This is a genomic window from Mesorhizobium dulcispinae (genome assembly GCF_033977345.1).
Taxonomy (GTDB): Bacteria; Pseudomonadota; Alphaproteobacteria; order Rhizobiales; family Rhizobiaceae; genus Mesorhizobium; species Mesorhizobium dulcispinae.
On the sequence record NZ_JAVIIY010000017.1, the window covers coordinates 56,502 to 102,220 of the forward strand.

General features: G+C 64.4%; 41 protein-coding genes, 1 pseudogene and 1 riboswitch (1 of these 43 only partly in view). Of the genes and pseudogenes, 18 read left to right on the forward strand and 24 right to left on the reverse strand.

Features of this window, described 5'->3' with window-relative positions:
* The 5 genes from RFN30_RS27085 to RFN30_RS27105 all read right to left on the reverse strand — a co-directional run.
* Positions 1-895, reverse strand: the 5' portion of a protein-coding gene (locus tag RFN30_RS27085; RefSeq protein ID WP_320265124.1) for an NAD-dependent epimerase/dehydratase family protein. Its footprint begins 113 nt before the window's first position; only the first 895 of its 1,008 coding nucleotides appear in the window; its start codon is at positions 893-895; its stop codon lies off the left edge, out of view.
* Positions 892-1,326: an EamA family transporter gene (locus tag RFN30_RS27090; RefSeq protein ID WP_320265125.1), complete on the reverse strand. Its 435-nt coding sequence runs from the start codon at positions 1,324-1,326 to the stop codon at positions 892-894. Before RFN30_RS27090 ends, RFN30_RS27085 begins: the two co-directional genes overlap by 4 nt.
* A gap of 123 nt (positions 1,327-1,449) precedes the next feature.
* Complete coding sequence (locus tag RFN30_RS27095; RefSeq protein WP_320265126.1) at positions 1,450-2,808, reverse strand: FAD-binding oxidoreductase; 1,359 nt, start codon at positions 2,806-2,808, stop codon at positions 1,450-1,452.
* Complete coding sequence (locus tag RFN30_RS27100; protein WP_320265127.1) at positions 2,805-4,244, reverse strand: UbiA family prenyltransferase; 1,440 nt, start codon at positions 4,242-4,244, stop codon at positions 2,805-2,807. Before RFN30_RS27100 ends, RFN30_RS27095 begins: the two co-directional genes overlap by 4 nt.
* A gap of 204 nt (positions 4,245-4,448) precedes the next feature.
* On the reverse strand, positions 4,449-4,712 hold the full coding sequence (locus tag RFN30_RS27105; protein WP_127428268.1) for a hypothetical protein: 264 nt from the start codon (positions 4,710-4,712) through the stop codon (positions 4,449-4,451).
* 182 nt (positions 4,713-4,894) lie between these two features.
* On the opposite strand from RFN30_RS27105, the gene RFN30_RS27110 reads away from it, so the two are divergent.
* Together RFN30_RS27110 and RFN30_RS27115 are read left to right on the forward strand one after the other, a co-directional pair.
* Positions 4,895-5,731: an AraC family transcriptional regulator gene (locus RFN30_RS27110; RefSeq protein ID WP_320265128.1), complete on the forward strand. Its 837-nt coding sequence runs from the start codon at positions 4,895-4,897 to the stop codon at positions 5,729-5,731.
* A 108-nt stretch (positions 5,732-5,839) separates the two neighbouring features.
* On the forward strand, positions 5,840-6,730 hold the full coding sequence (locus RFN30_RS27115) for an NAD(P)H-binding protein (RefSeq protein ID WP_430699089.1): 891 nt from the start codon (positions 5,840-5,842) through the stop codon (positions 6,728-6,730).
* Positions 6,731-6,828: 98 nt separating this feature from the next.
* On the opposite strand, the gene RFN30_RS27120 is transcribed toward RFN30_RS27115, so the two are convergent.
* On the reverse strand, positions 6,829-9,318 hold the full coding sequence (locus RFN30_RS27120; protein WP_320265130.1) for a mechanosensitive ion channel family protein: 2,490 nt from the start codon (positions 9,316-9,318) through the stop codon (positions 6,829-6,831).
* Between the two features lie 208 nt (positions 9,319-9,526).
* Here RFN30_RS27120 and RFN30_RS27125 point away from each other — a divergent pair, with 208 nt between their 5' ends.
* From RFN30_RS27125 to RFN30_RS27145, 5 genes are all read left to right on the forward strand, one after another.
* Complete coding sequence (locus RFN30_RS27125; RefSeq protein WP_320265131.1) at positions 9,527-10,786, forward strand: sarcosine oxidase subunit beta; 1,260 nt, start codon at positions 9,527-9,529, stop codon at positions 10,784-10,786.
* A gap of 14 nt (positions 10,787-10,800) precedes the next feature.
* Positions 10,801-11,094, forward strand: coding sequence for a sarcosine oxidase subunit delta (locus RFN30_RS27130; protein ID WP_320265132.1), 294 nt, complete (start codon positions 10,801-10,803; stop codon positions 11,092-11,094).
* A complete protein-coding gene (locus RFN30_RS27135; RefSeq protein WP_320265133.1) occupies positions 11,091-14,084 on the forward strand; it encodes a sarcosine oxidase subunit alpha in 2,994 nt (997 codons plus the stop codon). The genes RFN30_RS27130 and RFN30_RS27135 overlap by 4 nt, the downstream gene beginning before the upstream one ends.
* Positions 14,077-14,664 (forward strand): sarcosine oxidase subunit gamma family protein, encoded by a 588-nt coding sequence (gene soxG, locus RFN30_RS27140; protein ID WP_320265134.1) that lies wholly within the window; start codon positions 14,077-14,079, stop codon positions 14,662-14,664. Before RFN30_RS27135 ends, soxG begins: the two co-directional genes overlap by 8 nt.
* 127 nt (positions 14,665-14,791) lie before the next feature.
* A complete protein-coding gene (locus RFN30_RS27145) occupies positions 14,792-16,234 on the forward strand; it encodes an MFS transporter (protein WP_320265135.1) in 1,443 nt (480 codons plus the stop codon).
* A gap of 27 nt (positions 16,235-16,261) precedes the next feature.
* Here RFN30_RS27145 and RFN30_RS27150 read toward each other — a convergent pair whose 3' ends face one another.
* Positions 16,262-16,966, reverse strand: coding sequence for a nitroreductase (locus tag RFN30_RS27150; RefSeq protein WP_320265136.1), 705 nt, complete (start codon positions 16,964-16,966; stop codon positions 16,262-16,264).
* Between the two features lie 227 nt (positions 16,967-17,193).
* On the opposite strand from RFN30_RS27150, the gene RFN30_RS27155 reads away from it, so the two are divergent.
* From RFN30_RS27155 to RFN30_RS27170, 4 genes are read left to right on the forward strand one after another with little or no spacing between them, the layout of a single operon-like run.
* Positions 17,194-17,781 carry a helix-turn-helix domain-containing protein gene (locus RFN30_RS27155; RefSeq protein ID WP_320265137.1) on the forward strand — a complete coding sequence of 196 codons (588 nt, stop codon included), beginning with the start codon at positions 17,194-17,196 and terminating at the stop codon, positions 17,779-17,781.
* Positions 17,782-17,804: 23 nt separating this feature from the next.
* Entirely contained in the window at positions 17,805-20,258 is a 2,454-nt protein-coding gene (locus RFN30_RS27160) for a GcvT family protein (protein ID WP_320265138.1), read from the forward strand.
* A complete protein-coding gene (locus RFN30_RS27165) occupies positions 20,258-21,439 on the forward strand; it encodes a pyridoxal phosphate-dependent aminotransferase (protein WP_320265139.1) in 1,182 nt (393 codons plus the stop codon). Before RFN30_RS27160 ends, RFN30_RS27165 begins: the two co-directional genes overlap by 1 nt.
* Positions 21,436-23,883, forward strand: coding sequence for a GcvT family protein (locus tag RFN30_RS27170; RefSeq protein ID WP_320265140.1), 2,448 nt, complete (start codon positions 21,436-21,438; stop codon positions 23,881-23,883). The genes RFN30_RS27165 and RFN30_RS27170 overlap by 4 nt, the downstream gene beginning before the upstream one ends.
* Positions 23,884-24,028: 145 nt before the next feature.
* Here RFN30_RS27170 and RFN30_RS27175 read toward each other — a convergent pair whose 3' ends face one another.
* The 7 genes from RFN30_RS27175 to RFN30_RS27205 form a co-directional block, all read right to left on the reverse strand.
* Positions 24,029-24,616: an NAD(P)H-dependent oxidoreductase gene (locus tag RFN30_RS27175; protein ID WP_320265141.1), complete on the reverse strand. Its 588-nt coding sequence runs from the start codon at positions 24,614-24,616 to the stop codon at positions 24,029-24,031.
* Entirely contained in the window at positions 24,616-25,197 is a 582-nt protein-coding gene (locus tag RFN30_RS27180) for an NAD(P)H-dependent oxidoreductase (RefSeq protein ID WP_320265142.1), read from the reverse strand. The genes RFN30_RS27175 and RFN30_RS27180 overlap by 1 nt, the downstream gene beginning before the upstream one ends.
* Positions 25,198-25,483: 286 nt before the next feature.
* Positions 25,484-26,881: an FAD-binding oxidoreductase gene (locus tag RFN30_RS27185; protein WP_320265161.1), complete on the reverse strand. Its 1,398-nt coding sequence runs from the start codon at positions 26,879-26,881 to the stop codon at positions 25,484-25,486.
* Positions 26,881-28,182 (reverse strand): cytosine deaminase, encoded by a 1,302-nt coding sequence (locus RFN30_RS27190; protein WP_320265143.1) that lies wholly within the window; start codon positions 28,180-28,182, stop codon positions 26,881-26,883. The genes RFN30_RS27185 and RFN30_RS27190 overlap by 1 nt, the downstream gene beginning before the upstream one ends.
* A gap of 168 nt (positions 28,183-28,350) precedes the next feature.
* Positions 28,351-29,202 carry an ABC transporter permease gene (locus tag RFN30_RS27195; RefSeq protein WP_320265144.1) on the reverse strand — a complete coding sequence of 284 codons (852 nt, stop codon included), beginning with the start codon at positions 29,200-29,202 and terminating at the stop codon, positions 28,351-28,353.
* On the reverse strand, positions 29,189-30,013 hold the full coding sequence (locus tag RFN30_RS27200) for an ABC transporter ATP-binding protein (protein WP_320265145.1): 825 nt from the start codon (positions 30,011-30,013) through the stop codon (positions 29,189-29,191). Before RFN30_RS27200 ends, RFN30_RS27195 begins: the two co-directional genes overlap by 14 nt.
* Positions 30,014-30,028: 15 nt before the next feature.
* A complete protein-coding gene (locus RFN30_RS27205) occupies positions 30,029-31,033 on the reverse strand; it encodes an ABC transporter substrate-binding protein (RefSeq protein ID WP_320265146.1) in 1,005 nt (334 codons plus the stop codon).
* A gap of 253 nt (positions 31,034-31,286) precedes the next feature.
* Here RFN30_RS27205 and RFN30_RS27210 point away from each other — a divergent pair, with 253 nt between their 5' ends.
* Together RFN30_RS27210 and RFN30_RS27215 are read left to right on the forward strand one after the other, a co-directional pair.
* Entirely contained in the window at positions 31,287-31,670 is a 384-nt protein-coding gene (locus RFN30_RS27210) for a RidA family protein (RefSeq protein WP_320265147.1), read from the forward strand.
* Positions 31,671-31,736: 66 nt separating this feature from the next.
* Positions 31,737-32,534, forward strand: coding sequence for a creatininase family protein (locus RFN30_RS27215; RefSeq protein WP_320265148.1), 798 nt, complete (start codon positions 31,737-31,739; stop codon positions 32,532-32,534).
* A gap of 11 nt (positions 32,535-32,545) precedes the next feature.
* Here the strand turns inward: RFN30_RS27215 and RFN30_RS27220 are convergent, their stop codons facing one another.
* Positions 32,546-33,055: a tyrosine phosphatase family protein gene (locus RFN30_RS27220; RefSeq protein WP_320265149.1), complete on the reverse strand. Its 510-nt coding sequence runs from the start codon at positions 33,053-33,055 to the stop codon at positions 32,546-32,548.
* Positions 33,052-34,107: a threonine-phosphate decarboxylase CobD gene (gene cobD, locus RFN30_RS27225; RefSeq protein WP_320265150.1), complete on the reverse strand. Its 1,056-nt coding sequence runs from the start codon at positions 34,105-34,107 to the stop codon at positions 33,052-33,054. Before cobD ends, RFN30_RS27220 begins: the two co-directional genes overlap by 4 nt.
* Here cobD and cbiB point away from each other — a divergent pair.
* Positions 34,106-35,095, forward strand: coding sequence for an adenosylcobinamide-phosphate synthase CbiB (cbiB, locus tag RFN30_RS27230; protein WP_320265151.1), 990 nt, complete (start codon positions 34,106-34,108; stop codon positions 35,093-35,095). The genes cobD and cbiB overlap by 2 nt on opposite strands.
* On the opposite strand, the gene cobO is transcribed toward cbiB, so the two are convergent.
* From cobO to RFN30_RS27255, 5 genes are all read right to left on the reverse strand, one after another.
* The gene (cobO, locus tag RFN30_RS27235; RefSeq protein ID WP_320265152.1) at positions 35,092-35,721 is read right to left on the reverse strand and encodes a cob(I)yrinic acid a,c-diamide adenosyltransferase; all 630 of its coding nucleotides are present in this window, start codon (positions 35,719-35,721) and stop codon (positions 35,092-35,094) included. The two genes, cbiB and cobO, sit on opposite strands and share 4 nt — an antisense overlap.
* A 1-nt stretch (position 35,722) precedes the next feature.
* On the reverse strand, positions 35,723-36,244 hold the full coding sequence (cobU, locus tag RFN30_RS27240; RefSeq protein ID WP_320265153.1) for a bifunctional adenosylcobinamide kinase/adenosylcobinamide-phosphate guanylyltransferase: 522 nt from the start codon (positions 36,242-36,244) through the stop codon (positions 35,723-35,725).
* Positions 36,237-37,034 (reverse strand): CbtA family protein, encoded by a 798-nt coding sequence (locus tag RFN30_RS27245; protein WP_320265155.1) that lies wholly within the window; start codon positions 37,032-37,034, stop codon positions 36,237-36,239. Before RFN30_RS27245 ends, cobU begins: the two co-directional genes overlap by 8 nt.
* A gap of 15 nt (positions 37,035-37,049) precedes the next feature.
* Entirely contained in the window at positions 37,050-37,229 is a 180-nt protein-coding gene (locus tag RFN30_RS27250) for a CbtB domain-containing protein (protein ID WP_126088631.1), read from the reverse strand.
* A gap of 37 nt (positions 37,230-37,266) precedes the next feature.
* A riboswitch (cobalamin riboswitch) is annotated at positions 37,267-37,464 on the reverse strand.
* Between the two features lie 70 nt (positions 37,465-37,534).
* Positions 37,535-38,221 carry a gamma-glutamylcyclotransferase gene (locus RFN30_RS27255; protein ID WP_320265156.1) on the reverse strand — a complete coding sequence of 229 codons (687 nt, stop codon included), beginning with the start codon at positions 38,219-38,221 and terminating at the stop codon, positions 37,535-37,537.
* Between the two features lie 137 nt (positions 38,222-38,358).
* Between RFN30_RS27255 and RFN30_RS27260 the strand changes: the two genes are divergently transcribed.
* The gene (locus RFN30_RS27260) at positions 38,359-39,549 is read left to right on the forward strand and encodes an aromatic ring-hydroxylating oxygenase subunit alpha (RefSeq protein ID WP_320265157.1); all 1,191 of its coding nucleotides are present in this window, start codon (positions 38,359-38,361) and stop codon (positions 39,547-39,549) included.
* Here RFN30_RS27260 and RFN30_RS27265 read toward each other — a convergent pair.
* Positions 39,518-40,717, reverse strand: a pseudogene (locus RFN30_RS27265) (MFS transporter). The gene RFN30_RS27260 and the pseudogene RFN30_RS27265 overlap by 32 nt on opposite strands.
* Positions 40,718-40,942: 225 nt before the next feature.
* On the opposite strand from RFN30_RS27265, the gene RFN30_RS27270 reads away from it, so the two are divergent.
* Positions 40,943-41,944, forward strand: coding sequence for a heparan-alpha-glucosaminide N-acetyltransferase (locus RFN30_RS27270; RefSeq protein ID WP_320265163.1), 1,002 nt, complete (start codon positions 40,943-40,945; stop codon positions 41,942-41,944).
* Positions 41,941-42,417 carry a methyltransferase family protein gene (locus RFN30_RS27275; RefSeq protein ID WP_320265158.1) on the forward strand — a complete coding sequence of 159 codons (477 nt, stop codon included), beginning with the start codon at positions 41,941-41,943 and terminating at the stop codon, positions 42,415-42,417. Before RFN30_RS27270 ends, RFN30_RS27275 begins: the two co-directional genes overlap by 4 nt.
* A 105-nt stretch (positions 42,418-42,522) precedes the next feature.
* Here RFN30_RS27275 and RFN30_RS27280 read toward each other — a convergent pair whose 3' ends face one another.
* On the reverse strand, positions 42,523-42,909 hold the full coding sequence (locus RFN30_RS27280; protein ID WP_040969921.1) for a MerR family transcriptional regulator: 387 nt from the start codon (positions 42,907-42,909) through the stop codon (positions 42,523-42,525).
* A 146-nt stretch (positions 42,910-43,055) separates the two neighbouring features.
* Positions 43,056-44,453: a magnesium transporter gene (gene mgtE, locus RFN30_RS27285; protein ID WP_320265159.1), complete on the reverse strand. Its 1,398-nt coding sequence runs from the start codon at positions 44,451-44,453 to the stop codon at positions 43,056-43,058.
* Positions 44,454-44,816: 363 nt separating this feature from the next.
* Here mgtE and RFN30_RS27290 point away from each other — a divergent pair, with 363 nt between their 5' ends.
* Entirely contained in the window at positions 44,817-45,488 is a 672-nt protein-coding gene (locus RFN30_RS27290) for a LuxR C-terminal-related transcriptional regulator (protein WP_320265160.1), read from the forward strand.
* Positions 45,489-45,719 lie beyond the last annotated feature (231 nt).

Below are 45,719 nucleotides of genomic sequence, written 5' to 3' on the forward strand. Positions count from 1 at the left end.
GTTGGCGCTCTGCCTTGGACACGTCGAGCACGCATTCCTCGTCGGCGATCAGATACTGCTCCGGATCCATGATCGGCATGTTGAGGAGGTCGAGCAGGTCGAGCGTGCGCTTGACCGCCCAGCCCGGCGTCGGCAGCAGGATCGACCTGGAGCCGGCATGGCGGATCAGGTCGCCGAGCAGTTTTCTGACCGGCGGCGGATTAAGCGAGCCGAGATTATAGGCCTCGTTCGGCACGCCGGCTTTCCAGGCCGCGCGGGCGGCTTCCGCGCAATCGAACACCGAGATGAACTGGTAGGGGTTCCGGCCCGAGCCGATCATCGGCACCGGCAGGTTCCAGTCGATCAGCTTGAATAGCTTTTCCAGGATGCCGAGGCGGCCGGGCCCGATGATCAGGCGCGGCCGGAACAGCGAGATCGACATGCCGCGCTTGCGCCATTCGGCGGCAAGCTCCTCGGTCTTGAGCTTCGACAGGCCATATTCGCCGAGCGGCGCCACCGGATGATCCTCGGTCATCGGCAGCACCACGGTATGGCCGTAGATCATGTCGGTCGTGTAATGGACCAGCTTCGAGGCACCGGCCTTGTCCATCGCCTGGATGATGTGTTCGGTGCCGTGGAAATTCACCGGGAAGAAGAAGTCGTGCCGCTTGGCGCGCACCTGGATCGGCGACAGCATCTTGGCCGACAGGTTGTAGACCATGTCGTCGGCCCTGAGACCCACTGCCGCGACCGAGGCCGGATCGGTCACGTCACAAGTGATGAAGCGCACCGAACGATAGTGCGGCAGGTCGCTCTTGACGATGTCGGCGACGACGACGTTCTCGCCGTCCGCGGCAAGCTTGGGGGCAAGGTGACGGCCGACGAAACCGTCGCCGCCGAAAATCACATGTCTCATCGAACGATCTCGTTTGTGCCGATCTTGTCGGAGGTGATGGAAGCGGTCTGGTCCTGATGCCCGCGGCCACTCTGCGCAATCAGCACGGTGCCGACGCAGATGAAGGCGATGCCGGCGATGCGCCAGCCATTGAGGTCCTCGCGGAAGACGAAATAGGCAAAGACGGCGACCGCGACATAGGCGAGGCTGAGGAACGGATAGGCGAAGCTGAGCTCGACCTTCGACAGCACGTAGAGATGCGAGGCCATCGAGATGACGAAGGTGCACAGGCCGAGGAAGACCCACGGGCTGAACACGATCTGTAGCAGCTTGACGAGCGGATTGACGCCCTCGAACGAGATCGGCCCCATCGACATCATGCCCTGCTTCAGCATGAGCTGCGCAGCGGCATTGGTCATGACCGTGAAGAGAATGAAGACGATGTATTTCATTGTTGCCACCCCGCCCTTGAGCGGTCCTACTGCAAACCAACAAATATTTCGTGAAATCACATGTTTATTTTGAGTAAATCCTGATCTTAATGTTTCGCTTACCAATCTTTACTCAAATTTGATCTATTCCGCAGCCACTGCGGCACCTCGCCGAACCTCCAGCTTTTTCGCTGTCCGCGCCCAGAAACTCGATAGGAAGGCCGGGTCGCGAAGCGCCTGCAGCCGCTGCCATTCCGGGAAGGACGCCGCGAAGGTTTCAGGCCCCATGCGCGCATCCTTGTAGGGATTGACGGCCCCGCCGGCCTCGACCGTGATGCGGTCGAGCTCGGCGAGAAGCCTCAGCGTCCTTTCGCCCCTGTTGGGGAAATCGAGTGTCAGCGTGTAGCCCGGCCGTGGGAACGACAGCAGCGCCGGCGAACGGACATCGCCAAACCGCTTCAGCACCGTCAGGAACGAGCCTTGGCCTGCCCGCCGTGCCGCTTCGAGCAGCGCCGGCACGGCGCGCCGCGCGACGGCCTCAGGCACGACGCTCTGATGCTGGAAAAGCCCGCGCGGTCCGTAGAGCCTGTTCCAGTCGCGAACGCCGTCGAGCGGAAAGAAGAAGCCCTGGTAGCCCGCCCGGCGCGCATCGGACGAGCGGCCCTTCTTCCACCGATAGGCGGCGTTGAAGACGGTCAGGAACGGCCGGTTGAGCACGTTGAAGGGCGGACGCACGGGCACAGAGAGCCGGCTGCCTGCACGCGCGGCGGCATGCGAGCCGTGCTCGGCATGATTGCCGGTGAACAAAAGGCCCCGCCCGCGGCCGTGGCCGCCGGCAAGCTGATCGATCCAGGCGACGGCATATTCATTGGCCTGGTCGGCTGCGTCGGCCAAATCGAAGAACTCGCCGAGATCGCGGAACCGCGTCGCCTTCTCGATGATGTCGAGCGAGGGCACGCGCATCAGCCGGATCGACGCCGAGAGGATTAGTCCGGTCAGCCCCATGCCGCCAATCGTCGCCCTGAACAGATGGGCGTTGTCGGTGTCGGAGCAGCGATAGGTCCGGCCGTCGGACCGCAGCAGGATCACGGATTCGACATGACAGCCAAATGTGCCGCGCCGGTGGTGGTTCTTGCCGTGGACATCGTTGGCGATGGCGCCGCCGAGCGTGACGAACTGCGTGCCCGGAACCACGGCAGGAAAGAAGCCGTAAGGCGCGGCATGGGCGATGAGGTCGCAAAGCAGCGTCCCGGCATCGGCTTCGAGCACGCCTGTCTCGGCGTTGAAAGAGCGGATGCGGTTTTGCGGCCGCATGTCGACGACCATGCCGGCGTCGTTCTGGCAGCTGTCGCCATAGGAGCGGCCATTGCCGTAGCCGATGAGCGAGCCTGGCTCGGCCGCGCCGCTCTTCAACAGCGTGATGGCATCGTCGGCCGGGATGGCCCGGCGTGCCGCGGGCGTCGCCAGTCCGAAGCTGCCGAAGCGTTCGCCGCCCGCACTCACCAACCCCAGCCCCCCGCGACCAGAAGCACCGCGCCGATGGCGACCACGATCTGGCTGCGCCAGTCGCGGATGATGAAGACGACCGGGTCGTCATGCATCTCGTCGCGGCGGGCGAGTATCCAGACGCGCATGGTGAGATAAAGCACGATCGGCGCCAGGGGCCACATCACCCATGGATGCGGATAGAGCTCGCGCACCGCGACGCTGTCCATGTAGAGCGCCAGCACCAGCGCCGAGGAGAAGGCCGAGGCCATGCCCGCCTGGGCGACGATCTCCTGGTCCTCGGTGCGGTAGCCGCGGCCGGCGATGCGCTCGCCGACCGGGATGGCGGTCGTGCGCAGTTCGACGAAACGCTTCACCAATGCAAGCGAGAGGAAGAAGAAGATCGAGAAGGCGAGCAGCCAGAAGGAGACGTCGACGCCGGTAGCAGCCGCGCCGGCCAGCACGCGGATCGTGTAGAGGCCGGCCAGCGTCAGCACGTCGATCAGCAGCATGCGCTTGAAAGACAGCGAATAGGCGGTGGTCACGACCATGTAGCCGCCGAGCGCGCCGAGGAACTCGATCGGCAGCAGGCAGCCGATGGCGATACCGATCGCGAGCAGCACGGCGATGGCGCCGAGGCCGAACGGAATCGACAGCACCCCGCTGGCGAAAGGCCGGTGGCGCTTGGTCGGATGCTTACGGTCGAGCGCGAGGTCGAAGAAGTCGTTGACGATGTAGATGGCGGAGGCGACGGCGCTGAAGGAAGCGAAAGCCAGAACGCACTGCCAGATCATGCCGACGTTGAAATACTCGTGCGACAGCACCATCGGTACCGCGATCAGCGAATTCTTCAGCCACTGATGGACCCTCAGCATCTTGATGTAGGTCTTCAGCGTCGGCTTCGGCGCCGGCATCGTCTCGGCGCCATGCGCCGCCTGCCAGCGCTGGGCGCCGCGGTCCGGCGCCACGACGATGGCGTTGCGCGCGCCGTCGAAGACTTTGAGATCGTGCCGGCTGTTGCCGGCATAGTCGAAGCCGCCATCGCCATAGGCGGCGACCAGCGAGGCGCGCTTCCTGGCCGAAGTCAGATTGTGCGATCCGTCCGTCGCCAGCACGCGATCGAAGATGCCGAGATGCGCCGCGATCGCCTCGGCGAATTTGCGCGGCGTGCCCGTTGCCAGCACGATCTTGCGGCCTTCCCCGTGCTCGGTGCGAAGCCGCTCGAGCAATTCAGACCGGTAAGGCAGCGATGCCGGATCGATATCGACGCGCTTGGCGATTTCCAGCTTCAGCCGCGCCGAGCCGCTGGCCAACCAGAGCGGCACCAGAAAGAGATAGAGCGGGTTCTTCTTGAGCAGGATGAACAGGCCTTCCCATAGAAGGTCCGTTGCAATCAGCGTGCCGTCGAGGTCGACCGCAAGCGGAATTGCGTTCCTGTCCGACCGCGCGTCCATTGTTGCCCTGCCCTGCTCACCCCGCGCCGTGTTTCGGCGCCCTCGCGACGGATATAACGGGAGATGGCGGAGCGAACGTTAAAACGCCCGGTTGCAACGCGCTGTAAAGACGGTATTTCCGGAGGCATCGTTAAGCGGCGGCTACCGGAAACGATAAAAGGCCGGACATTCGCCCGGCCTTTGCCGATCGTGCTTATGGAGCGCCTACTTGATACGGGCAATGCCGCCCGAGATCTCGACCGTCTCCGAACCGGTCAGCGCTTCGAGGTCACCGTTGGGCAGGGTGACAAAGCAGCCGTTCGGGCAGAATTCCACCGTCTCGCCGGCGGCCAGCGCCAGCTCGGTCTTGCCGCCGCCTTCGGTCACGATCAACGTCCGCGTCTGGGCGTCCTTGTTGACCGCGCTGGCGGCAAAAGCCGAACCGCCCAGGGCCAGGAAAGCGATGGCGGTAACGACAGACTTCCACATTGCAATTCCGGTGTTTCCACACCGCCTCTGTTCAATTTCGCAAGGCATTCTCGCCCTTTGCGTAAGAGCTTATATGAGATGTAACCTGAACCGCAACTGAATGCCGCATTCATGCCACAATTGGTTTCGGCCGCCTGACCACCCTGTCAATTTTGTCGATCAAGCCGATATGATGCGAAAGGATGCATAAGCACGAGGCGAAGACGATGGCCGGTAGCTGGCTGGAAACGATCGGTGTGGAAGTTGAGCACCGGAAGATCGCCGCGGGCCTGACCCACGTGCCGGCTTCGCCCTACCACAGGCTGGGCATCCATGTCGGGCCATCCGTCAACGCCTTCTGCCGCTGCGACGGGAAGCGGCATCGGCGGGTCCAGTCGCACGGAGACATAGACATCGTTCCGGCGGGGCTGGACGGCGACTGGGAAGACGACGCCGACTGCACCATCCTGCGCTTGTGGGTCAATCCGGCACTGGTTCGGCAAACCGCCTGCGATCTCGAAATCGATCCGGACCGGATCGTCGTCGAGCCGCAGTTTCAACGCCGTGACCCCAGGATCGAACATATCGCATGGGCGCTGGCGAGCGGACTGCACCCAGAGTTGCCGTCGGACCGGCTCTATGTCCAAAGCCTGGCCAGGGCGCTCGCCGTGCAGCTGGTTCACGGGGCGTCGCAAAGGATCCCGACAGGGCAAATGCTGTCGTCCAGCCAGAAGCGGCGGCTGCAGGACTTCATCGAAGCCAACCTCGATCAGGATCTTGCCCTGGATGATCTGGCGCAGGTTGCGGCCATCAGCGTGTCGCATCTGAAGGCTCTGTTTCGCCGCAGCTTCGGAGTGCCGGCCCATCAATATGTCATCCATCGACGGGTCGAGCGCGCCCGGTTGCTGCTCGACCAGAATGAGATGCCGCTCAGCCAGATCGCGCTGGAGGCCGGCTTCGCCCATCAAAGCCATATGGCTCGCAGCATGAAACGCGTGCTGGGAATCACGCCAGCGGCGCTGCTTCGTCTGCAGCGATAGCCGGGCCTTCCATGTGACTGTCCTTTTGTGCGCTTCGCCGTCCTTATCGGGGCGACGCGCCGTCGTACATCTGGCATCCAGCGCTCCGACATAGACAGGAGAATGAAGATGTTCGTGATTCTAGGCGCCACGGGGAAAATTGGACGAGCGACGGTCGGTGTGCTTCGCCAAAACGGGCTCCCGGTAAGGGCAGTTGTTCGCAATCCCTCGAAGGCTCAGGAGCTTCGTGCTTGTGGTTGCGACATAGCCGTGGCCGACCTCAGGGATATGCCGGCGCTTGTCGAGGCAACAAAAGACGCTTCGGCGGTGCAGGTGATCTGCCCTACACTCGTTCAGGCGGAAAATGCATCGGCAGAAATGGAAGCGACGATCGGCGCAATTACCGAGGCGCTTCGGCAAACCCGTCCGGCGCGCATCCTGGCAATCTCGGACTACGGTGCTCAGCTGCCGACCGGCACCGGCATCACGCTCACCTTCCATCATCTGGAATCGGAACTTAAGAAGCTCGCCGCGGCACTGACCTTCCTGCGCTCCGCCGAGCACATGCAGAATTGGGGCCGCGGAACCGGACGGGCGTTGCAGACCGGGGTTCTTGCCAGCCTGCATCATCCCGTCTCCAAAACCTTTCCGACGGTCTCGGCAGGAGATGTCGGCCTGATCGCGGCGGATCTGCTTCTCGCGGATCGCAACGACGCAATGCGCATTGTCCACGCCGAGGGACCGCGCCGCTACAGCGCCGTCGACGTGGCCGATGCGCTCAGCAAGATCGCCGGCCGCGAAATCGTGGCACGTGAAATGCCGCGGCAGGACTGGATCTCCATGCTGGTCGCCGGCGGCATGAGTGCGAGCTACGCCCAACTCGTCGCAGACTTATTCGATGTCCACAATGCCGGCCAGATCGACGCGGAACAGGGTGTTGGCGAAATACGATACGGCAAGACGGAGCTTCGCGCGGCCTTGTCGGCACTAGTTCCGTCCACGCTAACGGCGAAAGCCTAGAGCAATTCCAGGAAAAGTGTGTAACGGTTTTCCGTCTGGAATTGCGTAAAAACAAAGAGATAGAGCGGTTCGCCGTTTCCGTGAAACGGTGAACCGCTCTAGCCCGGATCGGGCTTGCGGCCTCTCCTCTTCGTTTTAGCCAAACGCGCCTGCTCGGCCGCGGCCTCGGCTTCCAGCCGCTCGCGTTCGGCGAACTCGGCTTCGATCTTGTCGTCGTCGATCGGCCACGACTCGTGCTTCTTCGTCTCGACCACGGCGCGCGGCGTCGACGGGATTTCGATATGCTCGTCCTCGAAGATATCGAAGATCGCGAAGCGGACGTCGTTCTGAACGATGCTGCCGTTCAACACGTCGGCCACGAAGACGCGGATTTCGAATTCGAGCGCGGCCGCCCCGAAATTGGCAAAGAGCACAAAGGGTTCGGGGTTCTTGAGCACCATCGGATGGGCGCGGGCAATGCCGAGCAGGATGGCGTGGACGCGCTTGACGTCGCTGCCATAGGCGACGCCCACCTTGATGTCGACGCGGCCAAGCTTGTTGCGGTGCGTCCAGTTGCCGACCGCGTTGTTGATGAGGTTCGAGTTCGGCAGGATCACCGACTGCCGCTGAAACGTCTCGATCTCGGTGGCGCGCACGCTGATCTTCCTGACCGTGCCGCTGATGTCGCCGGCGACGATCCAGTCGCCGACCTTGAACGGTCGCTCGGCAAGCAGGATCAGGCCTGAGACGAAGTTCGAGACCACGTTCTGCAAGCCGAAGCCAATACCCAGCGAAAGCGCGCCGGCCACCAGCGCCAGATTGGAAAGATCGATGCCCGCCGCCGATATGCCGACGAGCCCCGCAAGCGCGACGCCGGCATAGCCCACCGCCAGCCGGATCGAGTTGCGCACGCCGGTATCGACCTTGCCACGCGCCATCACCGAGCCGTCGAGCCAGCCCTGGAACCAGCGCGTCAGGAAATAGCCGATGACGAAGACGACGATGCCGGTCAGGATGCCGAGGACGGAAATCGTCACCGAACCGATCGTGACGCCTGTCGCCAGCTTGAAGGCCCAGGCTTCGATATCGCCGGGCTGGAAGCCCCACATCAAGAGGATCAGCGGCAGGAACACCAGCACGATCATCAGGTTGATGGCTATGCTGACCACCAGGCCGAGCTGGTCGAGCGCGGTGTCCTCGTAGCTGGAATTAGTCGACAGCCAGCGCCCGACCGAGGTATCGGCGAAGCCGCCCTCCTCGCCGATCGCCCGCGCCGACAGGAAGCCGATATAGGCGGTGACGAGCGTGGTGCCGGTGACCACGACCTGGATCGAGACAAAAAGCGCAAGACCGATATAGCCGAGCAGTGCCGCGGCGATGGTGAGCAGGCCGAGCCCGATGGCGATGAAGCGAAGCCAGGCCGGCCAGGGGCGCCAGGACCCGTCACGCGCCTTGAAAGGCCTCAGCAGGCCCATCAGGATCAGGATGACGCCCACAATGACGGTGGCAACGAAGCTCCTGGCGATCGTCAGCGACAGCGGCGAACCCATCTTCTCGTTGACGACCGACAGGAAGTAGTTGAAGCCGAGAACCACGGCCATGGCGGTGGCCAGCCGCACCAGCCAACGCGCCGGCCCGGTTGCGACTGGAATGAGCCGCCAGTTCGGCAGCCGCGGCTCGAGTGCCGCATTGGTCAGCCGGTTGACGCAGAACACCACCGCGACGACTGAGAGCAGCGCGTTGAGGAATTCGCCGATGTCGCCGCGCAGCACGTTGTAGTAGTTGAAGAAGAACACCGTCGAGGCGAGGAACGCGCCGAGCGCCACCGTCGGCAGCAGCGTCGACCAGAACGCCACCGAAAGCCGGCTAAGGTAGGACGGCTCTTCGACCGAAGGATCGGCCTCGAAGATGCGGCCGAACAGGCGCCTGCCGCCGATCAGCAGCAAGGCGGCCAGCGCCAGCGCCATCAGCGTCGCCGCAAGCATGGCTTGGAACTTGAACTTCCACGCGAAGGTGAGCCAGGACGTTATCGCCTTGTAGAGACCGGTGAACTGGTCGTGCGCGTCGGAAAAGGCCTGCGGGCTCAGCGCATCGGTCAATTCGTAGCGCTTCGTCAGAACGCTGCGGAACAGCTCGCTGCGCTGGATAGCGATCTTGTCGACCAGCCCGCTGATGCGGATCGAGAGGTTCTGCGCGCTGGCGACCACGGCATTGATTTCGGCCTTCTCGGCCGTCAGCGCCGCGCGCTCATTGGCGACGATGGCAGGTTCCGGCGGCTGCCCCTGTGCCGGTGGCGGCCCCAATACCGCGATGCGAGCGTTGATGTCGTTGAGGCGCGGACGGAACGCGAGCGCGCTGTTCAGCGCGGCGCGCGAAATATCCTCGAGCTGCAGGCGGATATCGACAAGGCCGGCATCGTCCTGGTCGGGGGCGCCTACCTTCTTCTCCAGGCCGTCGGTCTTGGCCGTCAGGTCCTGGATGGCCTTGGTCTGGTCGGCGACGAGCTGCGCGGAGCCCTGGCCGATTGCCTGCGCCATCGCGCCGGACGACGGCTGCGCCGCGACGGCGACAATGGCGACCAGGATCAGGCGTAGCAGTCGGAAAATCATGACGTGACGGGCGACTCGCTGCCGAAAGATCTTCGAAAATTCCGCCCTTTGATAAAGACCGGCATATCAGGCGGCAAGCCGTCTCCATCCGCGGGCCGGAGACGCGGATCGAAGTCGGCCAGTCGAAAAGCGATGGCGCAATCTTGGCTTTGCGCTTCTCGCCTGCTCTATAGTCTGCCGCCTCGCACCCAAAAGGACGACAGGAAGAATGGCGGAATACTCAGCCTTTTCGCTGCTCAGGAACGCGCTGACCGGCAACCAGGACTGGAAACCGGCCTGGCGCAAGCCGGACCCCAAGGCGTCCTATGACGTGATCGTCATCGGCGGCGGCGGCCATGGGCTCTCGACCGCCTACTACCTCGCCAAGGAACACGGCATCACCAATGTCGCGGTGCTGGAGAAAGGCTGGCTGGGCTCGGGCAATGTCGGCCGCAACACGACGGCGGTGCGCTCAAACTACCTTTTGCCGCAGAACACCCGCTTCTACGAGCATTCGATGAAGCTGTGGGAGAACCTGTCGCACGACCTCAACTACAACGTCATGTTCTCGCAGCGCGGCTGCCTCAACCTCGCGCACACGCCGGCCCAGCTCGACGACTATGCGCGGCGCGGCAATGCCATGCGCCATCTCGGCGTCGACGCCGAGCTGATGAGCGTCAGTGAGATCAAGCGCCTTGTGCCGGCGCTGGACGTCTCGGGCTCGGCGCGTTTTCCGGTCCTCGGTGGACTGATGCAGCCGCGCGCCGGCACTGCCCGGCACGACGCTGTCGCCTGGGGCTATGCGCGCGGCGCCGACCGGCGCGGCGTCGACATCATCGAGAATTGCGAGGTCACCGGCTTCCTGCGCGACGGCGACCAGATCATCGGCGTGACGACGACGCGCGGCGATATCCGCGCCAAGAAAGTGGCGCTTGCCGTTGCCGGCAGCACCGGTCATGTCATGCAGCTTGCCGGCATTTCGCATATGCCGATCGAAAGCCACGTCCTGCAGGCCTTCGTCACGGAATCGTTGAAGCCGATCATCGACACCGTCCTCACCTTCGGCATGGGCCATTTCTACATCTCGCAATCCGACAAGGGCGGCCTCGTCTATGGCGGCGACCTCGACGGTTACAACAGCTATGCCCAGCGCGGCAGCCTGCCGGTCGTCGACGAGGTGATGAGCGAGATGCTGGCGCTGTTCCCGGGCCTGGCGCGGGTGCGCATGCTGCGTTCCTGGGGCGGGCTTTGCGACATGACGATGGACGGTTCGCCGATCATCACCACCGGCCCGCTGCCCGGCATGTATCTCAATTGCGGCTGGTGCTATGGCGGCTTCAAGGCAACGCCCGCGTCGGGCTGGTGCTTCGCCTGGACGATCGCCAAGGACGAGCCGCATGAGTTTAACGCGCCCTTCACGCTCGACCGTTTCTATCGCGGCCTGATCATCGACGACAAAGGCCAGGGCGCGACGCCGCGGCTGCATTAGGGTTTGAAAATCGTATGCTGATCACTTGTCCCTATTGCGGCCCGCGCGACGTCGTTGAGTTCACCTACCAGGGCGACGGCAACCGCCAGCGGCCGCAGCCCGCCTCGCAGGATCTCGACGCCTGGAACGCCTATGTCTACGACCGGCTGAACCCGGCCGGCGACCACAACGAAATCTGGCAGCACTCGGGCGGCTGCCGCGCGCATCTCAGGGTCGTGCGCAACACCGTAACCCATGAAATCCTGAGCACGGCCTTCGCCCGCGGCGGACACAAATCCGCCGGCCACAAGGCGGGAGGCAGCCAGTGAGTCCGCGTCGTACCGAGACCGGCGGCCGCGTCGACCGGCTGCGCACCATCCGTTTCACCTTCGACGGCGCGCCCTATACAGGCCATGCCGGCGACACACTGGCTTCGGCGCTGCTTGCCAATGGCGCGACGCTGTTCGGCCGCTCGTTCAAATACCACCGACCGCGCGGCGTGCTCGCCGCTGGCGTCGAGGAACCGAACGCGCTGGTGACGGTGCTGCGCGGTGAGGTGCGCGAGCCGAACATCCCCGCCACCATGGTCGAGATCTATGACGGGCTTGTCGCCGTCAGCCAGAACCGTTCGCCCTCGCTCGCCTGGGATATCGGCGCGCTCAACCAGCTCGGCGGCAAGATCCTGCAGGCCGGTTTCTACTACAAGACCTTTATGGGACCGGTGATCGGTCCGCTGAAGGGCACCCGCTTCTGGATGTTCTGCGAGCATTTCATCCGCCGCGCCGCCGGCCTCGGCAAGGCCGGAACCGCGCCCGACCCGGCGCGCTATGAGCGCATGAACGCCTTCTGCGACGTGCTGGTCGTCGGTTCCGGCCCGGCCGGCCTGATGGCGGCGAAGGCAGCTGCCGAGCAGGGCGCGCGCGTGATCCTGGCCGACCTCGAAGCAAAGTTCGGCGGCTCGGCCAACTGGTCGGGCGAGACGATTGACGGCGCGCCGGCCGCCGAGTGGGCGGGGCGCATCGTCGGCCAGCTCGAAGGCAATGACAATGTCCGCCTGCTGCCGCGCACGACGGTGTGGGGCTATTACGACGGCAACACTTTGGCCGCGCTCGAACGGGTGACTGACCACAAGGAAGTGCCGGCCAAGGGCGAGCCGCGCCAGCGTTATTGGGCGATCCGCGCCAAGACGGTGGTTCTCGCCACCGGCTCCTTCGAGCGCCCGCTGGTGTTTCCCGGCAACGACCGTCCGGGCGTGATGCTTGCGCATGCGGCCGAGCGCTATGCCAATGAATATGGCGTGCTGCCTGGCGAACGGATCGCGTTGTTCACCAACAATGACAGCGCCTATCGCTCGGCCGCTGCGCTAAAAAAGGCCGGCGCCGCTGTCGTCGCCATCGTCGATGTCCGCACCGACATCTCGAACGAAATGAGCAGGGTGGCGAGCGAGGCCGAAGCCGAGCTGCTTGCCGGCCACGCAGTCGTCGCGACCGAAGGCGGCAAGGCGCTCACCGGTCTCAAGGTGCAGCGTTTCGACCTGATGAGCGGCGCGCTGAGCGGCGATGAGCGCAGCATTCATGCCGACTGCCTGGTTATGTCGGGCGGCTGGTCGCCAACCATCCATCTCGCCAGCCAGGCAGGTGCGAGAGCTGCGTGGGATCCGGCCAGGCAGGCCTTCCTGCCGCCGCAGCCGACGCAGCGCTGGATCGGTGCCGGCGCTTTCACCGGCAGCTTCTCGACCGCCGAAGCGATCGCCGAGGGCCGCGCCGCCGGCCTTCAGGCCGCCGGCGGAACTGCGTCATCCGCGCCGCTCCCCGTCGTCGAAGCGGTCCCGGGCGATCCCGATCCGGCGCCGGTCTTCGAGATCAAGGCCAAAGGCAAGAGCTTCGTCGATTTCCAGCACGACGTGACCGCCGAGGATGTGCGGCTCGCGCATCGCGAGGGCTTCGTCTCGGTCGAGCATCTGAAGCGTTACACCACGCTGGGCATGGCGACCGACCAGGGCAAGAACTCCAACGTGCCGGGCCTCGCGATCATGGCCGAGGCGCTCGGCAAGCCGATCCCGGAGGTCGGCACGACGCGCTTCCGTCCGCCCTATACGGCGGTCTCGATCGGCTCACTGGCGGCCGAGCGCTTCGGCGATCTGAAGCCGGAGCGGTTGACGCCGATGCATGACTGGCACATCGCCAACGGCGCGACCATGTATTCGGCCGGTCTCTGGTATCGCCCGATGATCTACGGCCTCGCCGGCGAGACGGTCGAGCAGGCCTATGTGCGCGAGGCCAAGGCGACGCGCGAGAGCGCCGGCATCGTCGATGTCTCGACGCTCGGCAAGATCGCCGTGCAGGGGCCGGACGCGGCGGAGTTCCTCGACCGCGTCTACACCAACATGTTTTCCACTTTGGCCGTCGGCAAGGCCCGCTACGGCCTGATGCTGCGCGAGGATGGGCTCGCCTTCGACGACGGCACCACCTGGCGGCTCGGGGAGCAGGACTTCCTGATGACCACGACCACCGCCAATGCCGGCAAGGTGATGCAGCATCTGGAATATTTCCTCGACGTCATCTGGCCGGAGCTGAAGGTCACCGTCACCTCCGTCACCGACGAATGGGCGGGCGCCGCGATCGGCGGACCGAAGGCCAGGGCGATCCTCGCCGCCTGCGTGAAGGGCACGGCCGTCGACAACGCCGCCCTTCCCTTCATGGGCATCGTCCGCGGCGAGATCGCCGGCGTGCCGGTGATGATCTGCCGTCTGTCCTTCTCCGGTGAAATGGCTTTTGAGGTCTATTCCGGCGCCGGTTATGGAACACAGGTGTGGGAAGCTCTCATCGAGGCTGGCAAGCCGTTCGGCCTGGTCACCTACGGGCTCGAGGCGCTGGGCACCATGCGCATCGAGAAGGGGCACGTCACCGGCGCCGAGATCGACGGCCGCACGACCGCGCGCGACCTGCATCTCGACTGGATGCTGTCGAAGAAGAAGCCCTTCATCGGCTCGGCCATGATGGATCGCGAAGGACTGATCGCCCCGGACCGGCTGGAACTGGTCGGCGTGATCGCTCTCGACAACCGCGCGCTCAGCGGTGGCGGACATATCGTCGAGGAGCTGGACGAAGCCAATCCGCACGATTCGATCGGCCACATCACCGCCTGCTGCTATTCGCCGGCGCTCGGCAAATACATAGCGCTTGCGCTGGTCAAGGGTGGCAAGGCGCGCCACGGCACACGCGCCTTCGTTTCCGACCCGCTGCGCAACCGGTTCGGGCCGGTCGAGATCGTCTCCAACCATTTCTACGATCCGGACGGGAGCCGCATGCATGGTTGAGCGTCAATCTCCGCTTGAGCCCGTTTACCACCCGGGGTCGCACGGCAATTTCGAACATGGCGTCGACGTCATCCTGTCCGAGACGCGGCCGGGCTCGATCCTGCAGCTCGCGGCATGGCCGGGCGAAGAGAAGCGGCTGATGTCCGGCATATACAAGGTGACGGGCCTTGCCCTGCCGGATGGCGCCGGCGGCGGCGTCAGCAACGGCGGGAAGGCGGCATTCGGCTTCGCGCCGGGAAAATTCACCGTGGTCGACGAGGCCGAGGGCCTTGCGGCGGGATTCGCCGGCGTCATCACGCCGGACATCGGCACGCTCACCGATCTTTCGCACGGCCGCACCGCGATCCGCATCGCCGGGCCGAAGGCGGAATGGGTGATGGCGAAATTCTTCGCCATCGACTTCGCCTTGCCGGCCTTCCCGCTCGGTGCCGGCCGCTCGACCAACCATCATGATGTCTTTGCCCAGATCCAGCGCAGCGGCGCCGACCAGTTCGACATCTATGTGTTCCGCTCCTTCGCGCGCTCGTTCTGGAAGGCCTTGTGCCACGCCAGCGAGGAAGTCGGCTACGAGGTGCATTAGGACCTGGCATTATCGACGGCCACTACTGCTGCTTGAGGCTTGGGCCAGCCAAGACGATAGATAAGGAATCACGGGCTCTTGTCGGGGCAGGCGTCCGGTCAAGCAACCAGTTCGACCATACCCTCCCATGACTGCAGAGATTTCGGCGACAGCCACGACCCGCTTTGCCCCGGCGGGCGAGCCATCGATGCTGCTGCCGGCGACAGTCGCCTGCGGCGTGTTCATGACCAGCCTCGATCAGAACGTCATTGTGACCGCGCTTCCCGGGATTGGCGAGAGTCTCGCTCGCCCGCCGAGCCAGCTCGGCCTTCTGATCACCGTCTATGTCGCGAGCCTCATCGTCACGATGCCGCTCGGCGGCTGGTTGGCCGACCGCTTCGGCCTGCGCAACGTCTATTGCTTTGCGCTGCTGGTCTTCGCCAGCGCCTCGGCGCTCTGCGGCATGTCGGAAAACATCTGGATGCTGGTCGGCTCGCGCGCGCTGCAGGGTTTCGGCGGCGCGCTGATGGGCACGCTCGGCCAGGTCGTGATCCTGTCGAGCTTTCCGCGCGACCGCACACTCAGGATCAACATGTATATTTCGCTCGCCGGCCAGTTCGGGCCGCTGGTCGGGCCGCTCGTCGGCGGCGCGCTGACGACTTACGTCTCCTGGCGCTGGATCTTCTACATCAACATACCGATCGCGCTGACCGCGGCGCTGCTCGCGGCCTCGCTGTTTCCCTCGACCACCAAGCCGGTCCGCACGCCGTTCGACTTTCCAGGCTTCCTGCTTGTCGGCGGCGGCATGGCGCTGCTCGTCTTCGGCATGGATTCGCTTGCCGCAAAGGACGCCGCTGCCGGCATCATCGGCGTCGAGCTCGGCCTGGCAATCGCCATCCTCACAGTCGCTGCCTTCTATTGCCTGCGCGCGCGCAATCCGCTGCTCGACCTCAATCTCTTACGCATCCGCACCTTCCGCATCAGCTTTCTCACCGGCGGCGGGCTCGACACGATAGGGCTGAGCTCCGTTGTCTTCCTGTTGCCGCTGATGTTCCAGCTCGGCTTCGGCATGAGCGCCGTGCAGGCCGGATCGCTGACCTTCGTCGCGGCGATCGGATCGCTGCTGATGCGCTTCTTCATGCCGCGCATCCTGAACCGCTTCGGCTTCAAGCGCGTTCTGGTCACCAACACGCCGATAGCCGCCTTGCTGATCGCCGGTTTTGCCCTGATGCAGGAAAGCATGCCGACCTGGATCGTGCTTGCCTACATCTTCGTCTTCGGCCTCTTCCGTTCAGTGCAGTGGGCCTCGACCGGCAATCTCGCCTACTCGGACATCGCGCAGGAGCAGCTCTCGCGCTTCAGCGCGCTCTACTACATCCTCTGGCAGCTGGCGGTGGCGATCAGCGTCGGTCTGGCGGCGGCGATGCTCTCGCTGCTCGCCGGCGGCGGCCAGGCCAGCGTCAACGACTACCGCATCCTGTTCATCGTCGAAGGCTTGGTCACGCTTTGCGCGCTGCTCGCCTATCTCAGGCTCACGCCGCGGGACGGCGCGCATGTCAGCGGCCATGGCGCGCATATGAGCACCGACTAGCAAAACGGGCTGGGTGCGCGCCGGCGGTTATTCCGCGAACGTCACCCAGTCTTCGAGCGGCGCGCGATCGGTGCGGAATTCATTCTCGGGCTTCGAGTCGTCCTCATAGCCCAGCGCCATGCCGCAGACGACGACCTCCTCGTCGGGAATATTGAGCACCGGGCGGATCTGCCGGTGATAGGGCGCGAAGGCCGCCTGCGGACAGGTATGCAGCCCCCTGCCCCGCGCCGCGACCATGATGTTCTGCAGGAACATGCCATAGTCGATCCACGACCCCTTGTTCAGCCGCCGGTCGACCGTGAAGATCATGCCGACCGGCGCGTCGAAGAAGATGAAGTTGCGATCGTGCTGCGCGCGCATCTTGTCGACCTCGCGCCGGCCGATGCCGATGGCGCCGTAGAGACCGAACCCGTTGGCGCGGCGCCGGCTGAGATAGGGCTCGAAGAACTGGTCGGGATAGTAGCGGTACTCGTCCCATTCCGCCTTCTCGGCGCGAATGCCCGAATTGAGGATGGCGTCGCTGATGCGCTGCTTCACCTCCCCTTTGGTCACATAGACCCGCCAGGGCTGCATGTTGGTGCCGGACGGCGCCCGCGCCGCCACCGTCAGGATGGCGCGGATCGTCTCATCATCGACCATGTCTGGCAAAAATGCGCGCACGGACCGGCGCGAAATGATCGCCTCGTCGACGATCGCAGCATCGAGCGCGATCCGGCTATTCTTATCCAGCATGGGCCGTCCCTTCAGGCATGGCCGGAACCCGGTTTCCGCAACGACCATCCGCAGACACAAAACTAGATTGGTCCCGATCGGACGCCCCACCCCTCCGTTCGTAGGGGAGCCTTTGCATCAAGCGTCAAAATCGCGCAAGCAAATCTTGCAGCGCATGAAAACCCGCTTGATTTTTTCATGAGTTTGCCCTCTCATGAAATTTGTTCGTATTTTTTCATGAGACACGATTGACCTCGACCGCTGTCAGACCGGAGCAGGACAATGGCGAGCGGCTGCTCGCCGGCGATATCCGTGCGCTGCGCAAGGCGCGTGGGCTGACGCTCAGCGAGATCGCGCTCAAGCTCGGCCGCTCCGTCGGCTGGGTCAGCCAGGTCGAACGCGGGCTTTCGGTCCCTTCGCTCGGCGATCTCAGAGCCTTCGCCGAACTGTTCGGCGTGCCGCTCAGCCTGTTCTTCAGCCATGACGTGCCTGCCGAGAAGGAGCGCGGCGTGGTCGTGCGCGCCGGCAGCCGCCGCTCGCTTGGCACAAGCGAATCGGGTCTCGTGGAGGAGCTTCTGTCGCCCGACCTTGGCGGTAGCTTCGAGATGCTGCGCTCTGTCTTCGCGCCGGGCGCCGAGCTGAAGACCGAAGCGCGCCGCCCGACCGAAGAAGCGGGCTATGTCGCGTCGGGCACTTTCGAGATCGAGATCGGCGGCGTCTGGCATCGGCTTGGCGAAGGCGACTCGTTCCGCTTCGAAGGCAAGCCGTTCCGCTGGCGTAATCCCGGCACCGAGCCGGCGGTCGTCATTTGGGTGGTTTCGCCGCCGGTGTATTGAGTCGAAGCTTGGGAGGAAGAAACATGGCCGGTTTGCCGACCACGGCACGCGTGGTGATCATCGGAGGCGGTGTCGTCGGCGCCTCCTCGCTCTATCACCTCTGCAAGGCGGGCTGGACCGACTGCGTTCTACTGGAGAAGAACGAGCTGACCTCCGGCTCGACCTGGCACGCCGCCGGCAACGTGCCGACCTTCTCCTCGTCATGGTCGCTGATGAACATGCAGCGCTACTCGACCGAACTCTATCGGGGTTTGGCCGAGGCGGTCGACTATCCGATGAACTATCATGTCACCGGCTCGCTCAGGCTCGCCCACACCAGGGAGCGCATGCAGGAGTTCCAGCGCGCCAAGGGCATGGGACGCTACCAGGGCATGGATATCGACGTCGTCGGGCTGGACGAGATCAAGCGCCGTTACCCCTTCATCGAGACGCATGAGTTGAAGGGCGCGCTCTACGATCCGAGCGACGGCGACATCGATCCCGCGCAGCTGACCCAGGCGCTCGCCAAGGGCGCGCGCGACATGGGCGCGAAAATCATCCGCTTCTGCCCGGTCACCGGCGTTCGCCGCGAAAACGGCGAATGGGTGGTCGCGACGCCGCAGGGCGAAATCCGCTGCGAGATCGTCATCAATGCCGCCGGCTACCGCGCCGCCGAGGTCGGGAAAATGTTCGGCCGCGAAGTGCCGATGATGGTGATGAGCCATCAGTACATACTGTTCGAGGAGATCCCCGAGCTCGCCGCATGGACGAAGGAGCAGGGCAAGAAACTGCCGCTGTTGCGCGACGTCGATACGTCCTATTACCTGCGCCAGGAAAAGACCGGCATGAATCTCGGGCCCTATGAGCGCAATTGCCGCGCGCATTGGGCGACGCACAACGATCCGATGCCGGAGGATTTTTCCTTCCAGCTCTTCCCTGACGATCTCGACCGGCTGGAGCACTATCTCGCCGACGCCGTCGCCCGCGTGCCGATCCTCGGCACCGCCGGCCTCTCCAAAGTGATCAACGGGCCGATCCCCTACGCGCCGGACGGCAACCCGCTGATCGGGCCGATGCCCGGCGTGCCGAACGCTTTCGAAGCCTGCGTCTTCACCTTCGGCATCGCGCAGGGAGGCGGCGCCGGCAAGGTGCTGGCCGAATGGGTGACCGAGGGGCAGACGGAATGGGACATGTGGTCTTGCGACCCCCGCCGCTTCACGAGCTTTGCCTCCGCGCCCGACTATTGCGTGGCCAAAGGCATGGAGATCTACGGCAACGAATACGCCATCCAGTTCCCCCGCCATGCCTGGCCTGCGGGGCGCGACCGCAAGCACTCGCCGCTGCATGATCGCATCAAGGCGCTCGGCGGCCAGTTCGACGCCTATAATGGCTGGGAGCGCGCCACCTGGTATGCACAACCGGGCGACGACATTTCGGAGGAAGCGACGCTGACCTTCCGCCGCGATGGACCGTGGCAGCAGCGCGTGCGCGAGGAATGCCTGGCGGTGCGCGACGCCGCCGGCATCCTCGACCTGCCCGGCTTCTCGCGCTTCAATCTCGAAGGTCCGGGCGCCGCCGAATGGCTGGCGCTGCAGGTCACCGGCCTGGTACCGAAACCCGCCCGCATCGGCCTGGTCTACTTTGCCGACGACAAGGGCCGCATCGTCACCGAAATGTCGGTGGTGCGCCATGGCGAGGACCAGATGACGCTGATCACCGCGGCTGTCGCGCAGTGGCACGACTTCGAATGGCTGAAGTCCCGCATGCCGGCCGACGCAGCTTTCACGCTGACCGACCGGACGGAGGAATACTCGACACAGATCCTCGCCGGTCCGAACTCGCGAAAAATCCTTGCCGAGGTCTGCGGTGCGGATCTGACGCTGCCCTGGCTGACGCATCAGGAAACGACCATCGCCGGGCGCTGGGCGAAACTGGTGCGCGTCTCCTTCGCCGGCGAACTCGGCTGGGAGATCCACACCAAGGTCGCCGACACATTGACGGTCTTCGACGCCGTCTGGGCCGCCGGCCAGAAGCACGGCCTGAAACCCTTCGGCATGTATGCGCTGGATTCGCTGCGGCTGGAGAAAGGCTACCGCGCCTGGAAGGGTGATCTGTCGACCGACTATTCGATCCTGCAGGGCGGCCTGGAACGCTTCGTCAAATGGGACAAGCCCGACTTCCGCGGCAAGGCGGCGCTGCTCAGCGAAAAGCAGCAGGGCGTGAAGAAGCGTTTCGTCACCCTGGTCGTCGAGAATCCCGGCGACTGCGATGCGCCCTATATGTCGACGCTCTGGCATGACGGAAGGATCGTCGGCGAGACGACGTCCGGCGGCTGGGGCCACCGCGTCGGCAAATCGATCGCGCTCGGCATGCTGCGCACCGATCTAGCCGAACCCGGTACGGCCGTCGAGGTCGAGATCTTCGGCGACCGCTTCAAGGCGGTGGTGCAGAAGGACGAGCCGCTCTGGGATCCGAAGAACGAGAGGTTGAGAGCCTGATGCCAAAACCGTCAAAGCGCATTACCGGCATCGTGCCTTCGGGCAAGGATGGCTGGGAAGTCCACTTCGCCGCCTGGACCCGCAGGACCGCGGGCGAGGACATCATCGTGCTCTCGGTCGGCGATCATGACTTCGACACTCCTTCGGAAACCATCGAGGCCTGCGTCAACGCCGTTCGCGGCAGCAATCACCATTACACCCCCCTCCCTGGCCTGCCGCGCCTGCGCAAGGCCATGGCGGCGGCCTCTACTGCTTGCACCGGCATCCCGACGGAGCCCGACGAGATCATCGCCACGGCTGGTGGCCAGGGCGCGCTCTACGCCGCCGTGCAGGGCGTGCTCGATCCGGGCGACCACGCCATCGTCGTCGCGCCTTACTACGCCACCTACCCCAACACCTTCAGTGCCGCCGGCGCCAGCTTCACCGTGGTCGAGACGCCCGCCGAGGACGGCTTCCAGCCGCGCGCCGACATGATCCGCGCGGCGCTCAGGCCCAACACGCGCGCCATCTTGATCAACACGCCGAACAACCCGACGGGTGCCGTCTATTCGCGTGAACGGCTCGAGCAGTTGGCCGATATCTGCAAGCAGCATGATCTCTGGCTGCTGTCCGACGAGGTCTATTGGACGCTCGGCGGCGGCGAGCACGTCTCGCCACGTTCTCTGCCCGGCATGGCCGAGCGCGCCCTGGTCATCAATTCCATGTCGAAAAGCCACGGCATGACCGGCTGGCGCATGGGTTGGCTGACCGGCCCGAAGGCGATGATCGCGCTGATGACCGACCTCAACCTGGTGACGACCTACGGTCTGCCGGCCTTCATCTCGATCGCCTGCGCCGAGGCGCTCGAAAACCACTATGGCGTGAAGGAAATCGCCGAGCGCTACGCCGCGCGCCGCGCCGTCTTCCTCGACGCCATACGCGGCGCGAACGAGGTCACCGTGCGCGGCTCCGAAGGCGGCATGTATGTCATGCTCGATGTCTCCGCCGTTGAGCCCGACGACGAGAAATTCGCCTGGGCGCTGCTCGACCAGGAAAAGGTCGGCGTCATGCCCGGCTCGAGCTTCGGCGAAGCCGCCGCCGGCCATATCCGCATCAGCCTCTGCCAGCCCGAACCTGTCCTTAAGGAAGCAGCGCTTCGCGTGCGGCGCTTCGCTTCCAACTATCGTCGCGAGGCCGCATGACCAAAGCCATTCCAACCAAAGCCCGCGCCGTCATCATCGGCGGCGGCGTCTCGGGCTGCTCGGTCGCCTATCATCTGGCCAAGCTCGGCTGGACCGACATCGTGCTCCTGGAGCGCAAGCAGCTCACCTGCGGCACAACCTGGCACGCGGCTGGCCTGATCGGCCAGTTGCGCGCCTCGCAGAACATGACGCGGCTGGCGAAATACTCGGCCGACCTCTACGTCAAGCTCGAGGCCGAGACCGGCGTCGGCACCGGCATGCGCCAGGTCGGCTCGATCACGGTGGCGCTGACCGGGGAGCGCAAGCACGAGATCTACAGGCAGGCCTCGCTGGCCCGCGCCTTCGATGTCGACGTGCGCGAGATTTCGCCGAGCGAAGTCAAGGAGATGTACCCGCATCTCAATGTGTCGGATGTGGTCGGCGCCGTGCATTTGCCGCTCGACGGCCAGTGCGATCCGGCCAACATCGCCATGGCGCTGGCCAAGGGCGCGCGCCAGCGCGGTGCGACCGTCATCGAGAACGTCAAGGTCACCAAGGTTCACACCAGGAACGGCCGCGTCTCCGGTGTCTCCTGGGCTCAGGGCGAGGAAGAAGGCACGATCGAGACCGACATCGTGATCAACTGCGCCGGCATGTGGGCGCGCGAGCTTGGACGGCAGAACGGCGTCACCATCCCGCTGCACGCCTGCGAGCATTTCTATCTCGTCACCGAGCCGATCCCGGGGCTTACTCGCCTGCCGGTGCTGCGCGTGCCCGACGAATGCGCCTACTACAAGGAGGATGCCGGCAAGATGATGCTCGGCGCCTTCGAGCCGGTGGCGAAGCCCTGGGGCATGGACGGCATCCGCCAGGATTTCTGCTTCGACCAGTTGCCCGAGGACATGGACCATTTCGAGCCGATCCTCGAAATGGGCGTCAACCGCATGCCGATGCTGGGCACGGCCGGCATCCACACCTTCTTCAACGGTCCGGAAAGTTTCACGCCCGACGATCGCTACTATCTCGGCGAGGCGCCGGAGCTTTCCGGCTATTGGATGGCGACCGGCTACAATTCGATCGGCATCGTCTCCTCCGGCGGCGCCGGCATGGCGCTGGCGCAATGGATCAATGATGGCGAAGCGCCGTTCGATCTCTGGGAGGTCGACATCCGCCGCGCCCAGCCCTTCCAGAAGAACCGCCGCTACCTCAAGGAGCGCGTCTCCGAAACGCTCGGCCTGCTCTACGCCGACCACTTCCCCTACCGCCAGATGGCGACCTCACGCGGCGTGCGCCGCTCGCCCTTGCACGAGCACCTGAAGGCGCGCGGCGCCGTCTTCGGCGAGGTGGCGGGCTGGGAGCGCGCCAACTGGTTCGCTCGCGACGGACAGGAGCGCGAATACCGCTATTCCTGGAAGCGGCAGAACTGGTTCGACAACCAGCGCGAGGAGCATCTGGCAGTCCGTAACGGCGTCGGCCTGTTCGACATGACCTCCTTCGGCAAGATCCGCGTCGAGGGCCGCGATGCCTGTGCCTTCCTGCAGCGGCTGTGCGCCAATGACATGGACGTGGCGCCGGGCAGGATCGTCTACACACAGATGCTCAATGCCAAGGGCGGCATCGAGAGCGACCTTACCGTGACGCGGCTTTCGGAGACGGCCTATTTCCTCGTTGTGCCCGGCGCCACCTTGCAGCGCGATCTCGCCTGGTTGAGGCGACACGTCGTCGACGAGTTCGTTGTCATCACCGACGTGACCGCGGCCGAAGCCGTCATCTGCCTGATGGGTCCGGACGCGCGAAAGCTGATCCAGAAGGTCAGCCCGAACGATTTCTCCAACGAGGCCAATCCGTTCGGCACGTTCCAGGAGATCGAGATCGGCATGGGGCTCGCCCGCGCCCACCGCGTGACCTATGTCGGCGAGCTCGGCTGGGAGCTCTACGTCTCCACGGACCAGGCCGCCCATGTCTTTGAGGCGATCGCCGATGCCGGCGCGGATGTCGGCCTGAAGCTCTGCGGCCTGCACACGCTGGACTCCTGTCGCGTCGAAAAAGCCTTCCGCCATTTTGGCCACGACATCACGGACGAGGACAATGTGCTGGAGGCCGGCCTCGGCTTTGCGGTGAAGACGAGCAAAGCCGACTTCATCGGCCGCGACGCGGTGCTGCGAAAGAAGGAAGCCGGGCTGAGCCGCCGGTTGGTGCAGTTCCGCCTCAAGGACCCTCAGCCCCTGCTCTTCCACAACGAAGCGATCCTGCGCGACGGCAAGATCGTCGGCCCGATCACCTCCGGCAATTACGGCCACCATCTCGGCGGCGCCATCGGCCTCGGCTATGTGCCCTGCCAGGGCGAGAGCGAGACGGACGTGCTGGGTTCATCCTACGAGGTGGAGATCGCTGGCGAGCGGTTCGCGGCGGAAGCATCGCTGAGGCCGATGTACGACCCGAAAGCGGAGCGGGTGCGGATGTAGCTCAATCTTTCCTTCTCCCCGTTCTACGGGGAGAAGGCGCCCAAAGGGCGGATGAGGGGCAGCGCCACACCTTTTGTAAGTTCGCGCCGCCCCTCATCTGCCTGCCGGCATCTTCTCCCCGTAAACGGGGCGAAGAAGGCTAATCTCAAAACCTCTCCAGCCTCGCCCTTACCTTGCCGAGAAACGCAGCCCGGCTCTTCGGCGTCGACGAATCCATCAGATAATGTGCCAGGAAGAACGTCTTGCAGCGCGTGGCGCACAAGGCCCGCATACCGCGCAGGATGGTCTTGCGGCCGGGCTGGCCGACGACGACGCTCCACCAGGTCGGCGCGCCGCAAGTGGTGATGACGCCGACCTTGGTGACATGCCTCATCAGCGACGTGATCCGCCCCTTGCCCGCCGGCAGCTTGAAAGCGACGTCGGTCGCCCAAACCCGATCGAACCAGCCCTTCAGCATCGCCGGCAGGCCGTACCACCAGGTGGGATAGACGAACAGGATCGCCTCGGCCCACATGAGGTGATCAAAATGCGGCTTGAGCGCCGGATCCTCAGGCGCGCGTTCATTGTAGGAGCGCCGCTCCTCGCAGCTCATCACCGGATTGAAATTCTCGGCATAGAGGTCGAGCAGACGCACATCCCAGCCTCGGCCCTGCAGCACCTCGACGGCCGTATCGCGGACCGAGGCGCAAAAGCTCTCGGGCACCGGATGGCAATAGACCACCAGCACCCGCATCAGAATTGATCCATGCTGACGGCCACCTTCCTCGTGAAGGCTTTGCGCGTCTCATCGGTCGAAAGATTCATCGAGTAATGCGCGAGATAGGACACCGGAGCACCGGGCTTGATCGTGGCCCGCAGCATGCGCTTCACCACCTTGCGCGGCGGATCGCCCATTAGCATCGCTCGGAACCGGCTGCCGCCATAGGTGGTGACGGCGGCGAGCTTGCCGATGTTGTGCAGCGTCGGCTGCACCTTGCCGTCGACCAGCTTGAACGACACGCCGGGCAGGAACACGCGATCGAAGAAGCCTTTCAGGATCGCCGGGTAGCCGTAGTTCCAGACCGGAAACGACAGCACCAGCGCCTCGGCTTTCTGAAGCCTCTCGACATAACCGGCGACGGCATCGGTTGGCTCGCGCTGGTCGTGGTAGCCAAGCCGTTCGGCGCGTGTCAGGCGCGGATCGAAATTCTCGGCATAGAGATCGCAATCATCGACCGCGTGGCCTGCCGCGGATAGCCGCTCGACGATCGTCCGGTGCAGCCCGGCATTGAAGCTGGTCTCCACCGGATGGGCGTAGAGCACGAGGATGTTCACGGGAGAACATCCCGCAGGTCAGCGCGAGGCACCCCTTTTATCCTGGGCCAAATCTCCCCCCTTGAGGGGGAGATGTCGCCGAAGGCGACAGAGGGGTTTGCCGCACGTAAAACGCCAGCGCCTTCGGTGACGAGAGGCGACGTCGGCGCTCTATGTGAGGCGACCCCCTCTGGCCTGCCGGCCATCTCCCCCTCAAGGGGGAAGATTCCACGCCGCCGCGGCTTTCGCCAATCACCAACATGCACGGCAGGCCAGAGGGGGGTACAGCGCTGGACGTCCATCGCGATCAACTCGCCTTTTGCAGGCCCTTGAATAGGAACGACTTGCCCGAGCGGTAGTCATAGTCCGGATTTTCCCAAGCGATCATCTTGCCGGGATTGAGCAGCCCTTGCGGGTCGGTCTCGCGCTTGAAGGCGAGTTGCACCTCGTCGGTCTGCTTCATGCCGCCCTCTTCCAGCGTGTAGCGGTGCGGGTTGAAGATCCAGCAGCCATTGTCTTCATGGATGCGGATGATCTCGTCGAGCCGTTCTTCCGTTGTGTAGCGCACCAGCGGCAGGCCGGCTGCGCCGATCGCGCCATCGAAGCGGATGAACTCGAGATGCGCCGGCACCTCGTCGCCGAAGCGGTCGACCATCGCCTTGACGTGGGCGAGATGGTCCGGCGACGGGTAGCGTGCCTGCAGATAGGTGATCGTCGGATCGACCCGGATGGCGCGCAGCGTCGTGTGGTTCCAGGTCAGCTCGTAGGCCGGCGGCAACCCCTTGAGGTCTGCCTCCTGGTCGGCTTGGAAGACGATCTCGCCCTTGCCGCTGCGGACGAAGGCGACGAAGGCATCCATCGCATGCGGCGCGATCATGCACACCACGATGCTCTGCTCGCGCCGGAAGAATTTCTGGTGCCGCTTGAAATAGTCGTAAGGGATAGGTGCGGCGATCGGCGTGATCAGCTTGGCCAAAATGCCGTCCTGAACGGCGAGATCGTTGCCGAAACCGGCCGCGTCCATGAAATCGTCGAAACCGACGATGACGTCGATCCAGTCGTAAGAGGCCGTCAGCGGCATCTCGACCTCGGTGATGATGCCGTTGGTGCCATAGGCGTGCATGACCTTCAGCACGTCCTCGCCGGTGAGGTCCATCACGCGCGGCTCGGCTTCCATCGTCACGGTCCTGAGCCGAATGACGTTGCCGAGGTCGCGCAATCCGCCCCAGCGGATCGAGCCGACGCCGCCAGAGCCGCCGGCGACGAAGCCGCCGATCGATGCCGTGTTGTAGGTCGACGGCGACATGCGCAGTTCCTGGCTGGAATGCGCGCGCGTCGCTTTGTCGATATCGGCCAGCACCGCGCCCGGTCCGGTCACCACGCGCCCCGGCGCGATCGCCTTCACTTCGTTCATCTCGGCAAGGTTGAGCACCACGCCGCCCGAGAGCGGCATCGCCTGTCCGTAATTGCCGGTGCCGCTGCCGCGCGGTGTCACCGGAATGCCGTGCCGGTGGCAGGCGGTGAGCACGCGGATCACCTCGCCCTCATTCTTGGGCGTGACGATCAGGTCGCCGGTGATGTGATCGAGCTGTTGCTTCAACACCGGGCTGTACCAGTAGAAGTCGCGGCTCTTCTGCTGGACGATGGCAGGATGGTCGTCGATCTTGAGGCCTTCGAGATCGCGCTTCAGCGCTGCGATATCCATCATTCCACCATCAGTTCGTCGAGTTCGGCATAGTCGGGCAACTTACGCTCGATCACCCGGCCGTCACGCACCACGATGCGATCCGATTCGGGCCGCGACAGCAATTCGGTCCAGTTCCGTCCCTTGAAGACGATGAAGTCCGCGCTGCCGCCGGCGGCAAGCGTGCCGACGCCCTCCAACCGCATCACCTCGGCCGGCGTCGCCGCTATCGCCTTCGGCCAGTCGCCGACCGGATGGTCGAAATGCAGGATGCGTGTCGCCATGCGGTAGACCTCCAGCATGTCGAGATCGCCATAAGCGTAGAACGGGTCGCGCGTGTTGTCGGAGGCGACCGCCACCTTGATGCCGCGCGCCTTCATCTCGTGCAGCAGCGTCACGCCGCGCCAGCGCGGGGTCGTGTTGTTGCCGCGCCTGTCCTGGAGATAAAGATTGCACATCGGCAACGACACCACGGCGAGCCCAGCCTTCGCTACCTTGTCCAGGGTGTCGAGCACTTCGAGGTCGGGCTGGCGCGAGAGCGAGCAGCAATGGCCGACCAGGATGTTGCCGTCAAAACCGTTCCACAGCGAGGCTTCGGCGATCTTCTTCAGCGAGATCGCCGCGACATCGTCGGTCTCGTCGGCGTGGAAATCGAGGTCGAGCCCGTGCTTGATGGCTTCAGCGAACACCTTGTCGAGCAGTTCCTCGAGGTCGGGCACCATATAGGTGACGACGCCGAGAACGCCCTTGGCCGCGGCGACGCGTTTTGCCAAACGCTCGAACCAGGCCTTGTCGCGCACGCCTTCGATGCCGAGCAGGCAGGCGGCCTGTAACTCGATGCGCCCGCGCCACGTCTCCCGCATCGTCTCGAACACCGGCCACGAGATTTCCTCCTGCGGCGGCACGCTGTCGAGATGCGTGCGCACGGCCTTGGTGCCGTGCGCGTAGGCTGAGCGCAGCGAGAAATCCATGCGGCGCGCGACATCCTCGGCGCTCCAGCGGGCCGCACGGTCGACCCCGGTGGCGTTGAGCGCGCCCATGAACGTGCCGTCGGGATTGGGTTTTCGCGGCCAGATATGGCCCTTGTCGATATGCGTGTGGCAGTCGACGAAGCACGGCAGCACGATGCGGCCGCCAAGGTCGATCGCATCGGCCGGCGTCTTCGATTTGGCATGGGCGACGATACCGGCAATCTTGCCGTCGGCGACGGCGATGTCGGCAAGGCCGAAGCCATCGCTGTCGAAGGCTGCAGCAAGGCCGGGCGTCAGTGACCGGTGAAGGCGGGCGTTGGCAAGAAGGTAGGAACCAGAGGCCGGTATCAAGCCCTACCCCCCTCTGCCCTGCCGGTCAGCTTCGCGGACGGCGCTTGCTCTGCGACCTCGGTAATTGGCGAAATCCTGGATGACGTCCAATCTCCCCCGTCGTGGGGGAGATGGCCGGCAGGCCAGAGGGGGGTGCTTCGCGCCAGTATCTCAATCATCTCATCCACCCTAGCGCTCCTGCTTCAGCGCGCTCTCGTGCCAGCGACGGAGGATGAGATGCGACACCAGCGACAGCACCAGGAAGATCAGGATGCCGGTGAGCGAGATCAGGATCAGCGCCGCAAACAGCCTCGGCGCGTTGAGCCGGTAGCCCGCCTCGATGATGCGCGAGGCAAGCCCGGACGACTGCCCCTGCGCTCCGGCGACGAATTCGGCAACTACCGCGCCGATCAGCGACAGGCCGCCGGCGATCTTCAGCCCGCCGAGGAAATAGGGCATCGCCGCCGGCAGGCGCAGGTAGCGCAGTTGCTGCCAGCGGGTCGCGCCGTTGAGCTTGAACAGGTCGCGCAGGTTGCGGTCGACCGAGTTCAGGCCGAGCGTTGTGTTGGAAAGGATCGGGAAGAAGGCGACGATCCAGGCGCAGAGCAGGAGCTTGGTCGTCTGGTTGTTGATGTAGATGTTGATCAGCGGGAAGATCGCGACGATCGGCGTCACCTGCAGCACGATGGCGAAGGGGAAGAACGACATCTCCACCCATTTCGACTGCGCGAACAGCACCGCCAATCCAACGCCGCCGATGACGGCGAGAAGCAGGCTGAGGAAGGTGATGCGAAGCGTCACCAGGAGCGAGGAGGACAAGAGCCCGGCGTCGTCATGCAGCGTCTGCAGCACAACGCCGGGGCGCGGCAGGATGTATTGCGGGATCTCGTTCCAGACGCAGATGCGGTCCCACAGCCAGATCGCCAGCACCATGATCGCCAGAGGCAGCACCCATCTGCCGATCCGCTCCAGCCGCTCCTGGCGGACGCGGCGCTCTTCTTCCGGGTCGAGCTTCAGCGCAGTGTCTTCAGTGGCCGTCATGATGAGATCCGGCGGTTGAGTTGATGGCATGGACCAGCACGTCCGACGCCTGCCGGCAGAGCGCCGCATAGTCGGGCGAGGTGCGGAACGCCTCGTCGCGCGGATAAGGCGCATCGATTGCAAGCTCGCCGTGGACCCGGCCCGGCCTTGCCGCCATGACTACGACGCGGCTGGACAGGAACACGCTTTCGAAGACGCTGTGGGTGACGAAGACGACGGTGAAGCGCTCGCCTTGCCAAAGCTCCAGAAGGTCGTTGTTGAGCTTGAAGCGGGTGATTTCGTCGAGCGCCGCGAAGGGCTCGTCCATCAAAAGGATGCGTGGCTTCGTCACCATGGCCCGCGCGATCGAAACGCGCATCTTCATGCCGCCGGAAAGCTCGCGCGGCACGGCGTTCTCGAAGCCGTTGAGATGGACCCGCGACAGCATCTCCATGACCGCCGGCTCGGCCCCGGCCCGCGACACGCCTTTCAGCCTGAGCGGCAGCCAGACATTGTCGAAGACGCTGGCCCAGGGCAGCAACGTCGGCTCCTGAAAGACAAAGCCGATATTCGAGCGGTCGATGGAACCGCGCCAGTCAAGCTGGCCGGAGGTCGGCGTCGACAGGCCAGCGATCAGCCTGAGCGCCGTCGACTTGCCGCAGCCCGAAGGGCCGAGCAGGCTGAGGAAATCGCCTTCCCGGATCGCCAGGTCGACCTTGCTCAGCGCCGTCACGCCGTTGGAAAAGACCTTGCCGACATTACGCAGCGAAAGCAGCATCGGGCTCCCGCCCGATACTGCTGCTGGCGTCTGCGCCACTTTTTCCTGGATCATCTCAGGCAGGCCGCCTTACTTCTTCAGCTCCCGCCCGACGCCCTTGTTGATGAAAGCCAGCGTATAGGCCTTCTTGATATCGATGCCCGGCTGCGCGACCTTGGCCTTGACCATCTTGTCGTAGAAGCTCTGGATGCGCGCTTCGGTCATGGCGCCGATGCCGAGCTTTTCCGAATCGCCGGAATCGACAATGCCGAACTTCTTCAGCTGCTCGATCGAGAAGGCGATCTGCTCATTCGTCATGTCCGGATTGTCCTTCTTGATCATCTCGTTGGCGGCTTTGTTGTCGCCGTAGAGATAATTGTACCAACCCTTGGCCGAGCCGTCGACGAAGCACTGCACCACCTCCGGCCGCTTGTCGATCGTGTCCTGCATCACCTCGATGGTCGTCGCGTAAGTGTCCCAGCCATTGTCGGCGAGCAGGAACTGGTTCGGCACGAAGCCGCCCTGCTTCTGCACGGCGAAGGGTTCCGACGTCACATAGCCCTGCTGGATCGACTTCTTGTTGGCAATGAAGGGCGCCGGATTGAACGTATAGGGCACGCGTTTGGCAGCGTCGAAGCCGAGGTCGGTCACCATCCACTGGAAGAAGGTCTGCGCGCCCTCGTCGCCGAGGATGTACTGGTCGGCGTTCTTGAGGTCCTCCCATTTATCCAGCCCCTGCCCCGGCTGGGACATGATGACCTGCGGGTCTTTCTGGAAGTCGGCGGCGACGACGCGCATCGGAATGCCCTGCTGCACGGCGTCGAAGGCCGAGAGCAGGTTGCCGCCCATGTAGAAATCGATCTTGCCGGCAAGCAGCATCGGCCGGCCGCTGACCTGCGGGCCGCCCTGCATGATGGTCACGTCGAGGCCGCAGGCGGCGTAGGTGCCGTCGGCGATCGCCTGGTAGTAGCCGCCATGTTCCGGCTCGGCCAACCAGTTGGTGCCGAAGGTGACTTTCTCGTTGGCCGCGGCGCCCAGCGTGCTGGCCGCCAGCAATGCGATCGCGCCGGCCAGGATCTTCTCTTTTCCCTGCATAAACATCACCCTCAATTGGCTCCGGCGCGCTGCGCGCTGGGCTCGACACCATTTGTTCAAGAAGCAAGACACATGCCACCGCCTGGGCCGCCTGCTTGCGCGGCAGTCATTGCCGAGACCGGACGGGTCATGCTGTACGGGAGGCATCGTGCCTATTTTTTGGACGGCTGTCCATAATCGCCCGGGTGGCATTCGCCGCATCTTGAAGCTTTCGTGAATCCAGCCTTAGTCTGCCGGCGGACAGGAGAATGCCATGCTCAAATACCTTGCCCCCCAATCGATCAAGCCGCCCTTCGCCCGCTACAGCCACGGCGTGGAAATTCCAGCGGGAAAGCGCATTGTCCTGTGCTCGGGCCAGCTGGGCATAGCTCCGGACGATACCGTTCCCGAGGACGCCGGCGCGCAAACCGAGCTCTGCTTCAAGAACATTGCCGCAATCTTGAGCGAAGCCGGGCTGACGCTGAACGATGTCGTGCGCATCAACGCCTTCGTCACCGACCGCGCACATTTGCAAGCCTATATGGATGTCCGCAACCGGCTGTTTTCCGATCCGGCGCCGGCTTCGACGCTGATGATCGTTTCCGGCTTCGCTCGCCCTGAATTCAATGTCGAGGTGGAGGTTCTGGCAGCAGGCTAGCTGTTGCCCGGAATGGCCAGGCGCTTTAGACCTCCAGGCCGAACAGCAGACGATCGGGAGACGAAAGTGACGACAAGACGTGTATGGTGGGGCGACTACCGGACGACCGAATACGCCTCGATCGATGCGGAAGCGACCATCGCCGTGCTGCCGGTGGCGGCGATCGAGCAGCACGGCCCTCACCTCCCTGTCTCTACCGACACCTCGATCATGATGGGCATGCTGGAGACGGTGATCGCGCGCCTGCCCGACGACCTCGATATCCGCATCCTGCCGGTGCAGGCGGTCGGCAAGTCGAACGAGCATCTGCATGCGCCCGGCACGCTCACTCTGCCGGCGACGACTCTTGTGGATGCCTGGACCGAGCTTGGCCTCTCGGTCGCGCGTGCCGGTGTCAGGAAGCTGATCGTCGTCAATTCGCACGGCGGCAATGAGGAGATCATGGGCATAATCACGCGCGAACTGCGTGTGCGCGCAAAAATGCTGGCGGTGAAGACGAGCTGGCAGCGCTTCGGCCGGCCGGCCGGCATGTATACCGAGCTGGAGGATCGCCACGGCATCCATGGCGGCGATGTCGAGACCTCGCTGATGCTGCACTTCCGGCCGGACCTCGTCGACATGGGCAAGGCCGATAATTTCGTCTCGAATGTCGGCCGCGCCGAAAAGGAATTTTCGCTGCTGCGCCATACCGGAACCCACGCCTTCGCCTGGATCGCGAGCGACCTAAATGCGAACGGCGTGGTCGGCGACGCCAGCCTCGCCACGGCCGAGAAGGGCCGGCTGACGGCGGAGCATCAAGCTGACGGTTTCATCAACCTGGTCCGGGATGTGCGTAAGGCGAAGCTTGCCGACTGGCTGCTTTAGACCGAACCGGCTTACGCCCGGATGTCGAGCTCGAAAGGCGTGCCCTCAAAGGCGTCGGCGCCGCGCCCGATCGCTTCGATCGCCGCGATCATGCGGCCTTCTCGTCCGAGCAAGGTGTCGGCGACGGCAATCAGCCGGGGATTGGGTGTCGCTGACGGCGACAGAAATCGCAGCGTCTTCGCCAGCTCCGCCTCGTCGCGTTTGGGCGCCAGCGCTGCCGCGATAATATAGGCCGACGCCGTCGAGCGGCTGATGCCGGCATAGCAGTGCACGACCATCGGTTTGGCCCGGTCCCAGCGATAGGCGAAGTCGAGCAGCGCGCGCACATGCTCCTCGCCTGGCATCGTCATGCCTTCCTGCGCGACGGCGATGTCGTGCATGACCAGATGCAGATGGTTTTCGGCCAGGATGGAGGCCGGGCGCGTCACTTCGGTGCCGGCGGCGAGCAGCGACAACAAGCGCTCCGCGCCGGTCTTCGATACCGTCTCCTCGACCTTCGACAGCGAACAGACATGGATCATCTTTCGGACTCCTTGCCCGTATCCTTGCGCCGAGCAGCCCAGGCGGCAAGCGCGCTCTCGAGGCGCTGCCATTCCGCCTCGCTGCCCGGCAGGCCGGCTCGCAGGGCTTGTGGCCGGTCGGCAAAATGACGAACCAGGACGCCGCGCTCGCCCAGCGCGGAAAACAGGCTTCGGGCGTCGGACAAAGACAAATAGCAGAACAAACTGGTGCCGCCGGCGACGGGAATGTCGAAGCGGCCGAGCAGCGCGTCGAGGCGCTTGGCATCGCCTGCCAGGCGCTGTCGCATGTCGCCCTGCCACTTGATGTCCGCCAGCGCGCGGATGCCGTATTCGAGCGCAGGGCCGGCGACGGCCCAAGGCCCGAGCTGCGCCTCGAGCCGCTCGGCCGTCAACGGATCCGCGAGCGCGAAGCCGAGCCTGACTCCGGCAAGGCCGAAGAACTTGCCGAAGGAACGCAGCACGACGATGCCGCCCTGACCGACATCGCCGGCCAGGCTGTGTTCGGTTGGGCCGACATCCATGAAGGCTTCGTCGACGACCAGCAGACCGCCCTTGGCACGAAGCCGCGCGGCGAGGTCAAGCAGTCGGCTCCTCTCGATCACTCGCCCATCCGGATTATTCGGGTTGACCAGCACTGCAAGGTCGGCGTCCGACAAAGCCTCGAAATCGTTCACGTCCGCAACCGCATGGCCGGCGATCGCGGCGGCCCTGGCGTGCTCGGCATAGGTCGGACTGAGCACCAGCGCCTTGCCGGGCTTCACCAGCGAGGCGACGCGCGGCAGGAGGATCTGCGTGCCGGGCGCGGCCACAACATGCGCCGCGGACGGCGCGCCATAAGCCTTGGCCGCATTTTCGGCCAAATCGCGCAGTTGTCCTGCCTCCGGCAAACGCGACAGGGCGGTGGCGGGCAATTCGAAAAGCGGATAGGAGTGCGGATTGATACCTGTCGAGAGGTCAACGAAAGGCTGCGGCGCATGAGGAAAGAGAGCGCTTGCCCGCCCAAGGCTGCCGCCGTGGTCAACCGCCGCAATCGCTCCGCCTAGAAGCTTCATGTCGATCCTGATCGCTTTCCTGTCACTCGCCGTTGAACGTGTCCTTGGCTATCCGGACTGGCTGTTTAACGCCATCGGCCATCCGGTAACCTGGATAGGCAGGCTGATATCCTTTCTCGATCGCAGGCTCAACCGCGCCACCGATTCCGACGAATTGCGTCGCCGTCGCGGCGTCCAGGCGCTGCTGGTCATCCTGCTGGTGCCGGCGGCCATCGGCCTGACGCTGCATGTCCTGCTCTGGCTGATCTTTCCCTCAGGCCTGGTCATCGCGGCCATCCTCGCCTCTTCGCTCCTGTCGCAGAAGAGCCTCGCCGAACATGTCGAGGATGTCGCCGATGCCCTGGAGACCGGCGGCCTGACGCTCGGCCGCATCGCCGTTTCGCGCATCGTCGGCCGCGACCCGGAAAAGCTCGACAAGGCGGGCGTCGCCCGCGCCGCGATCGAAAGCCTGGCCGAGAATTTCTCCGACGGCATCGTCGCGCCCGCTTTCTGGACCGGCATCGGCGGGCTGGCCGGGGGTGCTGCCTACAAGGCAGCCAACACCGCTGATTCGATGATCGGCCACCGCACGCCGAAACATGAGGCCTTCGGCCGCGCCGCGGCGCTGTTCGACGACAGGATCAACCTGCCTGCATCGCGGCTCACCGGCCTGCTGATCGTGCTAGCGGCCTTCCTGGTCAAGGGCGCCGACCCCCGCAGCGCCTGGCAGGTGATGCGTCGCGACGCGAAGAAACACCGCTCGCCCAATGCCGGCTGGCCGGAAGCCGCTATGGCCGGTGCCCTGGGCCTATCCCTGGCCGGGCCACGCAGCTATGGCGGCGAGATCGTCGAGGACGCCTTCATGGGCGAAGGCGGCCGTCGCGAGGCCGAGAGCACCGACATCAGACAGGCGCTGAAGCTCTACCGTGTCGCCGACGGGCTGCTGATCGGCCTGTTCGCGATTCTGTCGGCGATCGTGATCTACCTGACCATTTTGATCGGCGGCTAAAACTCGATCCCCGGCTGCGCCTTCACCCCTGCCGAAAAATGGTGCTTGGTCAGCCCCATCTCGGTGACGAGGTCGGCCGCCTCGACAAGCAGCGGCTTGGCGTTGCGGCCGGTGACGACGACATGAAGGTCCTCGCGGCGCGCCTTGAGTGCGGCGACCACCTTTTCCAGATCGAGGTAATCGTAGCGGAGCGCGATGTTGAGCTCGTCGAGCACCACGAGGCTGACGGACGGATCGGCCATCAGCTCTATCGCCTTCGCCCAGGCGGCCTCGGCGGCGGCGATGTCGCGCTTCAGGTCCTGGGTCTCCCAGGTGAAGCCCTCGCCCATCGCGTGCCAGACAACGCGATCGCCGAAAGCGGCGAAGGCATCCTTCTCGCCGGTGTGCCATTTGCCCTTGATGAACTGGACGACGCCGACGCGCTTGCCATAACCGAGCATCCTCAGCGCCAGGCCGAAGGCGGCCGTGGTCTTGCCCTTGCCCGGCCCGGTGTTGACGATGAGCAGTCCCTTCTCGATCGTCTTGCCGGCCACCTCGGCATCCTGCACCGCCTTGCGCTTGGCCATCTTGGCGCGATGGCGCTCGGCGTCCCTGTCGTCGATGGTCTTGTCGTCGATCTCGGCCATGTCACTTCACCTTAAGCGGCAGCCCCGCCACCATCATCAGCACCGAATCGGCAACCGCCGCGACCTGCTGGTTGAGTCGGCCGGCGGCGTCGCGGAACCGGCGCGCCAGCGCATTGTCCGGCACGATGCCGAGCCCGACTTCGTTCGACACCACGAACCAGGGCCCGCGCGGCCGCGACAGCACGTCTGACAGCCGCCGACACTCGGCCTCGATATCATGGTCCGCCAGCATATGATTGGTCAGCCACAATGTCAGGCAGTCGATGAGCACCGGCTGGTGATCGGGCAAGGCCTCGATCGCGCCGGTGAGGTCGAGCGGCGCATCGACAGTGACCCAGCCCTCGCCTCGCCGCGAGCGATGCAGTGCGATGCGCTCGCGCATCTCGTCGTCGTAGGCTTGCGCTGTGGCGATATAGGTCCAGGGCGACGGGCTTGCCGTCACCAGGGTCTCGGCATGCGCGCTCTTGCCGGAGCGCGCACCGCCGACGATGAAGGTCAGGCGACCCTTGGCGCGATCAGGCAAAGCTGTCGCGCAGGCTAGCCGCCGTGCCGGTGAAGCGGCCGCGCACCACGCCGACGACGGCCCCCAGCACCAGCCAGAACACCAGATCGGTGAGCGTCACCGCCACCACGAACTGGTGATGCAGCCCTTCCGGGATCGCCGTCTCGAAACTGTCGGGCTGCGGCGCGCCGACGATATGCGGCCCAACGATCAGCACGACCGCCAGGACAGCCAGCGGCAGCGATTTGCGGAAGGCGATCAAGCCGAGGCCGATCGCAGTCGCGGCCACCGTCGAAATCCACCAGATCTGGCGCGGCAACAGCTCGGCCGCCGGCATCGCCGGCAGTTCGGGCGGCAGGCCGAGCCCGGGCGCCAGCGTGAACACCGCAAAACCGGCGAGGCCCCAGAACACGCCCTGGCGCCAGTTGCCGATGCCGCCGGCGAATTCGGAGACCGCGACCAGGACCAGTGCGAAGCCGATGCCGGTGACGATGTTGGCGACGACGTTGAAGGCGAAGCGCTCGAAGCCATCGGCCGGCGCCCAGCCCTCGTCCTCGGCCGGGGCAGCCGCTTCGGCAGGCGCCGGGGCGGCGCTGCTCATCGCGTTGTCCGCCGGAGCGGCAGAGCTCGTCACATTGCTGTCGGTGGCTGTGGCGGCGTGGTCATGATGATGGCCGCCGCCGGCCTCTTCATAGACTTCCGCCTTGAGGATCAGCGGCACGGTCGCATAGGCCTGCATGCAGGCGAGCACGATGCCCGCCACGAGCCCCGCGATCGCCGCGATGAACACGACGTTGCGAAACAGATTCATGATGTCAGGCCTTGCTCAGTGGCAGGGAAAAGCCATCGAATGGCGATAGTCGTGCGCAGCGTTGTGGACCGCATCGATATGCGAGAAGCCGACAAAGCCGACGACGAAAATGCCGAGCAGCGCGGCGAGCGCCAGCTGCATGACGCGCGACTGCGAGGAGACGGAAGCGCCGAGGGAAACGGAAGCGGTATTCATGTCTGGTCCTTTCGCCCTCCACCCGAGGGCATCGAAGTCAACTTTCCGGTCGCCGGCAGGTCTCCTGGCTCGCGGATCCGCGCCCTTCCCCACCTTCCCGAGGAAAATCCTCAGTGGTTTATGGAGAGGACTACCGCACACAGTTGCGGGGGCAGCCACGGCTTTGGGCAGAAACTCCGCCCTCACCGCATTCCCTCTTGGCTCCAAAAACGGAACCGACGACGCGATGGACTATAGGCAGAATCGCCGCGCCCGGCAAACCAAATTCCGTCACGCCGCAGCGTGATTGCGGCACGGGTTTTGGATTAGGATGCGGCAATCCGCTCGGCAACCAGCTGCTGCAATCGCCACAAATGGCGGTCATGAATGCCGCGCTGCTCGAGGTTCTTCACCGTGTTGTAGAGATAGTCGGCGCCCGAACCCCAGTGGCCGCACGACGTCGCCAGCCGCTCGACCACCACTTTTTCCTCGATCGGGCCGGCATAGGTGGTGCCCTTGCGGTTGATGACGAAGGCCAGAGCCCGGAAGGGTCCGTCGTCGCTCATCAAGTTGAGGAGCCGCGGATGGTAGCTGGTCGGCTTCAGCGTCATCTCGCGGCGGAAAAGCTTGTCCAATGCCTGCCGGCGGTCGCCACCGTTCAGACGGAAAGCAACGCCCTTGCATTGGCCGCCGCGGTCCAGCGCCATCATGAGGCCAGGCTGCTCCTTGGTGCCGCGCCAGCGCGTCATGTTCATGCAGAAGGAGCGATGCCAGCCGCGCGCGACGGCGACCCGCTCCTCGACATGCTCTATCTCCGGCTTCCAGATCAGCGATCCGTAGCCAAAGAGCCAGAGCGGCTCGGCGGCGGGGAGTTCGGCTTCCATGGTGTCCAGCATCGCATCATAGTCGGCATCGTCCAGATGCGACGCGTTTGGATCGGGGCCACTGTCTTCGACGACTCGAAAGCAGCGGGCGACCAGATCCTCGGTGAGCGACATCGTTCTTGCAGGCATGTTTTTGCGACCCCGACCAGCCGGCAAGCGCCAGCCTCGGGAAACGACCTTAAGGGCGGTGCCTGACCACCACAATGGCCGCGCGATTGACAACGGCCTTGCCCAGGTGTCGGCTGTCTGCAGCCAGGGAGAAGCCCATGCAGCCGAATCCGAGCGAACGCAATCTCTACAATGGCCTGACCCACCTCGAGCCGACACTGCCCGCAGCGGCCTATCGGGAAGCCGACGCTTACCGGCGCGATCTCGAAGCGATCTGGTACCGGAGCTGGCTGATGGTCTGCCGCGAGGCCGATCTCGCGGCGCCGCTAGCCTTTCGAACCGTGCGCATAGGCTCGCAGGAGATCGTCGTGCTGCGCGACGAGACCGGCAGCTTGCGTGCCTTCCACAACACCTGCCGGCATCGCGGCTCGCAGCTTTGCCAGGAAAGCGCGGGACGGCTGAAGGCAAGGCTGCTCACCTGCCCCTACCATGCCTGGTCCTATTCGCTGCGCGGCGATCTTGTCCGCGTGCCGTCGAAATCACTCCCCGAAGGCTTCGACAAGGCCGACTATCCGCTTTACCGCGTGGCGCTGTCGGTTTGGCGCGGCTTCGTCTTCGTCAACCTTGCCGAGGATGCTGGCCGTTCGGCGGAAGCCTCCTTCGATCGCGCCTCCAGCGATCTTTCCAACTGGCCGCTGGAGACGCTCGTCACCGGGCACCGGCTCAGCAAGGTGATGAACTGCAACTGGAAGATTTTCTGGGAGAACTTCAACGAATGCCTGCACTGCCCGGGCGTGCACAAGGACCTGTCGCGGCTGGTGCCGATCTATGGCCGCGGCCTGATGGCAAGGCACGACGACCCGGAATGGGCGCGCCACGCCGATAATGACGCGCCGGAGTTTTCCGGCGGCCTGCGCGCCGGCGCCGAGACCTGGTCGCGCGACGGGCGTGTCCATGGCCCGGTCTTTGCCGGCCTGACCCCTGCCGAGCGCGCCGCCGGGCAGACTTACGCCACCAGCCTGCCCTCGATGTTCATCGTCGGCCATGTCGACTATGTCCGCACGGTGCGGCTAAGCCCGCTCGGACCGGAGCAGACCGAGCTCACCGCAGAATGGCTGTTCGCGCCCGATGCGCTGGCACAAACCGATATCGACAACATCGTTGCCTTCGGCACCCAGGTGCTCGAAGAGGATGCCGCGATCTGCGAGGTCAACCAGAAAGGCCTGCGCTCGATCCGCCACCAGGCCGGCGTGCTGATGCCCGAGGAATATGATTTGCGCCGCTTCCACGAATGGGTGCGCGGGCGCCACGCGGCGATCAAAACGACTTCGGCAGATAGCGCCAGGTGAAGAAGCCGCAGAAAGCGGCCAGTATGCCGAGCGTGACGAAGACCGAACCGAGGTCGAAGAAGGAGAGCACGACCGAATAGACCAGCGGCGGCGTCAGCTCGGAAAAGTCGAGATAGGTGCGGTAGACCGCCGCCATCTGCGCCCGTTCATAGGAGCGTACCGAGCGCATGAAGGCGGTCGAGCCCAGCGCGTCGATTGCAATGGTGAACAAGGCGCCGCAGAGCAGGAAGGCGGCGGTGAGCAGCGGCGCGGCTTCGCCGACGCCGCCCGCAGCAAAAAGCATCGCCGCCATGGCGAAATAGGCGAAGGTCATGGTGCGCCTGCCGCCGAAGCGCTTGCCCGCCTTGCCCCAGAAGATCGCCATGAACAACAACGCATTGCCTGCCGAAACCAGCAGCCCGCCGGCAAGCTTGCCCTCGCCGGTGATCACCATGAACAGCGGGCCATAGACGAAGAAGGTCGTCCAGAAGCAGGAGCGGCCGAAAGCGATCAGCCAGGCGAGACGCAGCCGCGGCTGCGCGATGAAGCGGCCGATATTGGCAAGCGGATTGGCCGGGCGGCTCTTGCCGGGACGGATCGATGGGTTGTCGCCCAGCCGATAGGTCCAGAACAGCGCGAGCGGCGCCAGCGCGAAGGCCACGACCACACCATGCGCGGCATAGATGCCGAAGCGCGTGTAGAGAAAGATGCCGAGCGTCGGCCCGCCGGTCCAGGCGAACATCGACCACGCCATGCGCAGCGACTCCGCCTACATGAAGTCGGCCTTGCGGATGTGGTCCATGATGTAGAGGTTGAGCGTGATCGACAGCGCGCTCGCCCCCATGACGCGGCAGAGCATGCCGGCGATCTGTCCCGGCAGCGTGTGGGTGACGAAGAACACCGAGCCGATCGCCAGCATCAGGCAGCCGACCGTATAGACCCAGCGCCGCGCAAAGCGGCGGATCAGCATCGGCATGAACAGCGTCACCGAAAGCCCGAGCAGCGACACGACGGTGTAGAGGATCGAGACGGTCTGCTCGTTGTGCAGGATTTCGTAGGCCTGGATCGGGATGACGCTGGAGATCGTGGCGCGGGCGAAGGATTCGACCGCATAGAGCGAGGCGAAGGTGCGCGCGTCGGCGGGCCTCAGAGCCGGAAGCCAGATCGGATGGCGCACATGGATGGACATCGGCCCTCCGAAAGTGAATCGCCCGCCAATCTGGCCGGACCAGGCGGCGGCCAGTTAGCAGGAAACCGACTCCGAGAAGCCGAAAAGCGAAGCCGGCCAAAGGCTTTCCGCCGCTGGCCTAAAGCGGCATGCTATGCCCACCGGAACGGCCGCCGCCGATCCACCCTCTGTTGTTCGCCCGAACCGTGATAGTCGTTTGGCACGACTGAATCGGATTGCGAGATGATGAGCCTTCAAACGACGAGCGAAGCCATTCAGGACGCGCCGAAACACAGCCGCATCGCCGCCATCGACATCTTGCGCGGCATCGCGCTGATCGCGATGGCAAGCTACCACTTCACCTGGGATCTTGAGAATTTCGGCTACACCACACCTGGGCTGACCGCCTTCGGCTGGTGGAAGCTCTATGCGCGCTGCATCGCATCGACCTTCCTGTTCCTGGTCGGCGTCAGCCTGTTTCTGGCGCATGGCCGCCAGATCCGCTGGCCGGGTTTCTGGAAGCGTTTCGCCATGGTTGCGGTAGCGGCGATCGCGATCTCGGGCGTCACCTATATCGCCACGCCGGACGGCTTCATCTTCTTCGGCATCCTGCATGAGATCGCGCTGGCGAGCCTGCTCGGCCTCGCCTTTCTGCGGTTGCCGGCATTGCTGACGGCGATCGTCGCGGCCGCCGTGATCGCGGTGCCCTACTATCTGCGGTCGGAGTTCTTCGACCATCCGGCGCTGTGGTGGGTCGGGCTGTCGGCGACCAACCCGCGCTCCAACGACTATGTGCCGCTGTTTCCATGGTTCGGCGCGGTGCTTGCCGGCATCGCGGTCGTCAAGCTTGCTTCAGCCTCCGGGCTTCTCGCCCGGCTGGGAACCTGGAAGCCCGGCCGCTGGTCGAACCCGCTCACCTTCATCGGCCGACACAGCCTCGCCTTCTACCTCATCCATCAGCCGGTGCTGTTCGGCTCGATATGGCTGCTTTCGCAGGTCATGCCCGCGGCGCCGCAGGACAGGGACGCCGGCTTCCTGCCGGCTTGCCAGGCGCAGTGCGAACAGCAGCGGGACAGCAAGTTCTGTTCCAGCTATTGTGGCTGCATGCTGGACACGCTGAAGGGCGAAGGGTCTCTCGACAAGCTCTACAGCAACGACCAGACCGAGATCTGGAAATCGCATCTTGCCGACCTTGCCAGCACCTGCACGGCGGCGACCGAAAGCAAGATGGAGGGAGGACAACAATGAACGCCACCCAGCCGAAGCGTGGGATCATCCCCTGGCCACCCGTGATCTATGTCGTGGCGATCGCGCTCAGCGTCGTGCTCGGCATGCTCTACCCGCTGCCCTGGATCGGCGACATCTTCGGCGACATCCTGGTCGGCGCCGGCTGGGTGGCGCTCTTCGGCGTGGCAGCACTCTGGGTCACGGCGATCCGCACCATGGTGCGCGCCAGGACGACGCTCAATCCCAATGCCGAGCCCGACCATCTGGTGACGTCGGGCCCCTTCGGCATCACCCGCAACCCGATGTATCTCGCCAACACGCTGCTGTTGATCGGCGTGTCCTTCATCACCGGCATAGCATGGTTCCTGCTGTTCGCCTTCCTCGCCGCCTTCGCGACGCAGAAGATGGCGATCGAGAAGGAGGAAAGGATGCTGGCGGCGAAGTTCGGCAAGAAGTATCGGGATTATGCAAAAAGGGTGCGGCGCTGGATTTGAGCCGAGGCCGAAGCCGCCGATCTCCCCCCTTGTGGGGGAGATGTCCGGCAGGACAGAGGGGGGCGCTGTCCCGCCAACATCTCCGCTTGTCAGCTACAGAAGCGCTTAGGTATTCACACCCAGCTCTGCCAGCCGCTCGACGCAGGACTCTTCCGCCTGATCCAGCTCGGCAAGCGTCTCTTCCAGATCGCGCCGCTTCTGGCGCAGGTCCTCGCGCTTTTCCTCGATGCGCTTGATCATCAGCTTGAGCTGGCCGACCTCGCCGGGCGGCTCCTTGTACATCTGGATGATCTCGCGGATTTCGGCGATCGAAAAGCCAAGGCGCTTGCCGCGCATGATCTGACGGATCAGATGCCGGTCCGACGGGCGAAACAGCCGCGTGCGGCCGCGCCTGATCGGCTGCACCAGCCCTTCGTCCTCATAGAACCGCAACGTCCGCGTCGACACGTCGAACTCGCGCGTCAGCTCGGTGATCGTGTAATATTCCCGCATTCTTGCTCCCACGCCCAAATATCCAGGCATCGCCACGCAGGAGCGTCGCCCTTCCTCCGATCAAACCCCGTCATGTGCCGGAATCGGCACCTGACCCCGAGGCAACGTCGCACGGCACTTACGTAAAAGTCAATTGTAGCACTCTCTTAGGGAACGCTGAACCACCAAGTGGCCAAGCCGAGGAAGGCAAAGAAGCCGACGCAGTCGGTGACGGTGGTGACGAAGACGGCGGAAGCCACCGCCGGATCGATCTTGAGGCGGTCGAGCAGCAGCGGAATGAGAATCCCGGCGAGCGCCGCCGCGAACATGTTGATGATCATAGCCGCGGCAATGATCCCGCCCAGATTACGGTCATGGAACCAGATCCCGGCGACCATGCCGATCAGCACCGCGAACACGATGCCGTTGATGAAGCCGACGCCGACCTCGCGGCGGATGATGCGGGCGGCGTTGTAGATGTCGAGGTCCTTCGTCGCCAGCGCCCGCACGGTGACGGTCATGGTCTGCGAGCCGGCATTGCCGCCCATGCCGGCGACGATCGGCATCAGCACAGCCAGCGCCACGATATGCTCGATCGTCTGGTCGAACAGGCCGATCACCGAGGCGGCGAGGAACGCCGTCAGCAGATTGACGAGCAGCCACGGCACGCGTGAACGCGAGGTTGCAAGCACGGTGTCGGACAGCTCTTCGTCGCCGACGCCGCCCATGCGCAGAAGGTCCTCCTCGGCCTCCTGCTGGATGACGTCGACGACGTCGTCGATGGTGAGCACGCCGACCAGCCGTTCGTTCTCGTCGACCACGGCGGCCGAGAGCAGGTCGTACTGCTCGAATTCCCGCGCCGCCTCTTCCTGGTCCATGGTGGCCGGAATGGCATGCCGCGTCTCGTGCATCACCTCCTCGACCTTCACCGCGCGCTTGGTGCGCAGGATCTGGTCGAGATCGATGGCGCCGAGCAGCTTGAAGCTCGGGTCGATGACGAAGATCTGGCTGAAGCGGTCTGGAAGGTTCTTGTCCTCGCGCATGTAGTCGATGGTCTGGCCGATCGTCCAGAACGGCGGCACGGCGACGAACTCGGTCTGCATCCGCCGGCCGGCCGTCTCTTCCGGATAGTCGAGCGCCCGCCGCAGCCTGATGCGCTCGGTGAACGGCAGCTGCGAGAGGATCTCGTCCTGATCCTCCTGGTCGAGGTCTTCCAGGATGTAGACCGCGTCGTCGGAATCGAGCTCCTGCACCGCCTGCGCGATCTGCTCGTTGGGCAAATTGTCGACGATGTCGAGACGGATCGCCTCGTCGACCTCGGTCAGCGCCGAAAAGTCGAAATCGGAGCCAAGCAATTCGACCAGCGCGCGGCGCTGCTCAGGGTGGAGCGCTTCCAACAGGTCGCCGAGTTCCGACTGATGCAGGTCGTCGACTTCGCGTTTCAACGTGAGCGTGTCGCGATCGGCGATGGCAGCGCCGATCTGGGCAAGGAAGGAGGAGCGGACAGCGCCGTCCTCGCCATAGATGTCGGCGTGTTGTTCGTCGGCGGCCCTGGCGCCGGTCATCTCTGTGTCCTGGCCTTCCACCAGCGCCTCCGCCAACAGGAATCCGGAAAGGGTGTGAATCAGGTCTAGAGCATGAGCCCGAAAAGTGGAAACCGCATTTCGGGAAATCCGATGCTTGTGCGGCAGATAGGGCCGCGACGCGATTCGTCTCGGCAAAACATTGCCCTAGCGTACGGAATCTGCGGCGAAATATGCCCGTGACGCCTCCTACGGAAGCGGATTGCGCGGCATTTTGCGGGTTCAGTCGGCGCGACAGAGCATGTCGCTGCGGAAAGAGCGCCACCTCACGGTTGGGGCAGAATTGTCATGATGCAGGTCCAGATGGACCGGCAAGCGCGAGATCGACAGGACAATCGGCAGGCCTTGAACCTCAAGTCCCGGAAAACGAACGAAACAGTTGGCGAGCAGCGCGTTCGCGTTGTCGTCGCCGAGCGCAATCCGCTCGTTGTGTCGGCGCTTCGCGAGATGCTGGAATGCGATGGGCGTTTCGAGCTGCTGCGTTCCGTGCAGAGCGGCAAGGAATTCCTCGAACTGGCGGCGAGCACCCGGTTCGACGTCGCCGTCATCGGCTGGAAGCTCGCCGACATGGACGGCGCCGACATCCTGGCGGAAGTCCAGAGCCGCAAGCTCGACCTGCGCATCACGGTCTTTTCCAACGACCACGACATCGGCATCCTGAAGCAGTGCGTGCGGCTCGGAGCCCAGGGTTACTGCTTCCAGTTCGACGATCCGCCGATCATCTTCGAGACCATCCTGGCGGTCGGGCACGGGCGCATCTGCATCCCCTATATCGATATCAACAAGGTCAACGACACGCCCTTGTCGCAGCTCACCGTGCGTGAGCGCGAGCTGCTTGCGGTGCTTTCCGATGGCTGGACCAATCTCCAGATCGCGACCCGGACCGGGATCTCGGAGAATACGGTGAAGTACCACCTCAAGAATCTCTACGACAAGCTCGCCGTGCGCAACCGCGCCATGGCGGTCGCGCTCTATGCGAATGAGAAGCGCCGTAATTCCAAATCGCCTTTCGGGTAGGCCGTCCGGGTAGGCGAACCCTACCCGCGCGTGGCGACAACTTACCCGGCAAGGTGTTGTTGCGGGGCGCTATCGGAACGAAACTTCCTCCACCATCCCAAACGATCGGAGGAGTTTCGCGCATGGCAGGGTTCACCCATCTCTTCATCCCAGGACCTACCAACATCCCGGAAGAGGTCCGGCAGGCCATGAACCTGCCGATGGAGGACATGCGCGCCGCTTCCTTCCCCA

Coding starts and splice junctions, on each gene's coding strand:
- RFN30_RS27090 (WP_320265125.1), bottom strand. CDS start 1,326: ATGAAATACATCGTCTTCATTCTCTTCACGGTCATGACCAATGCCGCT.
- RFN30_RS27100 (WP_320265127.1), bottom strand. CDS start 4,244: ATGGACGCGCGGTCGGACAGGAACGCAATTCCGCTTGCGGTCGACCTC.
- RFN30_RS27105 (WP_127428268.1), bottom strand. CDS start 4,712: ATGTGGAAGTCTGTCGTTACCGCCATCGCTTTCCTGGCCCTGGGCGGT.
- RFN30_RS27110 (WP_320265128.1), top strand. CDS start 4,895: ATGCATAAGCACGAGGCGAAGACGATGGCCGGTAGCTGGCTGGAAACG.
- RFN30_RS27115 (WP_430699089.1), top strand. CDS start 5,840: ATGTTCGTGATTCTAGGCGCCACGGGGAAAATTGGACGAGCGACGGTC.
- RFN30_RS27120 (WP_320265130.1), bottom strand. CDS start 9,318: ATGATTTTCCGACTGCTACGCCTGATCCTGGTCGCCATTGTCGCCGTC.
- RFN30_RS27125 (WP_320265131.1), top strand. CDS start 9,527: ATGGCGGAATACTCAGCCTTTTCGCTGCTCAGGAACGCGCTGACCGGC.
- RFN30_RS27130 (WP_320265132.1), top strand. CDS start 10,801: ATGCTGATCACTTGTCCCTATTGCGGCCCGCGCGACGTCGTTGAGTTC.
- soxG (WP_320265134.1), top strand. CDS start 14,077: ATGGTTGAGCGTCAATCTCCGCTTGAGCCCGTTTACCACCCGGGGTCG.
- RFN30_RS27145 (WP_320265135.1), top strand. CDS start 14,792: ATGACTGCAGAGATTTCGGCGACAGCCACGACCCGCTTTGCCCCGGCG.
- RFN30_RS27150 (WP_320265136.1), bottom strand. CDS start 16,966: ATGCTGGATAAGAATAGCCGGATCGCGCTCGATGCTGCGATCGTCGAC.
- RFN30_RS27160 (WP_320265138.1), top strand. CDS start 17,805: ATGGCCGGTTTGCCGACCACGGCACGCGTGGTGATCATCGGAGGCGGT.
- RFN30_RS27165 (WP_320265139.1), top strand. CDS start 20,258: ATGCCAAAACCGTCAAAGCGCATTACCGGCATCGTGCCTTCGGGCAAG.
- RFN30_RS27170 (WP_320265140.1), top strand. CDS start 21,436: ATGACCAAAGCCATTCCAACCAAAGCCCGCGCCGTCATCATCGGCGGC.
- RFN30_RS27175 (WP_320265141.1), bottom strand. CDS start 24,616: ATGCGGGTGCTGGTGGTCTATTGCCATCCGGTGCCCGAGAGCTTTTGC.
- RFN30_RS27185 (WP_320265161.1), bottom strand. CDS start 26,881: ATGGATATCGCAGCGCTGAAGCGCGATCTCGAAGGCCTCAAGATCGAC.
- RFN30_RS27195 (WP_320265144.1), bottom strand. CDS start 29,202: ATGACGGCCACTGAAGACACTGCGCTGAAGCTCGACCCGGAAGAAGAG.
- RFN30_RS27200 (WP_320265145.1), bottom strand. CDS start 30,013: ATGATCCAGGAAAAAGTGGCGCAGACGCCAGCAGCAGTATCGGGCGGG.
- RFN30_RS27205 (WP_320265146.1), bottom strand. CDS start 31,033: ATGCAGGGAAAAGAGAAGATCCTGGCCGGCGCGATCGCATTGCTGGCG.
- RFN30_RS27210 (WP_320265147.1), top strand. CDS start 31,287: ATGCTCAAATACCTTGCCCCCCAATCGATCAAGCCGCCCTTCGCCCGC.
- RFN30_RS27220 (WP_320265149.1), bottom strand. CDS start 33,055: ATGATCCATGTCTGTTCGCTGTCGAAGGTCGAGGAGACGGTATCGAAG.
- cbiB (WP_320265151.1), top strand. CDS start 34,106: ATGTCGATCCTGATCGCTTTCCTGTCACTCGCCGTTGAACGTGTCCTT.
- cobD (WP_320265150.1), bottom strand. CDS start 34,107: ATGAAGCTTCTAGGCGGAGCGATTGCGGCGGTTGACCACGGCGGCAGC.
- cobO (WP_320265152.1), bottom strand. CDS start 35,721: ATGGCCGAGATCGACGACAAGACCATCGACGACAGGGACGCCGAGCGC.
- RFN30_RS27245 (WP_320265155.1), bottom strand. CDS start 37,034: ATGAATCTGTTTCGCAACGTCGTGTTCATCGCGGCGATCGCGGGGCTC.
- RFN30_RS27250 (WP_126088631.1), bottom strand. CDS start 37,229: ATGAATACCGCTTCCGTTTCCCTCGGCGCTTCCGTCTCCTCGCAGTCG.
- RFN30_RS27255 (WP_320265156.1), bottom strand. CDS start 38,221: ATGCCTGCAAGAACGATGTCGCTCACCGAGGATCTGGTCGCCCGCTGC.
- RFN30_RS27260 (WP_320265157.1), top strand. CDS start 38,359: ATGCAGCCGAATCCGAGCGAACGCAATCTCTACAATGGCCTGACCCAC.
- RFN30_RS27270 (WP_320265163.1), top strand. CDS start 40,943: ATGAGCCTTCAAACGACGAGCGAAGCCATTCAGGACGCGCCGAAACAC.
- RFN30_RS27275 (WP_320265158.1), top strand. CDS start 41,941: ATGAACGCCACCCAGCCGAAGCGTGGGATCATCCCCTGGCCACCCGTG.
- RFN30_RS27280 (WP_040969921.1), bottom strand. CDS start 42,909: ATGCGGGAATATTACACGATCACCGAGCTGACGCGCGAGTTCGACGTG.
- mgtE (WP_320265159.1), bottom strand. CDS start 44,453: ATGACCGGCGCCAGGGCCGCCGACGAACAACACGCCGACATCTATGGC.